General features: G+C 43.7%; 54 protein-coding genes and 1 tRNA gene (1 of these 55 only partly in view). 25 read left to right on the forward strand and 30 right to left on the reverse strand.

Features of this window, described 5'->3' with window-relative positions; all coding sequences use genetic code 11:
- Nucleotides 1-23: 23 nt before the first annotated feature.
- From mscL to D2V05_RS10290, 3 genes are all read right to left on the reverse strand, one after another.
- Nucleotides 24-431: a large-conductance mechanosensitive channel protein MscL gene (gene mscL / locus D2V05_RS10280; RefSeq protein WP_119647502.1), complete on the reverse strand. Its 408-nt coding sequence runs from the start codon at nt 429-431 to the stop codon at nt 24-26.
- Nucleotides 432-505: 74 nt separating this feature from the next.
- Nucleotides 506-1,615 (reverse strand): alanine racemase, encoded by a 1,110-nt coding sequence (gene alr, locus D2V05_RS10285; protein ID WP_119647503.1) that lies wholly within the window; start codon nt 1,613-1,615, stop codon nt 506-508.
- Nucleotides 1,608-2,252 carry a thymidine kinase gene (locus tag D2V05_RS10290; RefSeq protein WP_119647504.1) on the reverse strand — a complete coding sequence of 215 codons (645 nt, stop codon included), beginning with the start codon at nt 2,250-2,252 and terminating at the stop codon, nt 1,608-1,610. Before D2V05_RS10290 ends, alr begins: the two co-directional genes overlap by 8 nt.
- 156 nt (nt 2,253-2,408) lie before the next feature.
- Here D2V05_RS10290 and D2V05_RS10295 point away from each other — a divergent pair, with 156 nt between their 5' ends.
- The 4 genes from D2V05_RS10295 to D2V05_RS10310 all read left to right on the forward strand — a co-directional run bounded on the left by D2V05_RS10295 (nt 2,409) and on the right by D2V05_RS10310 (nt 5,511).
- Complete coding sequence (locus D2V05_RS10295; protein ID WP_119647505.1) at nt 2,409-3,086, forward strand: hypothetical protein; 678 nt, start codon at nt 2,409-2,411, stop codon at nt 3,084-3,086.
- 49 nt (nt 3,087-3,135) lie between these two features.
- Nucleotides 3,136-3,807, forward strand: coding sequence for a 16S rRNA (cytidine(1402)-2'-O)-methyltransferase (gene rsmI / locus D2V05_RS10300; RefSeq protein WP_119647506.1), 672 nt, complete (start codon nt 3,136-3,138; stop codon nt 3,805-3,807).
- A gap of 30 nt (nt 3,808-3,837) precedes the next feature.
- The gene (locus D2V05_RS10305; RefSeq protein WP_119647507.1) at nt 3,838-4,869 is read left to right on the forward strand and encodes a succinylglutamate desuccinylase/aspartoacylase family protein; all 1,032 of its coding nucleotides are present in this window, start codon (nt 3,838-3,840) and stop codon (nt 4,867-4,869) included.
- A 66-nt stretch (nt 4,870-4,935) separates the two neighbouring features.
- On the forward strand, nt 4,936-5,511 hold the full coding sequence (locus D2V05_RS10310; RefSeq protein ID WP_119647508.1) for a uracil-DNA glycosylase family protein: 576 nt from the start codon (nt 4,936-4,938) through the stop codon (nt 5,509-5,511).
- A gap of 10 nt (nt 5,512-5,521) precedes the next feature.
- On the opposite strand, the gene D2V05_RS10315 is transcribed toward D2V05_RS10310, so the two are convergent.
- Nucleotides 5,522-6,124 (reverse strand): carboxymuconolactone decarboxylase family protein, encoded by a 603-nt coding sequence (locus D2V05_RS10315; protein WP_119647509.1) that lies wholly within the window; start codon nt 6,122-6,124, stop codon nt 5,522-5,524.
- 55 nt (nt 6,125-6,179) lie between these two features.
- Between D2V05_RS10315 and D2V05_RS10320 the strand changes: the two genes are divergently transcribed.
- From D2V05_RS10320 to D2V05_RS10335, 4 genes are all read left to right on the forward strand, one after another.
- Complete coding sequence (locus D2V05_RS10320; protein ID WP_119647973.1) at nt 6,180-6,602, forward strand: OsmC family protein; 423 nt, start codon at nt 6,180-6,182, stop codon at nt 6,600-6,602.
- Nucleotides 6,603-6,669: 67 nt separating this feature from the next.
- Nucleotides 6,670-7,353, forward strand: coding sequence for a lysoplasmalogenase (locus D2V05_RS10325; RefSeq protein ID WP_119647510.1), 684 nt, complete (start codon nt 6,670-6,672; stop codon nt 7,351-7,353).
- A gap of 11 nt (nt 7,354-7,364) precedes the next feature.
- Nucleotides 7,365-9,053, forward strand: coding sequence for a single-stranded-DNA-specific exonuclease RecJ (recJ, locus tag D2V05_RS10330; protein WP_119647511.1), 1,689 nt, complete (start codon nt 7,365-7,367; stop codon nt 9,051-9,053).
- A gap of 6 nt (nt 9,054-9,059) precedes the next feature.
- Entirely contained in the window at nt 9,060-10,316 is a 1,257-nt protein-coding gene (locus tag D2V05_RS10335) for an MFS transporter (RefSeq protein WP_119640962.1), read from the forward strand.
- Here D2V05_RS10335 and D2V05_RS10340 read toward each other — a convergent pair.
- The 4 genes from D2V05_RS10340 to D2V05_RS10355 all read right to left on the reverse strand — a co-directional run bounded on the left by D2V05_RS10340 (nt 10,313) and on the right by D2V05_RS10355 (nt 13,877).
- Nucleotides 10,313-11,080 carry a UDP-2,3-diacylglucosamine diphosphatase gene (locus D2V05_RS10340; RefSeq protein WP_119647512.1) on the reverse strand — a complete coding sequence of 256 codons (768 nt, stop codon included), beginning with the start codon at nt 11,078-11,080 and terminating at the stop codon, nt 10,313-10,315. The two genes, D2V05_RS10335 and D2V05_RS10340, sit on opposite strands and share 4 nt — an antisense overlap.
- 100 nt (nt 11,081-11,180) lie before the next feature.
- The gene (locus tag D2V05_RS10345; RefSeq protein ID WP_119647513.1) at nt 11,181-11,948 is read right to left on the reverse strand and encodes an enoyl-CoA hydratase/isomerase family protein; all 768 of its coding nucleotides are present in this window, start codon (nt 11,946-11,948) and stop codon (nt 11,181-11,183) included.
- Nucleotides 11,949-12,029: 81 nt separating this feature from the next.
- Complete coding sequence (locus D2V05_RS10350; protein WP_119647514.1) at nt 12,030-13,364, reverse strand: MATE family efflux transporter; 1,335 nt, start codon at nt 13,362-13,364, stop codon at nt 12,030-12,032.
- A gap of 12 nt (nt 13,365-13,376) precedes the next feature.
- Nucleotides 13,377-13,877: a GNAT family N-acetyltransferase gene (locus D2V05_RS10355; protein ID WP_119647515.1), complete on the reverse strand. Its 501-nt coding sequence runs from the start codon at nt 13,875-13,877 to the stop codon at nt 13,377-13,379.
- A 53-nt stretch (nt 13,878-13,930) separates the two neighbouring features.
- Here D2V05_RS10355 and D2V05_RS10360 point away from each other — a divergent pair, with 53 nt between their 5' ends.
- The 3 genes from D2V05_RS10360 (at nt 13,931) to D2V05_RS10370 (ending at nt 15,260) form a co-directional block, all read left to right on the forward strand.
- Nucleotides 13,931-14,728: a universal stress protein gene (locus tag D2V05_RS10360; RefSeq protein ID WP_119647516.1), complete on the forward strand. Its 798-nt coding sequence runs from the start codon at nt 13,931-13,933 to the stop codon at nt 14,726-14,728.
- 56 nt (nt 14,729-14,784) lie between these two features.
- Nucleotides 14,785-14,858 (forward strand) — tRNA-Ala (locus D2V05_RS10365).
- A 129-nt stretch (nt 14,859-14,987) separates the two neighbouring features.
- The gene (locus tag D2V05_RS10370; RefSeq protein WP_235855432.1) at nt 14,988-15,260 is read left to right on the forward strand and encodes a GIY-YIG nuclease family protein; all 273 of its coding nucleotides are present in this window, start codon (nt 14,988-14,990) and stop codon (nt 15,258-15,260) included.
- Between the two features lie 101 nt (nt 15,261-15,361).
- On the opposite strand, the gene D2V05_RS10375 is transcribed toward D2V05_RS10370, so the two are convergent.
- Nucleotides 15,362-16,216, reverse strand: a complete 855-nt coding sequence (locus D2V05_RS10375; protein WP_119647975.1) for a CPBP family intramembrane glutamic endopeptidase — start codon at nt 16,214-16,216, stop codon at nt 15,362-15,364.
- 262 nt (nt 16,217-16,478) lie between these two features.
- Here D2V05_RS10375 and D2V05_RS10380 point away from each other — a divergent pair, with 262 nt between their 5' ends.
- Nucleotides 16,479-17,186 (forward strand): SDR family oxidoreductase, encoded by a 708-nt coding sequence (locus tag D2V05_RS10380; protein WP_119647976.1) that lies wholly within the window; start codon nt 16,479-16,481, stop codon nt 17,184-17,186.
- On the opposite strand, the gene D2V05_RS10385 is transcribed toward D2V05_RS10380, so the two are convergent.
- The 4 genes from D2V05_RS10385 to D2V05_RS10400 form a co-directional block, all read right to left on the reverse strand.
- Nucleotides 17,187-19,916, reverse strand: a complete 2,730-nt coding sequence (locus tag D2V05_RS10385) for a PD-(D/E)XK nuclease family protein (RefSeq protein ID WP_119647517.1) — start codon at nt 19,914-19,916, stop codon at nt 17,187-17,189.
- Between the two features lie 68 nt (nt 19,917-19,984).
- Nucleotides 19,985-21,343, reverse strand: a complete 1,359-nt coding sequence (locus tag D2V05_RS10390) for an OmpA family protein (RefSeq protein ID WP_119647518.1) — start codon at nt 21,341-21,343, stop codon at nt 19,985-19,987.
- A 123-nt stretch (nt 21,344-21,466) separates the two neighbouring features.
- The gene (kbl, locus tag D2V05_RS10395) at nt 21,467-22,660 is read right to left on the reverse strand and encodes a glycine C-acetyltransferase (protein ID WP_119647519.1); all 1,194 of its coding nucleotides are present in this window, start codon (nt 22,658-22,660) and stop codon (nt 21,467-21,469) included.
- An 11-nt stretch (nt 22,661-22,671) separates the two neighbouring features.
- Nucleotides 22,672-25,800 (reverse strand): UvrD-helicase domain-containing protein, encoded by a 3,129-nt coding sequence (locus D2V05_RS10400; RefSeq protein ID WP_119647520.1) that lies wholly within the window; start codon nt 25,798-25,800, stop codon nt 22,672-22,674.
- A gap of 114 nt (nt 25,801-25,914) precedes the next feature.
- Between D2V05_RS10400 and D2V05_RS10405 the strand changes: the two genes are divergently transcribed.
- Nucleotides 25,915-26,523: a superoxide dismutase gene (locus D2V05_RS10405; protein WP_119647977.1), complete on the forward strand. Its 609-nt coding sequence runs from the start codon at nt 25,915-25,917 to the stop codon at nt 26,521-26,523.
- A gap of 801 nt (nt 26,524-27,324) precedes the next feature.
- Here D2V05_RS10405 and D2V05_RS10410 read toward each other — a convergent pair.
- The 6 genes from D2V05_RS10410 to purN form a co-directional block, all read right to left on the reverse strand.
- Nucleotides 27,325-27,900 carry a hypothetical protein gene (locus D2V05_RS10410; protein WP_119647521.1) on the reverse strand — a complete coding sequence of 192 codons (576 nt, stop codon included), beginning with the start codon at nt 27,898-27,900 and terminating at the stop codon, nt 27,325-27,327.
- Entirely contained in the window at nt 27,860-29,677 is a 1,818-nt protein-coding gene (locus D2V05_RS10415; protein WP_147378268.1) for a hypothetical protein, read from the reverse strand. Before D2V05_RS10415 ends, D2V05_RS10410 begins: the two co-directional genes overlap by 41 nt.
- Before the next feature lie 476 nt (nt 29,678-30,153).
- Nucleotides 30,154-32,052 (reverse strand): amidophosphoribosyltransferase, encoded by a 1,899-nt coding sequence (locus D2V05_RS10420; protein ID WP_119647523.1) that lies wholly within the window; start codon nt 32,050-32,052, stop codon nt 30,154-30,156.
- Nucleotides 32,053-32,094: 42 nt separating this feature from the next.
- Complete coding sequence (locus tag D2V05_RS10425; protein ID WP_119647524.1) at nt 32,095-33,021, reverse strand: PfkB family carbohydrate kinase; 927 nt, start codon at nt 33,019-33,021, stop codon at nt 32,095-32,097.
- Between the two features lie 97 nt (nt 33,022-33,118).
- Nucleotides 33,119-33,754, reverse strand: coding sequence for a ribonuclease H1 domain-containing protein (locus tag D2V05_RS10430; protein WP_119647525.1), 636 nt, complete (start codon nt 33,752-33,754; stop codon nt 33,119-33,121).
- On the reverse strand, nt 33,754-34,317 hold the full coding sequence (purN, locus tag D2V05_RS10435; protein ID WP_119647526.1) for a phosphoribosylglycinamide formyltransferase: 564 nt from the start codon (nt 34,315-34,317) through the stop codon (nt 33,754-33,756). The genes D2V05_RS10430 and purN overlap by 1 nt, the downstream gene beginning before the upstream one ends.
- Nucleotides 34,318-34,478: 161 nt before the next feature.
- Between purN and D2V05_RS10440 the strand changes: the two genes are divergently transcribed.
- From D2V05_RS10440 to D2V05_RS10470, 8 genes are all read left to right on the forward strand, one after another.
- A complete protein-coding gene (locus D2V05_RS10440) occupies nt 34,479-34,712 on the forward strand; it encodes an acyl carrier protein (protein WP_009778413.1) in 234 nt (77 codons plus the stop codon).
- A 100-nt stretch (nt 34,713-34,812) separates the two neighbouring features.
- The gene (fabF, locus tag D2V05_RS10445) at nt 34,813-36,063 is read left to right on the forward strand and encodes a beta-ketoacyl-ACP synthase II (protein ID WP_119640627.1); all 1,251 of its coding nucleotides are present in this window, start codon (nt 34,813-34,815) and stop codon (nt 36,061-36,063) included.
- A 9-nt stretch (nt 36,064-36,072) separates the two neighbouring features.
- Nucleotides 36,073-36,810: a ribonuclease III gene (gene rnc, locus D2V05_RS10450; RefSeq protein ID WP_119647527.1), complete on the forward strand. Its 738-nt coding sequence runs from the start codon at nt 36,073-36,075 to the stop codon at nt 36,808-36,810.
- A gap of 110 nt (nt 36,811-36,920) precedes the next feature.
- A complete protein-coding gene (locus D2V05_RS10455; protein ID WP_119640625.1) occupies nt 36,921-37,385 on the forward strand; it encodes an IPExxxVDY family protein in 465 nt (154 codons plus the stop codon).
- A 2-nt stretch (nt 37,386-37,387) separates the two neighbouring features.
- Nucleotides 37,388-38,830, forward strand: coding sequence for a pyruvate kinase (pyk, locus tag D2V05_RS10460; protein WP_119647528.1), 1,443 nt, complete (start codon nt 37,388-37,390; stop codon nt 38,828-38,830).
- A 148-nt stretch (nt 38,831-38,978) separates the two neighbouring features.
- Nucleotides 38,979-39,827 (forward strand): helix-turn-helix domain-containing protein, encoded by an 849-nt coding sequence (locus D2V05_RS10465; RefSeq protein WP_119647978.1) that lies wholly within the window; start codon nt 38,979-38,981, stop codon nt 39,825-39,827.
- Between the two features lie 92 nt (nt 39,828-39,919).
- Entirely contained in the window at nt 39,920-40,075 is a 156-nt protein-coding gene (locus D2V05_RS19690) for a hypothetical protein (RefSeq protein WP_182859170.1), read from the forward strand.
- A gap of 28 nt (nt 40,076-40,103) precedes the next feature.
- Nucleotides 40,104-40,652: a carboxymuconolactone decarboxylase family protein gene (locus tag D2V05_RS10470; protein WP_119647529.1), complete on the forward strand. Its 549-nt coding sequence runs from the start codon at nt 40,104-40,106 to the stop codon at nt 40,650-40,652.
- Between the two features lie 55 nt (nt 40,653-40,707).
- Here the strand turns inward: D2V05_RS10470 and D2V05_RS10475 are convergent, their stop codons facing one another.
- Entirely contained in the window at nt 40,708-41,286 is a 579-nt protein-coding gene (locus D2V05_RS10475) for a TetR/AcrR family transcriptional regulator (RefSeq protein ID WP_119647530.1), read from the reverse strand.
- A 197-nt stretch (nt 41,287-41,483) separates the two neighbouring features.
- On the opposite strand from D2V05_RS10475, the gene D2V05_RS10480 reads away from it, so the two are divergent.
- The gene (locus tag D2V05_RS10480; protein ID WP_119647531.1) at nt 41,484-44,264 is read left to right on the forward strand and encodes a M16 family metallopeptidase; all 2,781 of its coding nucleotides are present in this window, start codon (nt 41,484-41,486) and stop codon (nt 44,262-44,264) included.
- Nucleotides 44,265-44,305: 41 nt separating this feature from the next.
- Here D2V05_RS10480 and dinB read toward each other — a convergent pair whose 3' ends face one another.
- On the reverse strand, nt 44,306-45,406 hold the full coding sequence (dinB, locus tag D2V05_RS10485) for a DNA polymerase IV (protein ID WP_119647979.1): 1,101 nt from the start codon (nt 45,404-45,406) through the stop codon (nt 44,306-44,308).
- Between the two features lie 27 nt (nt 45,407-45,433).
- On the opposite strand from dinB, the gene D2V05_RS10490 reads away from it, so the two are divergent.
- The 3 genes from D2V05_RS10490 to D2V05_RS10500 all read left to right on the forward strand — a co-directional run bounded on the left by D2V05_RS10490 (nt 45,434) and on the right by D2V05_RS10500 (nt 47,080).
- Nucleotides 45,434-45,907: a CYTH domain-containing protein gene (locus D2V05_RS10490; RefSeq protein WP_119647532.1), complete on the forward strand. Its 474-nt coding sequence runs from the start codon at nt 45,434-45,436 to the stop codon at nt 45,905-45,907.
- Nucleotides 45,901-46,590 carry a lysoplasmalogenase gene (locus tag D2V05_RS10495; RefSeq protein WP_119647533.1) on the forward strand — a complete coding sequence of 230 codons (690 nt, stop codon included), beginning with the start codon at nt 45,901-45,903 and terminating at the stop codon, nt 46,588-46,590. The genes D2V05_RS10490 and D2V05_RS10495 overlap by 7 nt, the downstream gene beginning before the upstream one ends.
- A 64-nt stretch (nt 46,591-46,654) precedes the next feature.
- Nucleotides 46,655-47,080, forward strand: coding sequence for a hypothetical protein (locus tag D2V05_RS10500; protein WP_147378269.1), 426 nt, complete (start codon nt 46,655-46,657; stop codon nt 47,078-47,080).
- A gap of 36 nt (nt 47,081-47,116) precedes the next feature.
- Here the strand turns inward: D2V05_RS10500 and D2V05_RS10505 are convergent, their stop codons facing one another.
- From D2V05_RS10505 to D2V05_RS10545, 9 genes are all read right to left on the reverse strand, one after another.
- Nucleotides 47,117-47,830: a hypothetical protein gene (locus D2V05_RS10505; protein WP_220473548.1), complete on the reverse strand. Its 714-nt coding sequence runs from the start codon at nt 47,828-47,830 to the stop codon at nt 47,117-47,119.
- Between the two features lie 18 nt (nt 47,831-47,848).
- Entirely contained in the window at nt 47,849-48,295 is a 447-nt protein-coding gene (locus tag D2V05_RS10510) for a PepSY-like domain-containing protein (protein ID WP_119647536.1), read from the reverse strand.
- 31 nt (nt 48,296-48,326) lie between these two features.
- The gene (locus tag D2V05_RS10515; RefSeq protein WP_119647537.1) at nt 48,327-49,622 is read right to left on the reverse strand and encodes a Zn-dependent hydrolase; all 1,296 of its coding nucleotides are present in this window, start codon (nt 49,620-49,622) and stop codon (nt 48,327-48,329) included.
- 50 nt (nt 49,623-49,672) lie between these two features.
- Nucleotides 49,673-50,749 carry an AEC family transporter gene (locus D2V05_RS10520; protein WP_147378270.1) on the reverse strand — a complete coding sequence of 359 codons (1,077 nt, stop codon included), beginning with the start codon at nt 50,747-50,749 and terminating at the stop codon, nt 49,673-49,675.
- 56 nt (nt 50,750-50,805) lie between these two features.
- Nucleotides 50,806-51,999, reverse strand: a complete 1,194-nt coding sequence (locus tag D2V05_RS10525) for a pyridoxal phosphate-dependent aminotransferase (RefSeq protein ID WP_119647539.1) — start codon at nt 51,997-51,999, stop codon at nt 50,806-50,808.
- Between the two features lie 153 nt (nt 52,000-52,152).
- Nucleotides 52,153-52,761 carry a TetR/AcrR family transcriptional regulator gene (locus D2V05_RS10530; RefSeq protein WP_119647540.1) on the reverse strand — a complete coding sequence of 203 codons (609 nt, stop codon included), beginning with the start codon at nt 52,759-52,761 and terminating at the stop codon, nt 52,153-52,155.
- An 8-nt stretch (nt 52,762-52,769) separates the two neighbouring features.
- A complete protein-coding gene (locus D2V05_RS10535; protein WP_119647541.1) occupies nt 52,770-54,170 on the reverse strand; it encodes an efflux transporter outer membrane subunit in 1,401 nt (466 codons plus the stop codon).
- 18 nt (nt 54,171-54,188) lie between these two features.
- Nucleotides 54,189-57,332, reverse strand: a complete 3,144-nt coding sequence (locus D2V05_RS10540) for an efflux RND transporter permease subunit (protein WP_119647542.1) — start codon at nt 57,330-57,332, stop codon at nt 54,189-54,191.
- Between the two features lie 33 nt (nt 57,333-57,365).
- Nucleotides 57,366-57,671 carry the 3' end of an efflux RND transporter periplasmic adaptor subunit gene (locus D2V05_RS10545; RefSeq protein WP_119647543.1) on the reverse strand. Its footprint extends 765 nt past the window's final position, so the window shows 306 of its 1,071 coding nt (coding positions 766-1,071); its start codon lies beyond the right edge, outside the window; its stop codon occupies nt 57,366-57,368.

Genomic DNA, 57,671 nt, shown 5'->3' on the forward strand with positions numbered 1-57,671 from the left:
GATTTTATAGATACGTACGATTCTTATTTCTTCAACAAATCGCGAATCTCTGCCAACAACTCCTCTTGGGTAGGCCCTTTTGGAGCTTCTGGTGCAGGCTCTTCCTTCTTTTTCATTTTGTTCACGCCCTTAACGATCATGAACATTACAAAGGCAACGATCAAGAAGTCGATTACATTGGTCAGGAATTCACCATATTTGACGGCGATTTCCCCGACTGTTTCCCCGGCATCGTTAACGGTACCTTCTGTAATCACGTATTTTAAATCGTTAAAGTCTGATTTGAAAACTAGTCCGATCAATGGTGAAACAATTCCACCGGTGAAGGATGAAACCACCTTATTGAAAGCGGCACCCATAACGAAACCTACTGCGATATCCACTAGGTTTCCTTTCATTGCAAAGTCCTTAAACTCTTTTAAAAATCCCATATAGTTGTTGAGTATTGGTTAATGATAAACAAATTAAACAAAAAAGGGGTTTGTTCGACGAAAAAGTTAAAAAATCATTCATTCAAAAGCTCTCGTTTTACCCTTTGTGATATAGCTGTTAGGATTTCATAGGAAATGGTTTGGGCCGAAGAAGCAAATTGTTCCGCTGAACTTTCGGGACCAAAAACGATGACTTCGTCCCCTTCGGCACAGTCAATATCCGTAACATCTACCATGATCATGTCCATGCACACATTCCCAATTATGGGGGCTTTTTTCCCATGGATTAGTATGGAAGCTTTACCTTTTCCGTACTGTCTGCCAATGCCATCCGCATGCCCAATGGGCAGAGTGGCCGTTTTTCGGGCGCGTTCAGATTTGAAGGCCCTGTTGTACCCAACCGATTCGTTGGCCGGAATTTCATGGATCTGGGATATAATGGTCTTCAGGGTGGCAATGGGTTTCAGTTTGGCATCCACGGCCGCTTCATTGCCATAACCATACAGGCCGATACCGCTTCGGACCATTTCAAATTGGGCCTCGGGATAATTGATGATACCCGAAGTATTGAGCATATGCCGCATGGGAGAATCGCCCAACTTTTGGGCAAGTTCATCGCTCAACGCCAAAAAGGAATTGATCTGATTGTTACTGAAAGCCTTTTCATCAGGATCTTCAGATGCAGCCAAATGTGAAAAGAACGAAACCACCTTTATCTCTTGACAGTCCTTTATTTGAGCAGCCATTTGATCTAGGTCTGCTTTCTGGAATCCTAAACGGTTAAGTCCCGTGTTGAATTTGATGTGTACAGGATAATCCTTCTGTTTTTTTGTCTTGGCTGTTGAAACAAATTGTTCCAAAATTTTTAGGGAGTAAATGTTGGGCTCTAGGCAACGGTCTATCATCTCGTCAAAATTGGCCGCCAAAGGGTGGAGTACCAATATCGGAGTTTTGATGCCAGCATTGCGCAGCAAAGATCCTTCCACAACATAGGCCACGGCAAAATAATCCACACCCAAACTTTCCAATTTTTTTGCAATGGCCACCATGTCACTGCCATAGGCAAACGCCTTTACCACAGCCATAAATTTGGTGGTCGGGGCTATTCTGGAGCGTAAATAACGGTAATTGTGTTCCAAGGCCGAAAGGTCCAGCACCAAGGTGGTTTCACCGACCTTACCCATTGGAGGTATCTTTTTTGGGATCTATTTCTTCCGATTCCACATCCATTTGACTTACTTTTTCTCTCAGCATGGCCTTAAAAAATGCGGCCCGGCTCAAGGGTTCGTATTCCTCGGTTTCGCCCAAAAGCACCAACTTGTCATTCCGGGATTTTCTAAAACTGTAATTGGCCAGGTTTCCGGTGCGGGTGCAAACGGCATGTACCTTGGTCACATATTCGGCGGTTGCCATGAGTGCGGGCATGGGCCCAAAAGGATTGCCCTTAAAGTCCATGTCCAATCCGGCCACCACAACCCGGACACCCTTGTTGGCCAAATCGTTGCAGACGGTAACAATCTCATCATCAAAAAATTGGGCCTCGTCAATGCCCACCACGTCACAGTCATCCGCCAAAAGACGGATATTTGCCGCAGCCGGTACAGGGGTAGATCGGATTTCATTGGCATCGTGGGACACCACCATTTCTTCATGGTAACGGGTATCCACAATAGGTTTGAAAATTTCCACTTTCTGTTTGGCAAACTGTGCCCTTTTCAGTCGTCGGATGAGTTCTTCGGTCTTTCCAGAAAACATGGAACCGCATATTACTTCAATCCATCCAAACTGTTCTTTATGGTTTACCGTGTTTTCGAGAAACATACCGTATTTTTGAAAGAAATTGTGTGTTTTCCCGTTATATTGGGACAGCCACAAAGCTAGTAAAAAAATGTACCCCTCTCTTTCAATTGAATTTTAACCTTTTGTTCATAGGGGGATTGGCAAAATGATTTTATTTTTATAGGAAAGAAATTAGCTATGATACGGAAATTGCGGGAAGAATTGATAAAACTATCTACAGAGATCATCACGGCAAGGGAAGATTCCGACCTTACCCAACTATATGAAAAGTCCAAGGAGATTTACGAAAAGTTGGCCGTTCTCAAATTCATTGACGAAAAGTTGGCCGATGTTCAAGTCGATGTTTCCAAAAATGTGATTGCTTCACGGTTTGAAAAAATGGCCAATGCTGTGTTGAGCGGTAATATTGCCGTGCCCGAAAGCAATCCACATGACGAGGACATCATGACACCAGGAATGGACACCATCAAGCACATGGTTTCGGAAATGCCTTCTGAAGCGGCACTGGAACAAGTTTTTGCCGAGTTTGTGGCCAAACCGGAGTTCATCAAAAATGATAAGGATATAGTTACTCCAACGAGTACGTCTTCATCCAATCCTTCAAAATCCTTGAACGATAAATTGGGCAAGGACCTCCAGGTAGGGCTGAACGATAAGCTTGCCTTTGTGAAGCACTTGTTCAATAACAGCATGGAGGATTATACTAGGGTGTTGTCGCAGTTGAATACCATCGATACCGAGGAGCGTTCCATATCCTTCATCAACAACATGGTAAAACCGGAGTACAATAACTGGGAGGGCAAGGAAGAGTATGAAACCCGGTTCTTTTCTTTGATTGAAAGAAGGTTCGCCTAATTTTCACTTTTCAGATTCCATTTTAACAAGAAGCTAGTACCTTTGGTGTATGGGAAAACTGTATCTGGTTCCAACACCAATAGGAAATCTTGAAGATATGACCCTCAGGGCCATCAAGGTATTGAAGGAGGTGGATGTGGTGTTGGCGGAAGATACCCGCACCAGTGGCAAGTTGCTCAAGCATTTCGATATCGGCACACCGCTTCAAAGTCATCACATGCACAACGAGCACAAGCAAGTGGAAGCCTTGGTCCAAAAACTTAAAGGAGGTGTCACATATGCCTTGATTTCCGACGCGGGAACCCCTGCCATTTCGGACCCTGGATTTTTATTGACCCGCGCCTGTGTGGAAAATCATATTGAGGTAGAGTGTTTGCCCGGTGCCACAGCCTTTGTACCCGCCTTGGTGAACAGTGGGCTCCCGAACGACCGATTCGTTTTTGAAGGATTTTTGCCCATAAAAAAAGGACGTCAGACCCGTTTGCAACAGCTGGCAGAGGAATCCCGTACCATGGTATTTTACGAATCGCCCCATAAACTCTTGAAGACCCTTGCCCAATTTGTGGAATATTTTGGGGAGGATAGGCCTGTTTCAGTTTCAAGGGAACTCACCAAACTGTACGAAGAAACCGTTAGGGGCACATTGGCGGAAGTCCTTCAACATTTTACTGACAAACCTCCCAAAGGAGAATTTGTGGTTGTGGTCGGCGGCAAGAAATAAAGAGTATATTTATTTCTAAATACCAACCCTATGAAAACCAAGCTCTTTACCTGTTTCTTTTTGATTTGTGTAGCGCTTTTTGGTCAAAACAACCATTCCGTTGTGGACGAAATCAACCTAACCGATTACAAGGCTGGTACCATTAACAGAATTTGGCTTCAATTGGGTGATGATGGGTTTTCTAATCCGATTATGATACCCGTGATCATTGCCAAAGGATCAGGAGAGGGTGAAGTTTTGGGATTGACAGCATCCATACATGGAAATGAACTGAACGGGATTCCCATCATTCAAAACGTGATAGCCTCTTTAGATGCTACCAAAATGAAAGGAATCGTTGTGGCCATTCCGGGACTGAACCCCTTGGCCATTGCCAACAACCAACGCGAATTCATCGATCTACAAGATTTGAACCGTTTGTTCCCCGGAAAAAAGAATGGCAATCGCTCCCAACAAATGGCCTATCAGATTGCCCAAAAGGTGATTCCCCTTTTCAACTATCATGTGGACTTGCACACGGCAAGTTTCGGGCGGGTGAACAGTCTGTATGGTCGTGGCGATATGCAGGATGATACTTTATCGACCATGCTGCGTATTTTGGAGCCGGACATCATTGTTTCCAACAAAGGGGTTGCCAGTTTTGGCGAAGCCAGCGGATTGACCATGCGGGCGTATGCCATATCCAAAGGTGTAAAGAGCATTACCTTGGAATACGGAAATCCCCAGGTATACCAACAAGATATGATCGAACGGGGCACCAAAGGGGTAACGGATCTTTTAAAATGGCTTGGATTTACCCAGGGAACCGTGACCGTTCCACCTGCCAGAAACGTATGTTCCAAATCGTACTGGATCTTTACCCAAAAAGGAGGATATTTGGATGTATTGGTCGATTTGGGCCAAAAAGTAAAAAAGGGTGACCCTATCGGTATTCTAAAAGATCCTTTTGGCGAAGTGGTTGAAGAAGTCAATGCCCCTGAAGATGGCATTGTAATAGGTAAAAGCAGCAACCCGGTCAATATTTCAGGGGGTAGAGTCATCCATTTGGGTATTTTGGAATAGATATCAGCAATCAACATTCAAGAAAGGATTTGTCCGTTCCACCGACTTTTTTCAAAACAGCCTATTGTGGAAGCGTTATTGCAAAAGATCAGAGATTGTAAGGCATGTTCGGAGCATTTGCCGCTCGGCCCAAGACCTATTGTTGCCGCAAACCCAAAGGCAAGGATTCTCATTATCGGACATGCTCCCGGAACCAAAGTCCACCAAACGGGCATTCCATGGGATGATCAAAGTGGGAAACAACTGCGCAAATGGATGGGTGTAACGGACGAGGAGTTTTATGATGAGACCCAAATTGCACAAATACCCATGGGATTTTGTTATCCTGGTAAGGGAAAATCTGGCGACCTGCCTCCACGGACGGAATGTGCGCCTCTGTGGCACCAATCCCTTTTGGAGAAAATGCCCAATTTGAAACTGACACTTCTGATAGGGCAGCATTCACAGCGCTATTACTTGGGAAATGAAAGACAGAAGAATTTAACCGAGACCGTTAAAAACTACAAAGCATATTTGCCCCAATATTTTGTCTTGCCCCATCCATCACCCAGAAATCGGTTTTGGTTGGGCAAAAACCCTTGGTTTGGGGAAGAAGTGTTGTCAGAGTTACAGCACATAATCGCGTACCATCTAACAGACTGAGGCCTAAAACTTAGTATCTAGACCCATCATGTTTCCCCTTTTCCCAGCCATGTTTGCCTAGATAGAGTTCGGCACTTTCCACGGCCCCATCCTCAATGGAAGTCCCCATGGAATCATTCCAACGGTTGAGGTAACCAAACAAGGAGATAACCCCCAACATTTCCACGATTTCCCCTTCGTTCCAAAATTGGTAAAGCCTATCCTTGATGTTCTTGGTAACGGCATTTGGGACTTGCGAAGCGGCCAACGAAAAATCGAGTGCGGCACGTTCCGCTTCGGAAAAGGCAGGATGGGTACGGTATTCCCAAATATTATCCAATTGCTCCTGCTCGGCCCCATACCGTTCCGCGGCCCTAATGGCATGGGCCTGACAATAGCGACATCCTGTGGCGTTGCTACTCACCCAGGCAATCATTCGTTTTAGGGCAGAGGTCACGCGACCTTCATTGGCCATCACCGCCTTGTTGAGGTTGATGAAGGCTTTTGAAATGGCTGGCCGATGTTGCATCGTTAATACCGAATTGGGGCAAAACCCCAAGGTTTCATTAAAGAATTCAGCCAGTTTTTTGGTTTCCGGATCATGATTCGGGTCAAGGGGATTTACTAAAGCCATGGATGATATTTTTAATCGTATTTTTGGACTATACAAGAAACAAAAATTTGACTTCATGACAAATCATATCACAACCACTTGGTTAGGTGGAATGGCGTTTGAAAGCAACAACCCCTCTGGGCATACCTTAAAGATTGATGCGGGACCCGAAAGTGGTGGCGATGGCTCGGGTTTTAGGCCCAAGGCATTGATGTTGTCCTCTTTGGCCGGATGTTCTGGTCTGGATGTCGCTTCCCTTATCCAAAAGATGAAATTGGAAGTGGATGAATTTAAAATAGATACCATAGCAAACCTCACCGAGGAACACCCTAAATATTACGATTCCGTGGTAATCGAATACCATTTCACCGGATCCAACCTTAAGGAGGATAAACTGAAAAAGGCGGTCGATCTTTCCGTGGAAAGATATTGTGGGGTGATGGAAATGTTCCGAAAATTTGCCAAATTGGACATCAAAATCTTGTACCACCATAAATAGGTGCAACGTTTAGGACAATAACCCCTGGCTCCTATTTTAATTTATCAACATTTAAAAGTCTATCAAAATGTGGCTAAGAAAAAATTGGGTTTATGGGTTGTTGTTGGTTTCATGCATATTGGCCATATTAGGGGTTACTACCTCCAACTTTCTTTATAAATCCGGCACGGCAGGAATGGGCATCATCATTTTAATGATGCTTCAGTTCCAAAAAGACAAAATATTCAAGGATATTTGGATGATCATTGCGGCGTTCCTGTTCTCCATCATTGGGGATTGGTTTCTCTCCAATATGAACGGAGACAGCATGATGTTCGTAAAGGGGATAGCCTTGTTCTTTCTGGCCCATGTAGGCTATCTGGCCTATGCTCTTATGAACGGAAGGGTCCAATGGGCATTCACTGGAGTGGTACTGGCAGCGTATCTCATATTCTTTTTTGTGATGCTGTACCCCACCTTTACCGATATAATTTTGATGATAGCTTCCTTGATCTACTTGCTCATTTCCTGTTTTTCACTGGGAGCATCTGTTGGGATGAAAGTAAACGGAGTGGTCAAGTGGAGCTATGTGTTTGGGATTATCATGATTTTATTTTCCGATACCATCATTTCTTTCAAGGAATTTATGGATTACCACACCTTCGATTTTTTGATTACGCCAACCTACTACCTCGCCCATATTTGCATCACTTTTTCGCTGATGAAAAGGTTTGAAATGCAGGAAGAATCACCCAAATCCGTCATGAACTAAAACACAGCACCATGCGTTGGACCCTAAAACCCAAACCTACCCAGGAAGAGATTGACAACCTTTCCCAAGAACTCAAAGTTGAAAAGCTTATAGCGCAACTTTTGCTACAAAGGGGCATTACCAATTATGAAGAGGCCAAGGCCTTTTTCCGGCCCGAGCTTTCTGATTTGCACGATCCTTTTTTGATGAAGGACATGGACAAAGCGGTTGTGCGCATTGAGCAGGCCATTGAAAATGAGGAGAACATTTTGGTCTATGGCGATTACGATGTGGATGGCACCACTTCCGTAGCGTTGATGTCTTCCTTTTTGATGGAATACTATCACAATGTGGCCACCTACATTCCCGATCGTTATTCCGAAGGTTATGGAATCTCCTTTCAGGGAATCGATTTTGCCGAGGATAACGACATTTCCCTGATCATTGCCTTGGACTGTGGCGTAAAGGCGGTGGAAAAAGTACAATATGCCAAGGAAAAAGGTATCGATGTCATCATTTGTGACCACCATAGACCAGGTGACATTTTGCCCGATGCCGTTGCCATTTTGGACCCCAAGCAGGAGGCATGCCCTTATCCCTACAAGGAGCTTTGTGGTTGTGGGGTGGGGTTTAAATTGATACAGGCCTTGGGAGCATCCAAGGGAATCACCATAGAACAACTGGTCCCGTGTTTGGATTTGGTGGCCACGGCCATTGCTGCGGATATTGTTCCCATAACGGGTGAAAACCGGGTTTTGGCCTACTTTGGATTGCAGGTCATCAATGCATCACCAAGAATTGGTTTTAAGGCTATCTTGGATCAAGTGAATAAAAAAGAATTGACCATTACCGATGTGGTGTTTATTCTGGCACCAAGGATCAATGCCGCTGGAAGGATGAAACACGGTCAACATGCAGTAGCACTTTTGAAAGAAACCGATTTGGCCACGGCCCAAAAATACGCCAAGGAAATTGAGTCCTTCAATGCGGAGCGCAAAAGTTTGGACAAGGAAATTACCGAAGAAGCCCTATTGCAGATTCAGAATAACCAGGAAGAAGAGCGCTTTACTTCGGTGGTCTATAACGAAAACTGGCATAAAGGAGTCATCGGTATCGTGGCTTCCCGACTCACCGAAACCTATTACCGACCTACTTTGGTCTTTACCAAAAGTGGTGATAAATTGGCAGCCTCAGCGCGATCCGTAAAAGGATTTGATATTTACAACGCCCTAGAAGAGTGCTCCGATTGTTTGGAGCAGTTCGGGGGACATATGTATGCTGCCGGGCTTACCTTGGTGGAAGAACGGTACGAAACATTTAAGCAACAATTCGAAAAGGTAGTCGCAGAGACTATCGACCCGAAATTGTTGCAACCCGAGATCAGTATCGATGCCAAGATTGAGATGGACCAAATTTCTCCCAAACTGATGCGCATCCTAAAGCAGTTCGCACCATTCGGTCCTGGGAACATGACCCCGATTTTTATGGCCGAGGGACTCAAGGACACCGGCTATGCCCGGGGTGTTGGGGAAGACGAAAAACATTTAAAATGTGCCCTCTATCAGAATGGGTCAACACCGATTGGTGCCATTGGGTTCAATCTTGGAAATAAAATGGGTCTAGTGAAGAGTGTAAAACCTTTCGATGCCGTATTTTCGCTTGATGAAAATGAATGGAACGGAACGGTGAGCCTTCAACTGAAACTAAGAGACATTCGCTAGACATTTATGGATCCATACGCCGCGCTCCGATATAGGGAGTTCAACATTTTTTTATTGGTTCGTTTTGCCATGGTATTTGCCTGGTCCATGCAGTTTATCGTAATCGAGTGGCAAGTATATTCCTTGACCAAAGATCCCCTTTCCTTGGGTATCATCGGACTGATGGAGGTGATTCCTGCTGTGGGCATGGCCTTGTTTGCTGGTCACATCGTGGATCAACGGGAAAAGCGCAACCTTTTGGTGACTTGTATCGCAGGATTTTCCGTGATAAGTCTGGGATTGTTTGTGTTGAGTTGGCCAGGATTACAGGAATCTTGGGCGCCGAAAAAAATCCTGTATTCCATTTATGCCTTGGTATTTTTGGGCGGGTTGGTCCGTTCGTTTTTAGGTCCCACGATTTTCTCATTGATTGCTTTGATCGTTCCCAAAAAAATATATCCCAACGCCGCTACGTGGAGTAGCTCCACTTGGCAATTGGCCTCGGTATTGGGTCCTGCATTGGCCGGTTTCTCCATCAGTTGGATTGGGGTGCATTGGAGTATGTGTGTCATTTTCGGTTTCTCTTTGATGGCCCTCCTTTTCTTATTTCAGATTCCCAAAAAACCCATTTTGAACCCTAAGATCGGGGAACCTGTTTTCCAAAGCTTGAAGGATGGTCTCAAATTCGTGTTTGGCAGCAAGGCCATTTTCGGGGCACTGACCTTGGATATGATTGCAGTACTTTTTGGTGGAGCCGTGGCGCTATTGCCTGTTTATGCCCAAGATATTTTACACGTAGGTTCTGAAGGGTTTGGCATTTTAAGGGCCGCTCCGGCCATTGGAGCATCTCTCACCATGTTGGGTTCCACGCGTTTTCCACTACATAAAAATGCTGGGAAAAAATTGTTGCTCGCTGTATTTGCCTTTGGCATCTGCATTATCGTTTTCGGGGTTTCCGAATTGTTCTGGCTTTCCGTTGTAGCCTTGTTCCTCAGTGGAGCGGTGGATGGGGTTTCCATGATTATCCGTCAGACCATCTTGCAATTGAAAACACCAGATAATATGAGAGGAAGGGTCGCTTCGGTAAACTCCATGTTCGTGGGTTCTTCCAATGAGTTGGGGGCTTTTGAAAGTGGTTTAGCCGCAAAATTATTGGGTACCGTTACCGCAGTGGTGTTTGGAGGATGCATGACCATTTTAACAGTGGGTACCACCGCCATAATTTCGCCTACATTTAGAAGGTTGGATCTTCAAAAGGATATTGACGAGCACGAAAAGGATTAAGCATCCAATTTCTGCAAGGTCAATTTTTCTCCATCAAAAACGGCATAGGTAAAATAGGAAATCCAATCGCCTAAGTTGGTGTAAGTGGATTTTTCATTGAGTTGGATCTCCAACGGAAGATGCCTGTGTCCGAAGATGAAATGATCGTAATGTTGCTGTTCCAGTTTTCGTTTGGCATACAGGATGAGCCATTCTTTGTCCTCGCCCAAAAAAGTGGCATCGGCCTCCCCGGAAATGATCTTGTTGTTCACGGATAGATGTTGCCCCAAACGAACACCCCAATCAGGATGCAACCACCTGAAAAACCATTTGGCCACTGGATTGGTGAATACCTTTTTCATCCGTTTGAACCCTTTGTCATGTGGGCCTAGTCCATCTCCATGTCCAATGAAGAAGGAAGTATTGTTGATCAAAAATTGTTGGGGTTTGTGGTATACAGGAATGTTGAACTCCTCTTCAAAATAGCCGTTCATCCATAGATCGTGGTTGCCCACAAAGTAGGTAATCTGGATGCCCATATCCGAAAGCTCCGCCAATTTGCCCAAAGTGCGGGTAAATCCTTTGGGGACAACGGTCCTGTATTCGAACCAAAAGTCGAACAGGTCGCCCATCAAGAAAATGGCATATGCATCATGCTTGATGGAATCCAGCCATGCCACGAACTTTTTTTCCCGTGGCAGACTATCCTTTCGGGTGGGAGCCCCAAGGTGGTTATCACTTGCAAAATAGACCTTTTTGCCTTCCGGCAAGGTAATATCCTTCATCTATCTTTTGAACTTTCTGTCGTTGCGTATTTTATTGACTACATAGACCACAACTAGGACTACGACCAATAGGGGGAAGATACTTCTCATTTTTCTATATTTATTTTTTAAACTTTTCCAATGCTTTTTTAGTGTTTGGTGACAGCGCCAATTTTCCTGAAGCCTCAGCGCGCTCCAAAAGGAGCTTGTCCCAATGTTCGGTTCCTTCCCAGAGCACTTTTTTCATTTGTGATAGGGCCTCAGGATTGTAGGTGGCCAATTTTTGAAGATGGACGTCCAATTCCTTGTCCATTTCCGAAATAGAGTCATAAACTTTGGCATATAGTCCTTTTTCCTTGGCCCAATACGCATTTTTCCACTCCGTGGGATACAAAGTGAGTTCGGCCAACGCAGCCTTGCCCATTTTTCGTTCCACGGCAGGGGCAATTACGAAAGGACCGATGCCAATGGAAATCTCCGATAATTTGATGGCGGCTTCCACAGTGGCATGTACATAATCGCAGGCCGCTGCCAAACCGACCCCGCCGCCAACGGTCTTGCCCTGTACCCGCCCGATGATAGGCTTAGGACAGTTACGCATAGCATTGATGACATTGGCAAATCCACTAAAAAATTGTTTGCCTTCCTCAAGATTGGAAATGGCTACGAGTTCATCAAAGGATGCCCCAGCACAAAAGGCACGATCACCTTCGGATTTTAGGACAATAATAGACACTTCCCTGTTAACCGCAAGCTTGCCAAACTCTTTGGTCAATCGGTCCAACAATTCAGAAACAAAGGAATTACTGGCAGGATGGCCAAACTCTACGATGGCGATTCCGTTTTCTATTTTGGTGTATAAACTTCCGTTGACTCTATCTGTTGACATGTTTCAATGAACAATTTACCATGAGCATTAAACAATTATCAGTTCTCTTAAATCTGATGTCTGACCTTTGACGCTGCTAAATTACGGGTTTTGAACCAAGGGCCTGAATTTTCTATCAAATTTCCAGAGCAAGGCAAATCCACGGATTAACATCCAAATGACAAAGGCCACCCAAATAGCATAAAAACCCCATCCCAAAAATTTGCCTAGGTAGAGGGAAGGCACAAATCCCAAAAAGGTTGCAGTGAGCAACACATTCCGTAAATATTTCATTTCTCCCAATCCCTTGAACAAGCCATCAAAAACAAAAGCCAGAGTGTTCATGGGCAATCCGAAAATCACAATATAGAATATGCCGTAAAAGGTATCCAGTACCAAGGTATCATTTGAAAAAAGATGTCCGATTGGGTGATAGAAGAGGAATCCGCCCATCATCAAAATGAAACTGACCACCATGCCATACAACACAATTTTTTTGGCCAATTTCCAAAGACCGTCATAATCGCCAGCCCCCAAAAGTTTTCCGCCCATACTGTTGCCAGCGGCCGCAAATCCATCAATAAAAAACGCCGCGAACAACCATAGGTTGATGGCAATGGTATGTGCCCCGATGAAACGATCACCCAGGGCAGTGGCTTCGCGAACAGCCAGGATTAAAGCTACGTTAAGGGCAATGGCGCGGACAAAAAGATTGAGGCTCATAAAAACGACCCGTTTCAGTTCTTTATTGAGCGGGAAGACCAACTTCATGCTGATTTCGGTTTTTTTCATCAGTAGAACGAAGGCCAAAAGGGCCATTATAGCCTGGGAGATCAAGCTGGCCCACGCAGCACCTTCCAGATACATGGCAGGAACCCATCCTTCCACACCGTAGACCAAAAGAAAATCGAGGCCAATGTTCAACACCGCTCCGATAATGGCGATGACCATGGGATAAAAGGTATTTTGCAAACCTCGAAAAATGCCAAAAATGGCAAATGTGAAAAGCGTCAACGGAAATCCCCAAACCCGAATGGAATAATAAGAAACACAATAGTGCAAAATTTTTCCGGTAGCATTGAACAGTGTAAAAATATCCTCGATGACAAAAACGGTTGATACTAATACGACCACGCTCAACAAAATGTTGAAGAAAATGGCCTGGGCGGGAAGATGTTTTACTTCTTCCAACCTTCCTGCCCCCAAATATTGGGAAATTATGGACGAAATGGAACTACGCGTCTGTCCCAAGACCCAAATCAACATCGATAAAAAGGAACCAACAATGCCCGCTGCCGCTAGCGACTCCAAACTATCCGTGGGAATATTGCCCACAATGGCCGTATCCGTAATGGAAAGAATCGGCTCCGCAATGCCCGAAATGGTGGCCGGAATTGCCAATTGGTTGATGGTCCTAAAATTTACCTGTGTGTTCAAACCGTTGGTAAGTTACAGCACCAATTCGTAACAATGAAAGGGATGTTCGCTTTGTTTGGGAAAGAAAATATCTCCTAATTTTTGATAGCCCCTTTGCTCATAGAATCGTTGGTTTCGATGGTTCTGTGAAAAGGTGTCCAAGCGTACGGAGACAAAATGATTCTTTTTGGAATAATCTTCAGCAAAATCCATCAGTTGTTGTGCCAAGCCTTTGCCTTGATGCTCGGGATGTACCGAAAGACGATGGATGTAGGTGCTGTTGCCATTTGGCATGAGCCATTGGATGGGTCGGTATTCCTCGTCCATAAAAGTGGAAACCACAATGGTGCCCAACACGGAACCATTTTCCTCGATGACATACAGTTCTTCCCGTTCCACATCTTTAAGAAAAGCCGCTTTGGAAGGATAATGCTCGTTCCATTGATAAATGCCGTTTTGCTCCATTTTTAGGGCACATAATCGGGTAATGGATAAGATATCGGGGATTTCAGATATCTTTGCGCGTCGTATCATTGATTCGTTTCAATTTAATTGTAAATTTAAGGTTTAATCATAATCGCCAAACCATGAACAACATTCTTGTACCGATCGGGACATCCCCGGATTCTTCAAAAACATTGCAATATGCCGTTGATTTTGCTACAAATTTCGGCGCCAAAATTTATGTGATGGATGTGTTTTCGGTTACGACAGCAGTTGGGAGCTTGGCGAATGTGGAAGAAAAGGTGGCCAAGAGCGGTAAAGAGCATTTGAAAGAGGTGATCGATCAAGTGGACACAAAACATGTGGAGATCAAAATTGCGACTTATAACGGTGATATTGTGGATGGGTTGAACGATATCGACAAGGAATTGGGAATCGATCTGATCATCATTGCCCCACGAAGCAATGATATCCAAGAAGAATTGTATTTGGGCAACACTTCAGGACGGATTATCAAACAGACTGACATCCCAACCTTGATCGTGCCCAAGGGGACTACTTTTAAGCCGATCAAAAAGATAATGACCGCCTTTGGATCCGGTATTTTGAAAAGGAGCAGCATTCTGACTCCGTTGGCGACCATCAAGAACAAGTTTAAATCGGAGGTAAGTCTATTGTTGGTGAAAAGACCGGGGTATTCCGAGGATGACCTAAAGGTCAACACCGCCCTTTTGGATTTGAGCAAGAAACTGACCATTACCGAAAATGCCACCACTTATTTGGGAGTGACCGAGTTTTACCATGAAGAGCATCCGGATATGCTGTGTGTTTTTAGAAGAAAACGTGGGTTCTTCAAGAAGCTTTGGGAGAAGAACACCATTCTGAAGTCGGAATTTTATGTACCGGTGCCCGTATTGGTGTTGAGCGTTAAAAAAGATTAAGGAAGGGCCGTAAATTTTGATACTTTCAGAAAAAGTATTTCCTTTGCGCTCTCTTTGGGGGATTAGCTCAGTTGGCTAGAGCGCTTGCATGGCATGCAAGAGGCCACCGGTTCGAATCCGGTATTCTCCACAAAAAACAGAAGCACCTCAAGAAACGGGGTGCTTTTTTCATTTAGGCATATTTGGGAGCCTTATGGCTGGAGCCTTCCGAGGGTTTTGGAAAGGCCACAGGTGCTATTTCCAATACTGGAGCCTCAAAATGAAAATATTTTTTATGGAGTTTGTTATTTACATTTTATACAGTGAATCGGTTGATCGTTATTATGTGGGGCATTGTCAAGATTTGAACGACCGGATGGCCAGACACAAAGGTGGCAGGTCTAAATACACAAAAATGGTAACTGATTGGGAAGTAAAGGATACTGAGAGTTTTTCAACAAGGGGTAAAGCTATGATAAGGGAGAGAGAAATTAAGGAAAAGAAGAGTAGAAAATATATTGAGTTACTTATTGCTGAAGGGCATACTGGCTAGAGCGTTCCGAAGGCTTTCGGAAAGGCCACCGGTTCTCCCGATGGCTATCGGGACGGTATTCTCCACAAAATTGAAAGCACCTGAACAAGGTGTTTTTTATGCTACAACTTTTCCTTCCCAGCCTTTATTAAAAAGTAAATCGCAAAAACAGTCGTAACAATGGGAATCATGAATCCATATTCATCTATCCAAAATGCCGTGTTGTCATTTGATGTGGTCAAAGGGGAGCATATTTTCTGTATGTAAATATTGTGAACGGAATGGTAAATGGCAGCTGGCCACAAGCTTTTGGATTTAAAAGTAAAATAGGCCAAAATCACCGATATGCCAATAATCATTATAGTGAAAGCACCCATATGTATTAGAAGGTCGCCCCCTTTTCCGTAAATAAGATAGATTATGGGGTAGTGCCAAACAGCCCAAACAATACCACTGAAAATGGCAAGCGCCTTAAAAGACATGATTTTTCGCAATTCGAATATGAGAAAACCTCGCCAACCGATTTCTTCACCCAAGGTGGAACCCAAGTTTTTAATTACTCCAACTGTTAACAATAAAAAAACCATTGCAACTATGACAAGCATTTGATTGGATTCCCCAATACCCAATTCGTTACTCCATTCGGTAATGGTTTCAGTATTCGCCAAATTTCCAAGACCAAAGACCCATAGTAAAGCGTAAGCTATGGAGACATAAAGTATTGGAGTGAAGAACGAGAGTTTTAAGTATTTCAGATCCTTCAAATTCCAAGGTAAACTTGAAACGGGCCTTTTCTTGATTTTTAAAGTTAGAAAAGCGGCCAAAGCAGGGGAAATCATCAATAAACCTACATAAATGCTTGTAGGATTTAATTTTAAAATTGCGTAGTATGCAATTGAACTAAAAGAGATGAGTAGAATGAAAAAGACACCTAAAGTATTCCATGTTTCTTTCTTTTGTGCTGCTGGTTTTGACATGTTGTTTTTTGATTGATTGTAATAATTCGACGAGTAGGGTAGGGTTTTGTTACGATTGAATTCTTTCTCGGATTCTTTTCTGACTAATGTTGCTATTCCACAAGTAAGAGTAATGATATCAAAAAAATCATCGGATTGACCCATCTTAGATTAAGATGAATCCCGCGTTTTGTTGCCACTAAACATTAATTAACCATCCTTTAGGATGGTTTTTTTGTTTTTGCCCTCCTCTTTTTTGAACTTTACTACAAAATACATTATCATGAGTTTACTTGGAAAAGTGGCCTACATTACCGGGGGCACAAAAGGAATAGGATATGGAATCGCGGAAAGCCTTTTGGAGAAAGGCATGAAAGTGGCCATTAGTGGGAGAAGTCCCAAAAGTGTAGAAGAAGCTTTAAAAAACTTCAACAATGATAATGTTTTGGGATTGGTCTCCGATGTATCCAAGTTGGAAGATGAAGTGAAGGCGGTAAAAGCCGTATTGGAGAAATGGGGCCGATTGGATGTGGTGATGGCCAATGCGGGCGTTGGGCATTTTGCCCCAATTGATGAAATGTCCGATAAGGACTGGCACCAAATGATCGACACCAACTTAAATGGGGTGTTCCATACACTAAAGGCTTCTGTGGAGGCGCTAAAAGAGTCCGAAGGATATTATATGACCTTGGCCAGTTTGGCGGGCACCAACTTTTTTGCCACTGCGGCAGGGTACAATGCTACCAAGTTTGGGGTAGTGGGCTTTACCCAAGCCGCCATGTTGGATCTGAGAAAGTATAATATCAAGGTTACCACCATCATGCCAGGTTCTGTGGCGACACATTTCAACGATCACGTTCCTTCTGAGCAAGATGCATGGAAAATTCAACCAGAAGATATCGGGCAATTGGTAGTGGACTTGTTGTTGATGCACCCACGGACCTTGCCTAGCAAAATTGAGGTGCGTCCTACTCGCCCCGATTTGAAATGATCAATCCTTTTTTTCGGTGAGGGGAATTTCGACAGAACAGATTTCGAGGATAAGACGATTCAGGTACCTTTCGAAAGTGGAAAGAGTCTGCTGATCAATAATTGGATTTTTGTCCTCGGTAAAGGAGAACAATCCTTGACTTAAACTTTTAAAGGAATAAATGCCTGCCTTCATCTGCTGAACGGGATGTTTTTTCGCATATAGGTAGGCATAACAGAGCAATTGGAAGGCCTTGCTTTTATCATAATTGGTGATGAGTTCTTCCCAATCCGTGATTTTCACGTTTTTGGGCTCTACCTTGCCGGTTTTGTAGTCGATGATGCGTAGGGTTCCATCCACTTCATCCACGCGGTCCAAAGTGCCCTTCAAGATGATGGGAAAATCCAAGGAAGGAATGTGAAGCTCTTCCACGTATTTCTGCTCCAAGGCCAACAACTTTATTTGGTGCTTTTTCACCTCTTCCAGTTCCAAGTCTATAAAGTTGGTGAGATATTTCACGATGACATTGTACACCAATAGGTACTTGCCTTTTTTAATGTCAACCCCTGCCAAGGTTCCTAGAAATTGCTGTTTAACAATGGCTGAAACTTTGGGCTTTAAGGCAGAAATATTGTCCTTGGTCAATAGCGTTCCGACCAAACGCGTGTACAATTGCTCCAAACTGTCGTGGACTATGGTGCCAAAGGTATTGGCTGCAATGTTCTCCTCCACTTCTTCCAAGTCATTGATTTTCAAAATATTTCTAGTGTAGAAATCAATGGGGGTTTTAATGTAATTGGTCAAAGAAGTAGGGGAAAACCCATTTAGGGCAAACGCCTTGATGTCTTCAAGCAATGCACCTTGTTTAAATAGTTCCACAGGTGGTCTGGGGTCTATTTTCACCTGCGGGGATGCAATGGTATGGGTGATATACGGCTTTAGATTTTCATCGGTCAACAATTGTGTGATAAGTCTGCTTTTTTCTCCTCCCTCAAGTACATCGGGTTCGGTATTGTAGATAATATAAACGTTTTTGGCCCGCTGTATGAGCCTGTAAAAGTGATAGGTATAGATAGCATCCTTTTCTTTGTACGTTGGGAGTCCATAATCCCGCTTTACATCAAACGGAATAAAGGAATTGTTGGACTTGCCAGACGGTAGGATTCCCTCATTTACCGAGGTAATGATAACGGTTTCAAAGTCTAGGTTTCGGCTTTCCAACATCCCCATGATCTGAAGGCCTGTCAAGGGTTCCCCAATAAAATCCAAGGTTTCCATGGATGCCAATTGTTTGAACAGGTTTTTGACCGATTTCAGTTCTGACACAAAATCCACACCATCCAAGTATTGGTCCAATTGATTGAACAGGGAATAGAACCGGTACAGGTATTCCAGCTCTAGGGAGTTTTGTTGGGCCTGATAGATATCCTTCAATTTCTGGATCAGTTGTAAACTATTGTGGATCCATTGTTTTGGGTTGATGCTTTCTTTTGGGAAAAGAATGGAGAGCGTTTCCTCTACACCTTCATATTTGGTGAGCGTTCTCTCCGTAACATACAACCAATTCCCTTCTTTGATATCCTTGGCCATCAATCTGGCAAAATCGATTTTTTGGGCGGAAGAGATGGTCAACAAATAAGGATTGGCCAACAACTCCAACACATTTTTATAGAACCACCCTCTATCCGAAACACCAATGTTGACTTCTAAAAAGGTTAAAAAGAAGGAGTATAGCACAGTTTTATTCAAAGGGAGACCCATAGTGATGTTCACATGGTCAATGTCTTTGGGAACGGCTTTCAACATGGGGTCCAACAAAGTTTCATCTGCAAGGACCACTGCAGTGTTTTGCAGGTCTACGCCTTTTTCAGAATCCATTCGTTGCAAGAGTTGACCTACGTATTTCGTTTGTGAGATGCTTTTCGGGACCCCGGTTATCTCCATATGCTTTTCAGTAAGAAAACTGTTTTGGGGCTCAATTTTGGATTGATGGATATAATAGGGCCATTCCCGTTGGTAATTTCTGATGAACAGCCCTGCATCGTGTACCGGGTCGTTCAGGAAATAGGAGTCGATGTCCCAATAGACATAAGTGTTGCCATGCTCTAGGTAATGCTGAATGATAGTTACTTCAGCATTGTTTAGGGCATTGAATCCCACAAAAATTACAGGATGTTCGGGATGGGCCACATGGCTTTTGTCCAATTTTTCCACGGCCACGCGCTGAACCAAACCCTGGTAGGCCCTTTTCTGTTCCAGCAAAGTTGATGTGAACTCCTGGTATATTCGCTCCAAACTACCCCAGAGTTGAAGGTAGTTTTCAATGATTTCGGTTTTTTCCTTTTTAAGGGACCAATGGTTGAGTTCCTTGATAGCAGAGAGATAGTTGAGGATGTCCTTTGCTGGGATCAAATACCCGTCAATATCATTAAAATCCAATAGCAAGGTCTGCCCCCATTTGATGAAAGAGGAAAAATCATCATGTTGTTTAATGCCTGAATTTTTGTAGACATCAAAAAGTAATAAGAGCAAATCTATATTGGTTGCTTGGGTTAAACCAGAAATATCCCCAATAAAATCTTGGATGGATAGAATCTTTGGACAAAAGATATTTTGTTTAAGCCTTTTGGAAATATGCTTTTTTAGAAAAGTTCCGGAACGTTTACTGGGTAACACAAAGGTGCATGAAGCAACGGGCAATTGCTTTTTTTCCAGATCGTCCAGAACATATTCTAGAAAGGTTTTGTGCATATATTAAAAATAAAAAAGGCCCCCGAATTATCGGGAGCCTTTTCAAAGAAAACTTTTGTTTTCCTTTATTATTTCACCAAGTTGATCTCAACTCGTCTGTTTTGTGCTCTACCAGCTCTTGTGTTGTTGGTAGCAATTGGCTTGGATTCACCGTAACCAATGGCAGTCAATCTGCTAGCAGAAATTCCTTTGTCGATCAAGAAATCCCTAACGGCGTTAGCTCTCTTTTCAGATAGCGCTTGGTTAGTAGCATCACTACCTTGGCTATCAGTGTGTCCTTCTACAGTGAACTTGGCGTTAGGATACTCGTTCAAGATTTGGATGATGTCTACCATTACAGAAGTAGATTCTGCTTTGATGGAAGATTTACCAGTATCGAACAAAATAGTTCTAGCGTAATCGTTCAATTGTTTTTGAACTTCCTCAGTTACTTCTGGACAACCGTTGTTAGCAACAGTACCGGCTACGTCTGGACATTGATCGTCTTTGTCAAGAACACCGTCACCGTCAGAATCAGGCCATGGGCATCCTTTGTTGGCAGCAGGACCTGCTTCGTTTGGACAAGCATCGTCTTTATCGGCAACACCGTCACCGTCAGCATCAGGACATCCAGCTAGAGAAGCAAGACCTGGAGTGCTTGGACAAGCATCGTCTTTATCGGCAACACCATCACCGTCAGAATCAGGACAACCGTTCAATTCTTTTGGACCAGCAGCGTTAGGGCAGCTATCTTTAGAATCTTCGATACCGTCACCGTCAGAATCAGGACAACCGTTGAAAGCAGCCAAACCGGCAACTTCTGGACAAGCATCATCTTTGTCGTAGATACCATCACCATCAGTATCGGTACCACCGAACTTGATGCTGATACCAGCCATATGTTGGAAGTGACTCATCAAATAATCTTCAAAAGCATGCTTGTATTGTGTTTGAAGAGTCAGGCCAACATTTTCGGAAAACCAAAAGTTAACACCGACACCTCCATTTACGGTTCCAGCACCGATCTCGTCAATCCAAGTGTAACCACCACCTACTTCAACAAAAGGATCTACAGTAGTGTTTTTTAGGATGTTGTATTTAATGGTACCATCAATAGCATAGTGTGAAAGATCGTCAACAGACATATCTCCAACTTTTTCGATTCTGTTCAAAGAACCTCTTGCACCTACAGAGAAACCATCACCGATATACTTGGAAACGGCAACATAAGAGACAGAAGGCAAGATGTTCCAGTGGTCTGACACATTAAAGTACTCATCAAACAACGTACTGCTTGAGTATGGATTGTTGCTATCGTTAGTAGGATAAGCGTCTATCGCATTAACTCCAATGCTTACTTGCCATGGGTTATTCTCGTCTTGCGCTTGTATGCTGTTAACCCCTACAAAAACAAGGGCAACAACCAATAATTTGCTAAGATGTTTCATGCTCAAAATTTTAAGTTTAAGTGTTTATCAGCAGCAAATGTAAGTTGTTAAGACTTATTAACAAAATCTAAATTTCTTTTTTTTTGACTCATTTGCCAGTGGTTTTGCTGCATTTCAACGATTTTAGACGATTTTTAACGATTTTCCTACCTTGATGAATGCATTTATAGCATGGTCCAAATGTTCCTTTTCATGAGCTGCGGACAACTGTACCCGTATCCTTGCTTTGTCCTTTGGCACCACGGGATAGAAAAATCCGATCACATAAATACCTTCATCCAATAGCATATCGGCCATTTTTTGGGAAAGTTTGGCATCATATAACATGACAGGAACAATGGCGGAATCCCCATCGATGATATCAAAACCGGCTTCTTTCATTCCTTTTTTGAAGTATTCCGTATTGCTCTGCAGTTTGTCCCGAAGGGTAGTGTCCTTGTCCAACATTTCAAAAACCTTGATGGATGCACCCACAATGGCCGGTGCCAGTGAATTGGAGAACAAATAGGGGCGCGAGCGTTGGCGCAGTATTTCTATGATCTCCTTTTTCCCGGTGGTGTAACCTCCCATGGCTCCACCCAAGGCCTTACCCAATGTTCCGGTAATGATATCGATGCGACCCATAACACCTTTTTCCTCTAAAGTACCGCGTCCGGTTTCACCAATAAAACCTGCAGCGTGGCACTCGTCGATCATGACCATGGCATCGTACTTATCAGCTAGGTCGCAGATTTTATCCAATGGCGCTACCAATCCATCCATGGAGAAGACCCCGTCCGTAACAATGATTTTGAAACGGGCACCGTCTTTTTCACTTTGTTTGAGTTGCGCCTCCAAATCGGCCATGTCACTATTGGCATAGCGATACCGTTTGGCCTTGCAGAGCCTAACCCCGTCAATGATCGAGGCATGGTTCAAGGAATCCGAGATGATGGCATCCTCTTCGGTCAATAAGGGTTCGAAGACCCCTCCATTGGCATCGAAGGCGGCAGCATATAATATGGTATCCTCAGTGCCATAGAAATCAGCGATTTTTTGTTCCAGTTCTTTATGGATGTCCTGGGTGCCACATATGAACCGGACCGACGACATGCCAAAGCCATGGGTGTCCATAATATCTTTGGCTGCTTGGATCACTTCGGGATGGGAGGAAAGTCCTAAATAATTATTGGCGCAAAAATTGATAACTTCCTGCCCCGTGGAGATTTTGATGACCGCCCCTTGGGGAGAAGTGATGATGCGTTCTTTTTTAAAAAGGCCGGCTTCTTTTATGGCTTCCAGCTCATTGGCCAAATGTTCTTTAATTTTTCCGTACATGGTTGTATGAATTAAACGAAAACAGGTTCTATTTTTTGGTCAATATAAACAATAATGGCATGTTTGATTTCATAATCCATTTCTTTTAGCACATCGGCGTACTGCATGATCTGTTCTTTGTGTGAGGGTGATGGCTTTCCAGTCTTGTAATCCAAGATGATGGCTTCTTTTCCCGAGATAACGATCCTGTCCGGGCGCAGAGAAATACCGGATGTCGTAAGGATTTCCTGCTCGTTCAGTATCTGTAGGCCTTCCTTGAAAAAGTCCTTCAATTGCGGATGGGTGACCACCTCTAAAAGTTTATCCTCCATATCTTTTGCAGCATCCTTGGAGAAATACCCATTTAACTGCAGATTTTCAATTACTTGGGGAACCTCTTCCGCATACTTGATCTGGCTCAGTGCAAAATGGATAACATTTCCCATTTCAATGGCTTCGATGCGTTCATCGTCCCACAATCTTCCCGATTTGGTTGAAATCGTGAAGCCAGTGTCCCCTTTGGGTCGGGTGATATAGGTGATATGGTTTTCATCCGCTTCGGTTTGAGGCTGATTTTCCATGTTTTTGGGAAACGACCCAAAACGGCAGGTAAGTTGGGTTTCTTGATAGAGCCCCTTACTTTTAAGGTATTCCTGAAAAAGATCGGAATAGGAAAGGGATTCTTGAACGGAACCCACATCTTTCCCCGTTTCGGTGAAAATGAAAAGGCCTTTTATGGGCCTTGTAAGGGCCACATAAAGCACGTTCATGGCATCCAGCACGGATTTTTGGGCTTCGTCCATATAGATATCGGATGTAACCTCATTGAAAGCTTCCATATCCTTGTTCATATTGATAAGGAATTCCTTCAAACCCAAATCAGATTCCGTTGGCGTCGCTGGCACCCAAGCCTTCTTTTTCTTTCTTTTGTCATCCAAAAGAGCATTGGCAAAAGGAAAGATGACAAAAGGAAACTCGAGTCCCTTGGCCTTATGTACGGTCATGATCCGAACGGCATTCACATCTTCCGGGGCCGCTATGGAAAGTGATGATTTTTTTACTTCCCAATATTTAAGAAATGCATATATACTTGGGCCTTCCCGTTTTTCCACATCCAACACCTCATCCATCAAAAAGGTGATATGTGCAATGGAACTCTCGCCAAGGTTGAACTGGGCAATGGCTTTTTCCAGCAAGGTAAACACGGATTGTCCCCTTAATTTTGAGATAAGGAACCCATATTCTTGCCCAAGAAAGCGTTCCATTTGGTCCATGTTTGTTGAAATGAACCCATGAATGTCCTTTTCGCCTTGGGACAGATACATCAATATTTGATAAGCGGCTTCACGGTCGTTGGCATTTTCACATATCCTGAGGAGGGCGATCAAAAATCCTACCTTGTCATTGTGGGCCAACAACAGGGCATCCGAAGAAATAATGGGAATTTCGTTCCTTGCCAAAAAATCAGCCAAGAGCATGCCATTTTTATTGTCGCGTACCAAGATACAGATATCTGAATGGGAATACCCTTCAGAGAGTATTTGATGGATGGTTTCCAATACAGCGTTGCAATACACCTCATCTTTTTCTTCAGTATCCTTGTCCAAAAAGGTCAACTGCACATAACCGCCAGGATTGTTATTGGTCTTTTGATGGGAATCCTTTAAAAACAGGTTTTGGTAGTCCTCATTTTTCAGTACTGGGGCTACGGTGGTAAAAAAGGTATTGTTGAAGCCCACAATTTCATCATGACTACGCCAGTTTGTACCTAATGAATGGATGCTGGGCTCTACTACAAAGGGATGTGATTTCCCGTTCATAAGATCCAAAAACTGCTCGGCCTTGCCACCCCGCCAACGGTAAATGGCCTGTTTCACATCACCCACCAAAAACAGGGAGCCATGCTCATGTCTCTCATTTTCACTTTCCAAGGCATTGCCGATCAGGGGAATCAAATTGTCCCATTGCATTTTTGAGGTATCCTGAAACTCATCGATAAAGTAATGGCGGTATTTTTCGCCCATTCGTTCATAAATAAACGGAACAGGCTGGTCCTTGATTTCATTGGAGAGGATGGCGTTCAGGGATGAAATGGGGATAATGTCCTTGTCGAGTTCAATGTTCTTGATTTCTTTGGCGATTTCGTTCAGTACCGTCATGGGCACGATATTGCCATAGATGTTTTTCAGGTAGCTATGCCGATAAATGGCTTCCTTGATTGTCAAATAGGCCTGCAGCAAAGTGCTGGCCAGCGATGATGCATCCCGTTTATCATTGGCTTTCAAAATGTTGCCCTCAATCAAACTAGGTTCCAGCGTTTTGCTAGTGTACAATACTCTGGGGCTCAATTCACCCTCGACCATTTTCTTAAAATGGTTTGGGAGGGTTTGCCTTGGAAAGTCGACAAAATCGAAACCTTGTTTTTCCATCTCTAGAAGGGCGGCTTCGGCCTTGTCTTCTATGATCGACCCTATTTTTCCCATCTGGATGGAAATGTTCTTTTGGATATCCTGAAAATCGCCGATGGATTTCGATTTTAAAGGCTCTACGTGTTCGGCATGGTTTTCCTGAAAAAGTAGTTTTCCCATTTCGATGAGATCCCGGGTAATGTCCCAACTTTTGTCATCATCAATTTTTTCAAGGGAAAAAGCGATCAGCACTTCCGTCAATTCTTCATCACTTCCTGCGCGTTCCAAAAGTCTGCCTACCGCTTCTTCCAAAAGGAGGTCAAGGTTCAGTTCCACCTCAAAATTTTGGGAAAGATGCAAGTCTCGCGCAAACGTCTTGATGATTTTATGGTTGAACTTATCTATGGTCGATATTTCAAAAAACGAATAGTTGTGAAGTATCCTTTTAAGGATAAGTTTGGATCGGGTTCTTAATTGTTCCGCGCTCAAGGCCAGTTCTTGGCAAAGTCCCTTAAAAAGCGATTCCTGTTTTTTGGGCACTTTTTCCAATCCAAACCCCTGAAGATTGTCCAGGATCCTTGTTTTCATTTCATTCACGGCCTTGTTGGTGAAAGTAATGGCCAAAATCTGTCTGAACTTCAAGGGATAATCGTGGGCCAACAACAGTTTAAGATACTCTTTGGTCAGGGCATAGGTCTTGCCCGAACCCGCAGAAGCACTGTATATTTTAAAGTTGGAACCTTCCAAAGCCATTTTTCCCGCAAAATAAGGATTAGCGACCTCAAGTTAACATGGTTTTAGCGGAATATGTTTGTTAAAACCCGTATTTTTACCATAATTAGTAATAACACAAAAAACAGAATTATTATGGCTTTTGAATTACCTAAATTACCGTATGCATACGATGCATTGGAACCGAATATAGATGCTAGGACCATGGAAATCCACCACACCAAGCACCACAACGGCTACACCACCAATTTGAACAATGCCATTAAGGGCACCGATTTGGATGGAAAGTCCATCGAGGATATTCTTACGAATTTGGATATGACCAATATGGCCGTTAGGAACAATGGAGGAGGATTTTACAACCACTCGCTTTTCTGGGAAATCATGTCCCCCAACGGGGGAGGTGCACCTACGGGAGAATTGGCCAGCGCCATTGATGCGGCCTTTGGTTCCTTTGATGCATTCAAAGAAAAATTTTCAGCCGCGGCCGCTACCCGATTTGGTTCGGGATGGGCTTGGTTGTGTGTTCAAAAGGGAGGTAAACTGGACATCTGCTCCACTCCCAACCAGGATAACCCCATTATGCCCGGTGTAGGCTGTGGCGGACAACCCATTTTGGGCTTGGATGTTTGGGAACATGCCTACTATTTGAACTATCAGAACAGAAGACCTGACTATATTTCCTCTTTTTACAATGTAATCAATTGGGATAAAGTGGCCGAGAATTATAAGGCTGCCAAATAAGGGATACTTCTTAAAAATGAAGAGCCGTGTACCTAGTGCACGGCTTTTTTTATTGCCCAAAGTTTATAAAATAGAAAAGGGCGAGGAAGCCCCCGCCCTTTTCGTCCCAAATCTTACCATAAACTTAACCTACTTATGCTATGGCGAGACTAAAATACTGGTATTGTGTAAAATAACAAAGGTTTTGGGATAAATTTTTGAATTTCCGGGGAAAAATAAAACGTGCAGTTCGTCGATAAAATGGATAAATCGTTGGTAGTCAAACATAAAGAAGGCGGAGTGTTCTCCGCCTTCTTTCCCCAAATCTTACCATGAACTTAACCTACTTATGCTATGGTCTTCCAAATGTACGGCAAGAGGCATTTTGCCCAACAAGCTTTTAGATGAAACTCCCTTTATTTGGTTGAAGTGTTCATATGTGTTGAATAATTGATAAAAATCAAGAAAGTTGCACGTTTTTTATGGATTATATCCGACAAACCCTAACGGCTATGGCTAATGAAAAATTAAATCTTACATGCTATGAAACCATATACTCGATTTCACCACAGAGCTGCCACTTACCATCGACTTTTTTTGCTAAAATCAAAAATCCGTTACCCCCAATAATTCTGAATATGACTGCTTTGGTTTTATCCTTGTTTAAATAGGGTTTAGACAAATGAACCCTAAGCGGTCTTGGCGGATTTATTAATGCTACTAAATCGGGACGGTCCGAGGCATAGATTAAATTTGGGTTTTTAATTTTATTCTTAAAACATTCGCCATTTAATATTTAGATCTTCTAAGGTGTTTTTCTTTTTAATAATGAATGGTGTAATACCGGCAAATGATATTCCAGTCCCCTTTTTCCTTTTGTAAAAAATGAAGTATTTGACCTTCTCTACTAATATCGACAAGTATGACTGCATTAATGATTCTTTTATCATAAATTGGATTAGAGAAACTAAAAATTTGTTTGCCCATAAGTTCATAGGCCTCTTTCATAGATATGTTTTTACCCAGCTTTTCACGACTAATATAACTTACTTCATTATAAGTGATTTTTGATTTATCCCACGTTTTTAATCTAAAGGTGGTTTTGTTTAATTTCACTTTGCCTTCAATATAGCTCATTGCACATGGGTCAGAATTGTAGCCCTCATCATTCAATACTTTTTGGCCGTTCATGTGACTGTTGAAGTCTTCCATTGCCAGTCCTACTGTTTCTTCTATTATAACATAAGGTTTGTTGGGATTTTTATAATCATTAAGAATTGTGTTAATGATCCCATATGTTTCTTTTACCAAAGTTTCTTCTTTGGGCAATGCCTTGCAAGCAATAAATAAGGATAGACTAATCACAAGGAGTACCAAATGGATTTGCCGAGTTTTCATAAGGTAAAGATTCTGAATTTATTAATTGTATTATATTTTGTCTTTCCAGAGTTCCTTCTGGATACAGTAGCTCAAAAGTACCTGTGTCAGTTAAACCATTCCAAGCAAGTTTGCCTAAATATTCTCTAAGTCCATCATAATTATTGGAATCGTTGGTGTCATATTCGGTAAAATTATTTGGCACATAATTATTATTGATAGACCAACTATATAGCGAATCTGCAATATCCCCAACAAAATTTTGCATATACTCATGGTGGTCGCCTCCAAAAGAAGCTTGGTGAATTGTAAAATCTTCAACCAGTTGAGCATAAGATTCATTATTGGATTGAAACGAACCTGCTTGATAAAAATAAAACAGTAAAGCATGAACACTCTCATGTATGGCTGTACTTGCAATATCAATATCTGTTGAAACATCAAGCCGTTGGGTATTCATCGTAATAAAATAATGTAGTGGATTTCCGTTTTGGGCATGTGTATTTCCTCCTTCTAGAATATTGTTGAGATTATAAGCTTGGATAGTGATCGTTGGCTTGACATTACTATTAAAAATATCCCTTACCAAGTCTGTAACAGGGGAGTTAGCCGCAAGGGCTTCCTGTATGATATTCTTTTGACACGGATAGCCTTCGAGAAGATAAATGATCTCTTCCTCAAAATCCACTTCTCCGTTATCCATCCAGGCGCTTATGCTCTCCTTCCCAAATGCTCTTGCCTTTGCGGAGTTGGACTGATCTTGCAGGTACTGCTTTAGGTCCTCGACCTCACCGGAGTCCCTGTGCTGGAAATACCATACGAACTGTTGGGGCGTTAGCGAGAGGTCGTATCCCAGGGAAAGATGGTTCTTGGCCTTGAACATGGCCAGGTTGGAGACCCCGTTGTCGATGAGGTATCCGTCCACGATGTTCTTGATGTTGGAGTCGGAATTGTAATATCCCCTTTCTGCTTGGGACAGCTTTCCACTGGCAAATTCCTTGAGCTGAGATTCGTAGAGGGCGACATTTGTGGGCGCGGTGATGATATAGGGGTCCTCGAACCCGGCCCCGCCACCGTTGCCGCCCTCCCCATTTCCCAGATCAGGTTCCCCGGGAATGCCGCTACCGGAGCCCCCGATCAAACAGACCATGGATTCCTTGTAGAAGAGCCGGTCGTCGCCCGTGAGCTGTGCCTCCAAAATGCACATCTCCCCTGCGGGGTGATCGGTTCCCCCAAAGTGGCACCATAGTTCCACCACGTCATAGCAGGTGTCGTTCTTTTCAACAAGGCCAACATCCAGTCTTTCCAGATCCAAAGAGAACAGTTCCCTTCTCCCCTCAAAGGAAAAGGAGCCGTGTTCGGCAAGGGCACGGATACCATCCTTTAGGTGGTACCTGACCAGAAAAGCCTGCAGGTTGCCCGATGGATTCCGCTGTAGCACCAGGTTCTCGAAGAAACTGCCATCGTTGCGGCCCCTTTTTATCGGAAAAGTATAGGATGTCACATCATCGTGCGTAATGACCTTTACCATGGAAGTGTCCACGGTAAAACCATAAAGATCGGAACCCATATTTTTGGTAGTCGTTGTCCCGCCCATTGATGACAAGCGGGAGATTGCCGTGCGAACGGGTTCGTCGTTCAGGTCCTGCAGTGCCATCTGTTCCAACGAGATGCCCAATGGGGTGGAGCCCCGCTCTTTTGGGTCGTCCTCTTGGGACGGTGCCTCCCCGGGGCTACATGCGTTCAACAGAAGAAGGAACACCAGTGGCCATATGAGGCACAAGCATAGTCTTTTCATGCCTTGTCAGGTTAAGTTATCAAACAGTAAGGTAGTTGTGGGGTACAACATACTAGCCTGGCCCGAGATTGATCGGAGCACAGGGACATTAAAAAATGGTGTATGGGGTATATTGCTACGGAAAGCGAGGACAATATAGCTTTTTTTGAATAAAAATCGAACAAACCTAAAAATAGACCTTAAGTAAATCGTACGGAAAGTTTGGATATAAATAGGAAGAAGTTGCTCTGACGGTATCAAAATAAGGCAATTTGTCGGGACAAAACCATCAGTTATGTTGATAGTTTGAACAACCATAAAATAAAAAAGGTGGAATAGCTTCCACCTTTTTTGCCCCAAATCTTACCATGAACTTAACCTACTTATGCTATGGCAATACTAAAGTAGGTTTGTGGGTTTGCCAGCGTATAAAAACCCGCCAATCTGCTAGTTTCATCGATGAAATGCACGTAAAGGCATCCCTGATATATGATTTGTTAATATGCCCTTTCGTTCTTCCCTTCAAAGAAGTTGATGAACGCCCTGTTCACTACACGGTTACCTCCTGGTGTGGGATAATCTCCTGTAAAATACCAGTCCCCAAGGTTCTTGGGACAGGCCTCATGTAGGCTTTCCACGGTTTGGTAAATAATGTCCACTTCCGCGTTGATGCCTTCCGGGCTCAGGATCTCTGCGATTTTCTTGGAGATCTGGTCAGGGGTAAAGGGGGCATAAAATTCCTTTACGTAATTGACCACGTCTTTGTCCTTGGATGTGGTTTGCGCCAGACACTTTTTATAGATTTCTTCAATCTTGTGCGTGGTGCCGTGTTCTTCATGTAGGGCCTGTGCCGCTTTAAAGGCCACAAAGTCTTCCAGTTTGGCCATATCAATGCCGTAACAATCGGGATAACGGATTTGTGGGGCAGAGGACACCACGATGATTTTCTTTGGTGATAACCTGTCGAGGATTTTCAGAATACTTCGTTTCAGTGTGGTACCGCGAACAATACTATCATCAATAATGACCAGGTTATCGTTTTCCTTCACAGAGCCATAGGAAATGTCATACACGTGGGCTACCAAATCGTCCCGGCTACTATCCTGTGTAATGAAGGTTCTTAGTTTGGCATCTTTGATCGCCACTTTCTCGATCCGTGGTCGTACCGAAAGTATTTTATGCAGGTTTTCCCGGGAGATATCGGAACCAAGCGCCAAGATCTGTTCCTCTTTTTTCAGGTTGAGGTAGTTCTGGGCTTCCTTCACCATCCCAAAAAATGAGGTTTCGGCGGTGTTGGGGATATAGGAAAACACGGTGTTCTTTAAATCGTGGTTAATGGATTCCAAAATTTGGGGGAATACCAATTTGCCCAATTTTTTTCGTTCCTGATAAATCTCTTTATCGCTACCTCTGGAAAAATAGATACGCTCAAACGAACACGCTTTACGCTCGGTGGGTTCCAAGATTTCTTTCAAGGAAACGCTTCCATTTTTCTTCACAATGACCGCATGTCCTGGGTCCAATTCCTTTACCTCTTCAAACTTTACATTGAAAACGGTTTGGATCACGGGTCGTTCCGAAGCCACCACGACTACTTCATCATCCTTGTAATAATAAGCAGGTCTGATTCCAGCAGGATCACGCATCACAAAGGCGTCCCCATGGCCCAGCAAACCGCCCATGGTATAGCCACCGTCCCAGTTCTTGGAAGCTTTTTTCAAGATCTTGGCCACGTTCAACCGTTCCGCGATCAAAGGGGAAGCTTCCCTTTTATTGAATCCTTCTTTTTTGATCTGTTTGTAGAGCTTGGCCACGGCATCGTCCAAAAAGTGACCTATTTTTTCCATAACGGTAACCGTATCGGCCATTTCCTTGGGGTGCTGCCCCAATTCCACCAAATTACCAAAAAGCTCGTCCACATTGGTCATGTTGAAGTTTCCGGCAACGATCAGGTTACGATGCATCCAGTTGTTTTGGCGAAGAAAAGGGTGTACGCTTTCAATGCTGTTCTTTCCAAACGTGCCATAGCGCACATGTCCCATCAACAATTCACCTATATAGGGAATGTTCTTTTTTTGCCAGGCCACATCCTCATCATGTCCCGGATTTTCGGCAAGGGTAGTATTGATGCGCTGATTGATCTGGGCAAAAATATCCTGAATGGGTTGCTGTTGGGCGGATCGCACCCTGCTCATGTAACGCTCTCCGGGCTTCATGTCCAACTTTATGCTGGCAAAACCGGCACCGTCCTGACCGCGGTTGTGCTGCTTCTCCATCATTAGGTACATTTTGTTCACCCCATAAAAGGCCGTACCGTATTTTTCCTGGTAATATTCCAGAGGTTTAAGCAAACGGATCAATGATATTCCGCATTCGTGCTTAATGGCATCACTCATAATAAACCAAATAAAAATGCCCCGAATTTTCAGGGCAGGTATTTATGTTAATTCTATATTGAACTGTGTCAAATCCCTAAACTGCACCAACCGACTGTCCACTTCATGTTTTTGCAGGTTAATCATCCGTTCGGTACCAAACCGTTCCACACAAAAAGAGGCTAGGTTTGATCCATGGATGATGGCATTCTTCATGCTCTCGAACGAAATGTTCCCTGATTCGGTCAAATATCCCGCAAATCCCCCCGCGAAGGTATCGCCAGCTCCGGTGGGATCAAAAACCTCTTCCAAAGGAAGTGCCGGGGCAAAGAAAATGTTCTCTTTATGGAACAACAGGGCGCCGTGCTCTCCTTTTTTAATGACCACATACTTAGGGCCCATTTCTTGAATTTTCGCTGCAGCTTTTACCAAGGAATATTCACTCGTCATCTGTCTTGCCTCTTCATCATTAATGGTGATCACATCAATTTTTTTGATCACTGCCATCAATTCGTCCCAAGTACTGTTCATCCAAAAGTTCATGGTATCCAGTATGATCAACTTTGGTCGTTCTTCCATCTGATTAATTACACTCATTTGGATATTCGGGTGAAGGTTGCCCAACATGACCACATCCGCAGAAGTAAAATCAGCGGGAACGATCGGGTTGAAATCGGCCAAGGTGTTGAGCTCGGTAACCAAGGTGTCTCGGGAATTCAGGTCGTTATGATATTTTCCTTCCCAGAAAAACGTTTTTCCGCCTTTCACCACTTCCACTCCGGTCAGGTCGATGTTCTTGTTTTTTAGGATATCCATGTAGGACTGGGGAAAGTCGTCGCCCACAACGGAGACGATGGCGGCATCCAGTTTAAATTGTGAGGCGGCAAGACCAATAAAGGTTCCGGCACCACCCAATATTCTGCCAGTCTTTCCAAATGGGGTCTCAATGGCATCAAAGGCCATAGATCCCACGATCAGCAATTTGCCCATTCCCTGAATTTTGGTGCAAATATAAGGTATAGAAGTTCCATATGGTACTATGGGTGGAGCATTTGCAAAAAATTGACAAAATAGGGTGATTGGCCGACTATTTTCTGCCGAAGTCGGCAGGAATTTCTCCCCATGCCTTGGTCTCCCATTTTACGATGGGGGTAGTGTAGCGGTTTTTCTTCAACCAGTCCTCGGCACGTTCGATGAGTTCAAAAAGTTTGGCATTTTTTGGGGTCTTCTCCAACTTGGTGCCACATTTGCCCTTACGTACCCAACCGATGGCGATCCTGGAATCGGAATATAGGATGCGGTCACTTTTTTTCTGCTTTAAAAAAGCAAGTCCGTGTACCAAAGCCAAGAATTCGCCCACGTTACTGGTGCCTTGCTCAAAAGGCCCTTGGTGGAAGAGAACTTTTTTGGTTTTGGTATCCACACCGCGGTATTCCATCTTGCCGGGATTGCCACTGGAGGCCGCATCCACGGCTATGGAATTATAATTGGGGTCCCCAATTTTTAGGAGTTCTTGCTGCGAAAGTTCCGATTTGCCCTTTGTGGTTCCTTTATAATCGGCATAGTTGCCATTATAGGCTTTTTTGGCTTCGGCAAAAGTGGAAAAAGACTTGTATTCGGCACCCTTGTATCCTTCAATTTGGGCCTTGCAATCCGCCCAGGATTCGAAAATTCCGGGGTGTTTACCCTTCCAGACCACATAAAACTTTGCTTTTTTCGCCATCAGCTCAAAAGTTTTTTAATGACCTTGGGAAAATGTTCATATTCCAATTGGTGTACCTTTTCGGCTATGCTATCGGCATCATCAGAAGGATTGACTTGGGTTTTGGCTTGAAAGATGATGGCGCCCTCGTCGTAATGTTCATTTACATAATGAATGGTGATGCCCGTTTCGGTTTCGCTGTTTTCCTTTACTGCTTGATGGACCTTTTCACCATACATCCCCTTGCCACCATATTTGGGAAGCAACGCAGGGTGTATGTTGATGATCTTGTTCGGAAAGGCAGCAATCATATTTTCTGGGATTTTCCAAAGAAAACCGGCCAATATCACCAAATCAGTGGAAAGCCCCTTTAATAATTGCACCACGGCATCAGACTTTGTGAAGGAAGTCCGGTTGAAATAAAAAGCGGGAACCCCAAGTCTATCACATCGTTCCAAAACCTTTGCCTCCCTTTTATTGGTAAGTACCGCTGCGACCTCAATTTCAGGGTTTTCCCGAAAATATGTAATGATGTTTTCTGCGTTGGAGCCACTGCCAGAGGCCAAGATGACAATTTGCTTCATCTGTTAGGATTTGATATGATTTTGGACTAACTTCAGGCGGCTAAAGTAAGGTACTGAGCCTTAAGAAGTTTAATTTGGAGCACATTTTATCGACAAATGATGTATTTAATCCAAAGTTTTATATTTTTGCCAACGATAAAATTTTTAAAACCACAATAATTATGTCAGACATTGCATCAAGAGTAAAGGCTATCATCGTTGATAAACTCGGTGTTGATGAGAATGAGGTAGTTGCTGAAGCCAGCTTTACCAACGATTTAGGGGCGGATTCCTTGGACACTGTTGAACTTATCATGGAGTTTGAGAAAGAATTTGATATCCAAATACCAGACGACCAAGCAGAAAACATCGCTACTGTTGGTCAAGCCATTAGCTACATAGAAGAAGCGAAGTAATTATATGATATATTACTAAAGATTATAAATTATCCATGTGGTGGTGATCGCATGGATAATTTTTTTATAATTTAGGTCTAAAGGGTAAAAAAATAGTTCAATGCAGTTAAAGCGAGTTGTGGTTACCGGAATGGGGGCATTGACCCCAATTGGCAACAATCTGGAAGCTTATTGGGAAGGACTACGGACCGGCAAGAGCGGTTCTGCGCCCATTACGTATTTTGACACCGAAAAGTTCAAGACAAAATTTGCCTGCGAGTTAAAAGGATATGATCCCAACGACTTCTTTGATAGAAAAGAAGCCCGTAAGCTTGACAGGTTCGCACAATATGCACTGGTATCTTCCGATGAAGCCATTGCGGATTCCGGGATCGACCTGAACAATGTGGACAAATTTAGGGTCGGCGTTGTATGGGGTGCCGGAATCGGGGGATTGGAGACTTTCCAGAACGAGGTGATTGGCTACGCCCAAGGCGATGGCACACCACGTTTTAATCCGTTCTTCATCCCTAAAATGATTGCCGATATAGCTCCAGGGAATATATCCATAAAACATGGGTTCATGGGACCTAACTATACTACGGTTTCAGCATGTGCATCTTCGGCCAATGCCATGATAGATGCACTCAACTATATCCGTTTGGGCCATTGCGATGTTATCGTTACCGGAGGTAGCGAGGCAGCAGTGACCATTGCAGGTATGGGCGGATTCAATGCAATGCATGCCTTGTCCACAAGAAATGAAAGTCCCGAAACGGCGTCAAGACCTTTTGATGCAACAAGGGATGGTTTTGTATTGGGGGAGGGTGCCGGGGCACTTATTCTGGAAGAATACGAACATGCCAAAGCAAGAGGCGCTAAGATTTATGCCGAAGTACTTGGTGGTGGACTTTCCAGTGATGCCTACCACATGACCGCACCACATCCGGAAGGAATTGGAGTGGTAAAAGTGATGGAAAACTGCTTGGAAAATGCAGGGTTGAAACCGGAGGACGTGGATGCCATCAACACGCACGGTACATCAACACCTTTGGGGGATGTGGCAGAGTTGAAAGCGATTTCCAAAGTTTTTGGAGACCACGCGCCCAACATCAACATCAACTCTACCAAATCCATGACCGGGCATTTATTGGGAGCAGCAGGGGCCATTGAGGCCATTGCCTCCATATTGGCCATGGAACACAGCTTGGTGCCACCTACTATTAATCATAGTGTAGTGGATGAAGAAATCGACCCATCGTTGAACCTGACCTTGAACAAGGCACAAAACAGGGAAGTAAAGGTTGCCATGAGTAATACTTTTGGTTTCGGAGGGCATAATGCTTGCGTGTTATTTAAAAAAATAGGGTAGTTTTGTAACATGAAACTCACCTCCAAAATATTCAATTCCCATCCAAACTCGGATGGGGATTTTTTTTTGGGAATGAAAAGGATACTTGGTTTTAAACCCAAGGACATCAACATCTACAAAAAGGCCTTTTTGCATCGCTCCATGAACCAAAAGGATTCCAGCGGGAACCCGATGAACTATGAGCGATTGGAGTTTTTAGGGGACTCCATGTTGGGGACCATTATTTCCAGACACCTATACAACGAAGTTCCCGAGGGAGATGAGGGCTATCTTACCAAAATGCGCTCCAAAGTGGTCAGCCGAAAGCATTTGAACGAACTGGGAAAAGACCTGGGCCTGTTGCGATATGTGGAAAGTAGGATACCCAAGTCACATTTTGGGGAAAACATTCACGGAAATGTATTCGAAGCCCTGGTTGGGGCCATCTATCTTGACCGAGGTTACAAATACTGCGAAAAATTTATCCATGAAAGGGTCATAGAACCTTATGTGGACATTGAACAGTTGGAAGGCAAAGTGATCAGCTATAAAAGCTTGGTGATCGAATGGTGCCAAAAGCAGAAAAAGCCTTTTAACTACCATGTTTATGAGGATACCGGCAACGATGAACTCAAACATTTTGCCGTAAAATTGACCATTGGCGACCGTATCCTGGCCAAGGCAAGAGCCACTTCCAAAAAGAAAGCGGAGGAAAAGGCATCCAAGCGCGCGTATTTTGCCTTGCAGAACAAAATGGAAAATCCATAATTTTAAATAATAGTAAATTCAATCGTTTTCGTTTGATTTATAAGTGTATTGTCTTGTAATAACTAGGCATTGAATCGGATTAAGACTATATTTACAGCTCGTGTTAAGGCATGTTGACAACGCACAAGATATCGGCCGACTTTTTCGATGATAGCTTTCAGCTCATCGCCATACACAGTAATTTGGAGGATTATGCCATCACTTATGCCATAAATTCCAATTGCGGGTTGCACTTGAAAAGAATGAAGAACGACCTTCATCTGGATCAGAACCAAACCTACGCTGTGTTCGATTGGGACGACGAGCTCAACCATATGTATTGGACCTTGATTTCGAACAAATGTGAGGTAGAGGAAATCATTCCCTCGGAGGGGTTGTTCGCGAACAACGTTTCAACAAGGACCGATCATTTGATCAAGGAGCGGAAAGAGGTGGACTATTTTTTAAAAGTGGACGCCGCGGAAGATGACATCTTGGTCCAGAAAATAAAAGCCATCAACAAGATATCGAAGGTCATTACAGCATATCCCTTGGACACGGAGACCTTAAAATCAAAAAGAAATTTAATCTTTTAACAATGCCAACTAGAAAGAAGACCAAAATTGTAGCAACATTGGGGCCTGCCACCAGTAAGAAAGAAACCTTAAAGGCAATGATTGAGGCAGGAGTCGATGTGTTTAGGATAAACTTTTCCCATGCCGCTTACGAGGATGTTGCCGAACGCATCAAAATGATCAGGGAACTAAATGAAGAGTTGGAGGTAAACACAGCAATCCTAGCAGACTTACAAGGGCCGAAACTCCGTGTGGGGGTCATGGGAGGTGAAGCCATAGTGGAACCCGGGGATGAAGTGACCTTTGTGACCGGCGAACCTTTTGAAGGCAATGCCCAGCGTGTTTATATGAATTATCAGAACTTTCCCAAAGATGTAAAGCCAGGGGAACGTATCCTTTTGGATGATGGTAAACTGATTTTTGAAGTAAAATCTACCAATGGGGAAGACGAGGTAAAGACCACGGTAATCCAAGGAGGTCCACTAAAATCGAAAAAAGGGGTCAATCTTCCCAATACCGACATATCCTTGCCAGCTCTGACCAAAAAAGACATCAAGGACGCTATTTTTGCCATTGGCCAAAAAGTGGATTGGATGGCACTTTCCTTTGTGCGCCATAGCCAAGATCTTATCGACCTTCAGGAATTGATCAAAGAGCATTCCGATCATAAAATTCCGATCGTGGCCAAGATTGAAAAGCCCGAGGCCGTTGAAAACATTGACAAGATCGTAACCTATTGTGACGGGTTGATGGTGGCCCGTGGAGATTTGGGAGTTGAAGTGCCTGCCCATGAGGTGCCGTTGATCCAAAAGAAATTGGTACTCCGTGCCAAAAAAGCGAGGATACCTGTAATCATTGCCACCCAAATGATGGAGACGATGATCACCAGTTTGACCCCGACCCGTGCCGAAGTGAACGACGTGGCCAACTCCGTGATGGATGGTGCGGATGCCGTGATGCTTTCCGGTGAGACTTCCGTGGGGAACTATCCTGTTCAGGTAATCGAAAAAATGGCGAGTATCTGTATGAACGTCGAAGGATCTAGTTTGATCAAGGTGCCCCAGACACCTCCAAGCATCAGAACCAAAAGGTACATCACCAAATCGGTGTGTTATCACGCTGCTTTGTTGGCTAACGATATTGAGGCCAAGGCCATTTCTACCCTTACCAATAGTGGATATACAGCTTTCCAAATTTCTGCTTGGAGACCAAGTGCCCACATTTTGGTGTTTACATCCAACAGGAGGATATTGACCCAATTAAACCTTTTGTGGGGGGTAAAGGCTTTCTATTATGATAAGTTTGTGTCTACAGACCAGACCATAGAGGATGTAAACCAAATCGCTTGCAAACAAGGATTTTTGAATGTTGGGGATATGTTGGTGAGTCTTGCTGCGATGCCTATCAAAGAAAAAGGTATGGTGAACACCCTTCGTGTGACCGAAATTGAAACCTGTAATTTTTAGGAATACCTTTTTATAGATATCGAGGCCCCTTGATGCAATCCGTAACAAGGGGTTTCTTTTTTGATAGGGCTTAAACTGTAAGTTTCCGTCTGGGAAATAGACTGATTTTGGGTTGGGTAATACCAACGAGGAAATCAACCTAGAAAACATGAAATACGAGTACAACGATTCCAGATTAGGCGCCATATTGGGTTTAACGAGTGATTTCAAAAAAGACGAGTATCGATTTTCAGATATCTCCAAAACCATCAAATTTTTATGGAATAGAAATTGCGACCCCGTTGCACTGTTAGTTGATGGCATGACGGTGGAACTCTTACCCAATCAGTTGATGACCGTAACCAATTTGCAGCATGTATCCCTTGAAGCATCAGAACTGCCGTTGGCCGCCATCCTTTTCAACAGGGAGTTTTATTGCATATTCGACCATGATAGCGAAGTGTCTTGTAATGGTATTTTGTTCTTTGGCACCCAAGACCTTCCCATCGTTACCATTTCCAAAGATCAATTGAACAAGTACAATTTGTTGTACGACATGTTCGTGGAAGAGTTTTCCACCCCGGACAACATCCAAGGGGATATGCTCCAAATGCTCTTAAAGCGAATGATCATCCTGAGCACCCGGTTGGCAAAGGAACAATTGATCGTAAAAACACTCGATAACGACCAAATCGACATCATCAGAAAGTTCAATTATTTGGTAGACCTACATTACAAGACCAGGAGAAGGGTAAGCGATTATGCCGAAATGCTGTTCAAATCCCCCAAAACACTTTCCAACCTATTCTCTATCTACAACCAAAGATCCCCCCAACAGATTATTTTGGACCGGATTGCCTTGGAATCCAAACGACTCATGAATTATACCGACAAACAGAATCAGGAAATCGCCTTTGACCTTGGGTTCAACGATGCTGCCCATTTCAGCAGATTTTTTAAAAAAATGACCCAAATGACGCCCTCGGAATATCGTGAAAGCCTTGTTTTGGTTGCCTAAGGGAAAGTTGAACAAGTCAACGGGAAATCCCTCCTAACCCTTGCCACTCTTATCGCCGCATCTTTGCTCTGTAATTTAAAAACAGGTAAAAGATGAAAGCAAACGATAAACCCATTTTCAACCTTATCGAAATTTTTAGGAGCTCGCCCAAGCAGCAACAACCGTTGGTCGCAGTGGAGCATTGTGAGCAAAAGTTCCATCACGATTTTTACTGTGATGCCGAGAAACCCTTCATTCAGAATTATTAATCCATTATAACATTAAATAAATTAAATCATGAGCACATTCAATGTACCTAAAAGAGAAGAAGTAAGTGCCGCCAATCAGGCTATTTTTGACAACTTGGAAAAAGCCTTGGGCTTTGTTCCCAACCTGTATGCCACCTTTGCCTATTCCGAAAATGCTTTGGGCAACTATTTGACCTTTGCCAATGCTAAAACCTCTTTGAAAGCCAAAGAAAAAGAAGTAGTGAACTTGGCCGTGAGCCAAGTGAACAATTGTGACTATTGTTTGGCCGCACATACCGCCATTGGTAAGATGAACGGGTATACCGATAGTCAGATTTTGGAGTTGAGGGCCGGTAAAGCTTCTTTTGACACCAAATTGGATGCCTTGGCAAAATTGGCCAAAAACATTACCGAAAACCAAGGAAAAGCCGATGCCAGTGTTTTGGAAAACTTCTTTAATGCGGGGTGGACAAAGGAAAATTTGATTGATACCATTGTTTTGGTGGGCGATAAGACCATCTCCAACTATATCAACAACACTGTGGGCACACCTATTGATTTTCCTGAGGTTCAGCCTTTGGAAGCTGTTGAGGCCTAAGAATCCAACAATTTTAAAATTGACAAAACCCTTTCATAGCCATGGAAGGGTTTTTTTATTCCAATTCCAGTTCGGCAAAAAAGGTAGGGGCAATACTTTTGGCCATGTAGATGGGCCAATCGTTTTTGAACAAATGGCTTTCGGTTATTGCACTTTCGTAGAGAAGGTAAAGCCCTCCGGACATTTTTTCCGTTTGTGCCTTGGACAGGTTGGAAATGTTTCGACCTACAACTTCACCCATGTAAAGGAGCAGTTCTTTTTTCTGTTTTTGAATGACCCCTAAAATCTTCTTTTGGTTGGGCGAAAGTTCACCCAAGGTTTTAAGCGCCCAACATCCTTGAAAATTTTCTTCGCGGTACATGTCCTGTAAAAGGTCAAAAATGGCCAACAACTGATTTTTTCCAACCTTGCTTCGCTCTACATACTTTTTCAGGGAGTCCATAAAAGCTTGGTGCCGTTGTTCCAAATAGGCGACGCAAATGTCCTCCTTGGATTTAAAATGCCCATATAAAGTGGCCTTGGCAATGCCACTTTTGTCTATAATTTCATTGATCCCCGTAGAGTTGTACCCTTGGGAGTAGAAAAGATTACCAGCCGTGGTGATGATATGTTGGTGCAATTCAGGGCGTTGCATATGTACAAATTAAATAAGAAAATGCGGGTCGGACAACTAAAGCTAAGCCTAAACACAAAATGCGGTTTGTATGCCAAATAAAACTAAACAACATCAATCTTTATTTCCTGCCATAAGTGGTTAATATAGTGATAATTGTAAACAATTTCTTATATTGTGAGGAGCAATTTATCAATCAAATAATTAAAAATAGTCAAATGAAAAAACTACTCTCGGCCTTTATTTTAGGCCTTCTTTGCCTTTCCATGAACTATGGACAAGGGTTTCAATTTTCCGCGGATGATATAGACATCGCATATAAAAAATACACACTAAAAAACGGGCTTACTTTGTTGGTGTATGAAGATCACAAGGCACCTATTGCCGCGGTGAATGTATGGTACCATGTGGGTTCCAAAAATGAAAAGCCCGGCAAAAGTGGTTTTGCCCATTTGTTCGAACATTTGATGTTCAACGGAAGTGAAAACTACAATACGGATTATTTCCAAGCTTTGGAAAGTATAGGGGGAACCGATTTGAACGGAACCACCAATAGCGATCGTACCAACTATTTTCAAAATGTTCCGGTCTCTGCCTTGGACCAAGTATTGTTCTTGGAATCGGACCGTATGGGACATTTGTTGGGTGCCATTGACCAAGCCAGATTGGATGAGCAGCGGGGTGTGGTCCAAAACGAGAAAAGACAAGGGGAAAATCAGCCGTATGGCAAGCAATGGGATTACCTGACCAAAGCCATGTATCCAAAGGGGCATCCGTATTCCTGGACCGTTATCGGGGAAATGGAAGATTTGAATGCGGCTTCTTTGGAAGATGTACAGAATTGGTTCAAAACCTATTATGGACCTGCCAATGCCGTGGTGGCCGTAGCGGGAGATGTGAATGCAGATGAAATCCTTCAGAAAGTGACCGCTTATTTTGGAGACATTCCTTCTGGTCCCACCTTGGAAAGACAAGAGGTGAACATTCCAAATAAAGTGTACGATTCGCGCCAGGTATATGAGGACAGGGTTCCCGAGACAAGAATCCTCTTTGCTTGGAACACCCCCCAATTTGGTTCCAAGGAAGATCTTTATTTCGATTTGATCTCTGCCATTTTGACCAGTGGCAAGAATTCAAGGTTGTACCAAAAGTTCATTTATAAAGATCAATCGGCCAGTGCCGCGGTCTCCTTTCAGTCTTCCAGTGAAATTGCCAGTGAGTTCATCACGTGGTTGAATGTAAAGCCAGGGCAGGATGCCGAAAAATTGGAACAAGAACTATGGGATGAGATTGATAAGTTTATCAAGGAAGGCCCGACCGAAGAGGAATTGAAAAGGGTGAAAGCCAATTACTTTGCCAACTTTATCAAAGGATTGGAACGGATAGGTGGTTTCGGTGGTGTTTCCGATATCCTGGCATCCAATGAAACGTATCACGGGGATGCATCATATTACAAAACCCAATTGAAATATATTGAGAATGCCACTGCCGAAGACCTTAAGAAAACGGCAGCCAAGTGGTTGACCAAAGGCAAGCATGTGCTGATTTGTAATCCATTTCCAGAATACGATGTGGTTCCATCAACGGTGGACCGGAGCAAGTTGCCAGCACTTGCCGAACAGAAAGGCTCCAAATTCCCTGATCTGCAGCGTACCCAATTGTCCAACGGACTTAATGTGGTCTTGGCCCAACGCAAAGGGGTTCCCACAGTGGTCATCAATTTGGTGACCGATGCAGGTTACAAAACTGATTATTTGTCCACCCCCGGCACGGCAAAATTGGCCATGAACCTTATGGACGAAGGCACAAAGGACAAAAGTTCATTGGAGATCAATGCGCAGCTCCAATTGTTGGGTGCTTCCTTGAGTACGTTCTCCAGTCAAGATGAATCCAATGTTTACATGACTACCTTAAAACCGAGTCTGGATGCTAGTTTGGATTTGTTCTTGGATGTGGTGCTGAACCCTGTTTTCCCAGAAAAAGAATTTGAACGTTTGCAAAGCGAACAGATCAATGACATAAAAAAGGAAAAGTCGCAACCCATCACCATGGCCTTGCGTGCCATGAACAAATACCTATATGGGGATGATCACCCCTATAGCAGCCCTTATACCGGAACAGGTTATGAAGATGGGGTGGCCAAACTGACCCGTAAAGATGTAGTGGATTTCTACGATACTTGGTTCAAGCCCAACAACTCAACTATCATCATTACTGGAGATGTGGAAATGAGTGAATTGAAATCTAAATTAGAAAAGACTTTGGGCAAATGGAAGAAAGGCGATGTGCCCAAAATTGTCTTCAACCAGCCACAAACCAGCACCAAGAATACGCTATATCTGATGAATAGACCTGAATCCCAACAATCCGTCATCTTGGCCGGACATTTGACCGAAAAATATGGTGATGTTTCCGAGGTGGCCTTGGAACAAATGGTCAATATCCTTGGGGGCGATTTCACATCCCGTATCAACATGAATTTGAGGGAAGATAAACACTGGTCCTACGGCGCAGGCGGTTTTGTGATGGGTTCCAAAGAAGTGCGCCCATTCATTGTGTACGCTCCAGTTCAGACCGATAAAACCGCTGAATCCGTTACCGAGATACGCAAGGAAATTTCCGAGTTCACCTCAACCCGACCAGCCACCAAAGAGGAGTTGGAAAAAGTGAAGACCAACCAAGTGTTGAAACTTCCAGGGCAATGGGAAACCAACAGTTCCGTGAACAGTTCGGTGAGGAATTTGATTCGATATAACTTACCTGATGATTACTATCAAAAATACGACCAGAACGTTAGGACGCTTTCTGTGGATGACATCCGAAAAGTGAGCAACCAAGTGGTGAAACCGGAAAAAATGAACTGGTTTATGGTGGGCGATAGGGCCGAGATCATTTCAAAATTGGATGAACTTGGTTTTGACAGCATCATAGAAATCGATGCCGATGGCAATATGCTAAAGCCTACGGTAGAGCCGATAAAATCGGACATCAAAAACTAATGGATCAACCTCCCTCTGGGAGGTTTTTCTTTTTTAGGGGATTAGAAATCGAACTTCAATTGAACCAATACGGATTCCTTTTTGGGCGGTTCGTCTTCCTTTTCAGTATTGAGGTTCGCCAATGAAATGCCCAACAACCGCACCGATTCTTCCAAGGGGGATTGGTACAGCAGTTCCTTGGCGGTTTCCAAGATGAGGTCCTTGCTCGAAATATAGTACGGCAGCGTTTTGCTTCGCGTCTGCAAGGTAAAATCGCTGTACTTGATTTTTAGGGTGATGGTCTTGCCCGCAATTTTGGATTTCTTCAAGCGCCGTTCCAGTTCTTCGGCAATGTGATCCAATTTTTCCAGCATAAAGATTTCACTGCTCAGGTTTTCAAAAAAAGTCCGTTCGGCCCCAACCGATTTTGGAATGCGGTGCGGTTTCACAGCACTCAAATGGATACCTCGAACCACATTGTAATAGTACTTACCGCTCTTGCCAAAATGTTCATCCAGGAATTCCAGGGATTTCTGTTTTAGATCTTTGCCAGTGAAGATTCCCAACCGGTACATTTTGTCCGCGGTTACTTTTCCCACCCCATAAAATTTCCGGATGTCCAGATCCTCCAAAAATTGGATGACTTCTTCGGGGTTTACCGTTTTTTGTCCGTTGGGTTTGTTGTAATCACTTGCCACTTTGGCAATGAACTTGTTGATGGAAATACCTGCAGAAGCCGTCAATCCCGTCTTGTCCAAAATTTTCTGACGGATTTCCTTGGCAATCAAGGTAGCGGATGGGTTTCCCTTTTTGTTCTCTGTTACATCCAGATAGGCTTCATCCAACGAAAGGGGTTCCACCAAATCCGTGTATTCATAAAATATGCTTCGGATTTGGAGGGAGATTTCCTTGTACCGATCAAAACGGGGTTTCACAAAGATGAGTTGCGGACAATTCCGCTGGGCCTGCATGCCAGACATGGCACTGCGCACCCCAAATTTCCGGGCCTCGTAACTGGCAGCGGAAACTACTCCGCGTTTGGATCCCCCACCCACGGCGATCGGCTTCCCTTTAAGCTCGGGATTGTCGTGCTGCTCCACGGAGGCGTAAAAGGCATCCATGTCCACGTGAATGATTTTTCTTAAGGGAAAATCGAAATCCATACTCAAATTTAGGGTATATTTAGTTTGATGGAACATTTGGAAATAGAGCGAAAATTCTTGGTCACCTCCGATGCTTATCGGCACGAGGCCACTTCTCAAACCCGGATTGCACAAGGATACTTGAGCACCGATCCCGACCGGACCGTTCGGGTACGAATTATGGGTGACAAAGGTTTTTTGACCATAAAAGGAGGCCCTAACGATTCCGGGACCACTCGGTTTGAATGGGAAATTGAGATAGGAACGGCCGAGGCCACCAATTTGATCGACCTCTGTAACACGGGGATTTTGGAAAAGCATCGGTATGAGGTTCTCTATGGCAACCACTTTTTCGAAGTGGATGAATTTCTGGGTGAAAACAAAGGATTGGTTATAGCGGAAGTGGAATTGAACCACGAAGACGAAAAATTTGAAAAGCCCGAATGGTTGGGTGAGGAGGTCACCGGGCAGAAGAAATACTACAACTCCCAATTGAGCAGAAATCCCTATACGACATGGTAGCCCAAACTGATACAAAAAGGAGAGTCATCAATATTTTAATAGGGGTGTTCGCATGCTTGGCCATTTACTTTGGGCTGTATGAGGACAAGACGCTTTTTATGTTCCTCAAGCCGTTGGCGACGATCTTGGTGATTGCATTGCTGTTATTCGCCCCAAGAAAGCGTAATGTTCGATTGGGCAATACGGTCACCATTGCCTTGGTGTTCTGTTTGCTGGGAGATATTCTGTTGCTTTTTGAAACCTACTTTTTATTTGGTCTCGTGGCATTCCTGATTGCCCATATTTTGTTCGCTGTGGCCTTTATCCAATACAAGGGGTTTTACAAAAGCTGGATTTCCTTTTTGATTTTGTTTGGCATTGCCGGAGTATTGTTCTTTTGGTTAAAACCCGGTTTGGGCGATTTGCTTTTGCCTGTTGCCATTTATGTGTTGATCATCACGTTTATGGCGTGGCAAGGGGTGGGTTTGTACCTACGGGAAAGGAGCAATGCCCATGCTTTAATGGCCATGGCCGTATTGTGCTTTATGTTGTCTGACACATTGTTGGCGATTGCCAAATTCAAGACCCCATTTTACCTCTCTGGTCCTTTGATTTTGGCCACTTATTGGATGAGTATCGCGATGATTGCGAATGCAACGTATAGCATCATGAAAGTGGATGGAGAGGAAGTTTGGCAAGAATGATTCAATACACCGATTTTAGCCCAATATGGGAATTTATTGATTATATGACCTAGTTGCCTGCAAAATGAAAAATAAATCTTTATTCTTGATTTTGATTTTTGTATTATTCTCATGTATGAGAGATAGACCCTTGACTGATTTTGATTTATCAAAAATCAACAAAATTATCATTTCGAATAGAGGCTATAATGGAATCCCAGATATGGGTGACAATGCTGAAATAACAGACTTGACTGAGATTAATAATTTGATTGATCTTTTCAAGAATTCTGAGCAATTGGCAGACGGCATTATAGCTTCAAATAAAGGTTATATTAAACTTAAATTACAAAAGACCGATGGAAAAAATATTACTATTTCAAATTTTTACAGTAATAACGGACAAATAATTCTTTTAGAAGATGACAATGGTATCAGTCGTTTCAGAAATGATAAGTTTTTTGAGGAAGTTCAAAATATCTTAATAAAAAAAGGAGTGGAACATTTTTAGAGCGTTTCCTCATGATGCAGTCTTGTGGTAGCATGATTAGTTTTTTCTCCAAGCGTCCATTCCATAGTTTATATCTCCTCGTACATCTGCTTCATCCATTTGTTCTCCAAGACCTAAAAAATCATTGAACAATGCCATGTTTATAGAGCAATTTTCTTTGTCCAAATGCAATATTTCGAGACCGTTTATAACCAATTGTCCTATGGCAAATGGTACCATTCGATAATCTTTGAATTCTTCAGTTATTTTAAGTTCAACGCTTTCAAAATATGCTTTGTATTCATCGATAGGAGAAACTACTATTTCTTTCAAGTTTTGAATTTGGTACGGAACGGATAGGTCGTCATAACTCAATACCGTTTTGTTTAGACCATAAATTTGGTAGTACTTGCCCAAAAGGCTGACGGCAAAATGGAGTTCTTTGTAAACACCTCTATTGCTGCTTATTTTTTGGAAATCCAATATTAAAAACGCGCTATAACTTGGTACTAGGCCAAAAGTTGTACCAGTAACTTCTTTCCCTAATTCAGAACCAATTCTTTTAATATATGAAGTCCAATTGCGTTGATACGTCTTTTTATCAGCGATACTTTCCAATAGAATTTTTTCCAATTCCAGAATACCGGGGTATTGACGGTAAATGTCTAAATCCTGGTTTTTCTTAATTCCTATGGGGTAATATTTTTTGATGGAATTATATAGAGACCAAAAATCATATTCTTTGGAATTGAATGAAAAACTTTTACCCATGGCCTTCATCTGAAAAAATCACTCCTCCCTCAAAGAGACCAACTCCCCTTCGCTGCTGATAAAGATTCTCAACTCTTCATCTTTTTCAAGTTCAATGTTATAGCCAGTACTGCTATCAGCATTTTCCACATATTCAATTTCATCAATGCGGTAGTCCTTGAATTTTTCATTCAATAGGTTCCAAACTTTTTCCGGTAGGTCTTTTTCCTCGATTTCATGTTCCGTTCTTACCCAGGTACCATCCTCCGTAAAAATAGCGGCATATTCTTCCCCGTTCATGTCAAATTCGGCCTCCCATTCGTTGGTGGATTCTTTCATCCAACCAGCACTGGCTATATCAGGGAATTTTTGGGCAAATCCGTTTCTGGCTCCTTCAGGTGCATTGGTATAGATGTAATACATATAGATGGCCACTCCAATAATGATGATAGCAGCGGTTCCGATGAAATACTTTTTCGTGTTCATTTCTGATGATTTTTATTTCTTGGTCTAATTTTTAATCCAGTTTTTTATCGAGGGCCAAAACGGTGTTCAAAAGTACATTGGCGCCGTTGGCCATATCCTCAGCCGAAGTGAATTCTTTCGGGGAATGACTGATGCCCCCCTTACTGGGCACAAAGATCATCCCAACAGGTGCGAATCTGGAAACATCCTGCGAATCATGCCCCGCCCCACTAGGCATATATTGATAGGTCAACCCAAGAGCCTTGGCAGAGTTTTCTATTTCTTTTTGGATGGAAGGGTCGGTCAATGCAGGTTCCGATGTGGTATCCAAAGGCAAAAACTCCACAGATACATGAGAGGCCTCGGCAATTTCTTCAGTTTTTTTCTTGATGGCCTGATAGACTTTTTCAATCACTTCTGCGGAAAGATCCCGAATTTCCAAACTGGCCACCACTTTCCCGGGAATCACGTTGGGCGCTCCCGGTTCTGCCCTTATTCGGCCTACCGTACCTACTTGGGTACCCTCAAAACTATTGGTGATCTCGTTCACCGCCACAATGAATTTGGCGGCTGCCAACAGGGCATCTTGTCTGGCGTTCATGGGCGTGGTACCGGCATGGTTGGCAAAGCCCGTAAAGACCACGTCCCACCATTTGAGACCCACAATGCCTTCCACAACGCCGATGTCCAGATTCGCTTTTTCAAGTTTTCCGCCCTGCTCAATATGGAGTTCCAAAAAGGCGGCCAAGCTGCCAGGTTCACAGATAGCGTCTTTAATTTTTGTGGTATCCCCACCAATTCTCATGATGCCCTCACCCATGGAATACCCAGTGGCATTGACCACAGGAAAAGCGGCTTTGGTCAAATTTCCGGCCATGGCGCGACTGCCCATAACCCCACCTTCTTCATTGGGGAAAATGATGACTTCCAAAGGATGCTTGGTCTTGATGTTGTTTTCTATCAAGGTCTGGATGACTTCCAAAGCGGCCATGGAACCCACACAGCCATCATAATTGCCCCCATGGGGTACCCGATCAATGTGTGATCCAAAAGCTATGGGTTTTTTAGAGGGGTCCTTTCCCGGTTTTTTTCCAATGATGTTGCCCGCGGCATCTATGGTTACGGTCATCCCAAAACCCTTAAGGGTTTTCACTACCCAGTTCCGGGCTTCAATATCCGCATCGCTAAAAGCCACGCGTTCCGTTTCGCCGTTTTCTTGAAGTCCGAATTTGGCCAAATCGGAGATGCGTTTTTCCAAACGGGCTTGATCGACCTTTGGGTTGTTTTTTTGTGCAGATAAGACTCCAATGGTAAAAAAGCAGATGAGGAAGATGGAACGTGAAAACATGATAGCCTTGATTTCTTGAAAGGTAACAATTTACAAGAAACTTACCGTAATTAAGCGTTCTCGGTGGCCGGGGATTTTATTTTAAACCCCAAGCTTTTCAAACCGGACCATTTTTTGTTCAATCCACCGAACAAAGGAATGGCAAATCCCACGACCAAAAACAAAATGGAAATCAAGAAGATGTTATAGGTGTGCACAAAAAAGGAGCCGCTGTTCAATATACCCAAAATGAGCATGGTGGACAACGGGAATGAAAGCGCCAAAATAGCCACCCCATAATCACCGCTAAACGTTTTTTTCTTGTCCTTCAAATCCATTTCCATACCATCCACTGCGGCAATATGGGCATAGGGCCAGAAGCTACAGGCACTCAACCCGAAGGCCAAGATCAATAGGATTTCATTTTGAGCCTCAATTCCGGCCACGGAAACAAAAATTCCTGAGATTAACAACACCAATCCTGCCCGGGTACATAGGAGTGAAAATATCTGAAAGAACTGCTTTCTCTTAATCTTCACCGCCAATCCAATAAAGAGCAGCACCAACGGGGTCATGATCATGCTCAACTTTTCGAGTGTTTCACTTAAAAAGAAGGGCAGGGAATGCATGGTAAAACCGAAACCTAAAAGCACTAGGGCAGCGGCGATAAAAATATTCACGGGTTCCGAGACCATGGCCTTCATAAGGGGTTTAAGTTTGGTTCCGCCATTTTTGGGCTGGTCGAACTGTAGACCATAATGCCAGTTCATGGCAACGAGGTACAGAAAAAACAGCACAAAAACCTTGTTCCCCAAGTCGGACATGGCCGCTTTGGCCAAATAATCCTCACCTAAAAATTCAAGAATAAAGGGAAAGGATGATAATCCGGGTGCCAGCGAGGGAATCAACAATTTGGCGGTACGGAACTCAGGTGTTCCTTTGCCGACGCCCACAAGGGGCAAAATAAGGGGCACGGCCAAGAACAAAAGCAGGTTAAGCCCAAGGGCCAATACGGGCAATATTAAAAGATGTAATTCCACCTTGATACCCAACAACGCAATGAAAATGGTTGCGGGCAGGGCAAGGTTTAGAATTATTTTTTTGATTCCCGTTATCTCTTCCTTGTTTTTGAACTTTGCCTTGAGCAAGATTCCAATGAAGATGAAAAAAAGGAATACAATAGTTTTTTGAAATCCAGTATCCACTATACCAATACTTTATCGATGGCAGCGGTAAACATTTTCATTTCGTCCATGGTTCCCATACTTACCCTACACCAGTTTTTGTCCATAAACTGAAAGGCACGAACACCCACCTTTAATTCGGTCATTTTGTTCAAGAATTCCTTTCCTTCCATCTCAATGGGGAAAATGAGGAAACTGGTATGGGAAGGCACATAATCGAACCCTTTTGCGGCCAAGCTTTTATATACATATTCCCTACACTCGGCGTTCAAGGTCCTTGATTTTTCAATGAAGGCAGCATCGTCCATGGCTGCCATGGCAGCATATACAGAGGGAAGGGAAATGCCCATGCCCCCTCGGGTAATATTTTGCAAACGGTTCAAAGTAGCTTCCTGAGCCACAATGTAACCTACCCTAAGGCCGGCCATACCGTGAATTTTGGAGAAGGTCCTGGCAATGATGACATCCTTGCCTTCATTCACCAAGGAGACCATACTCTTTTTAGCTCCTTCGTCCAGGAACCACAAATAGGCCTCATCCACAAACACAGGAACCTTTTCGGATACCCTTGAGCAGAAATCCACCAATTCCTGATGGTCGGTCATGGTTCCGGTCGGGTTGTTGGGATTACAGATGTATACCAATTTGGTCTCGTCATCAATGGCTTCTTCCATGGCCTTAAGGTCGTGCGACCAATCATCCTTTAATGGAACTGGTTTCCATGTGGCACCAACAGATTTGGCGACTTGAATTAAAGACATATAAGCGGGGTCGGCAGAAACCACATTGCCTCCGTTCATGAAAAAGACCATTGCGGTTTTTTCCAAAAGGTCGGATGATCCAGGACCCATCATGATGTTTTTACTTTCCACACCTTCAAAATCGGCGATTTTGTCCACCAGTTGGAACAACTCTTTCCAGGCGTACCGGTTTCCTCCGGCAGCAGAATTCTTGAAGGCTTCCAACGCCATGGGCGATGGTCCATAAGGGTTCTCGTTAGCGTTCAACTTAGCGGTAAGTGGAGCCAGCGGTACAGGGGTGTCCGGCAAAAATTCCTTGAAAAATGGACTATATACTGCATTTCCTCTGACATCCAGTTGTAGGGGAGTCCTAGGGGTTTCAGCTATTCCAAAATATGGAAGGGCCATTGCTCCACCTGCGGTGAGCATACTTTTTCTGATCCAGTCTCTTCGGTTGATGTTGGTTGTTCCCATTGATTTTTGAGTTTTTAGCAAGAATTTAAAATTAGGCGATCATTTCGCTAAATACAATGCTAAAAACATAAAAATCAACGCGTTAAAATAACATAATGGTAAAACAAGACCTTTCTTATTTCCATATTCCCATTGTTTTGACCAAAATTGTTGTCATTTTTCCAATGGAGAGGTGGCAAGGTATTCCACGGTAAGAACACCTCGTAGGTTATTGATGATGATATGTTCCAACAATTCTTGGATGCTGTATTCCTCAAAAAGGGTGGGACTGGAATAGACCATCTCTTCCATTCTTGATAAAAAAAGCATACATACCAACTCCACTTTGACATTTTTTCTGACCTGTTCCAATTTTTGGGCTTTTTTCAAGAGCGGGCACACTAAATCCCAAACAATATCTTTTTTGAAGCTTGAATATTTCTTATAGGCATTGGGGTAATATTTGGCAAGTCCATATAAAAAAGAAGGGTTGATTTTCTGCAAAGTCATCAACCCTAGTTTGTAAATGTATATAATGGTGGACAGTGGCTCGTTCTCATTTGGATTTTGGTCCATGTAGTCATTAAGATTGGCCCTTAATTTGTTTAAAAGGAAGCCAAGACTCTCTGAAACTAATTCTTCCTTGCTACCGAAATACCTATACAGTGTTTTTTTGGAAATACCCAGATCATGGGCCAATTCGTCCATGGAGAACCGTTTACTGCCGAACTTCGTAAAGTTCTGAATGGCATAGGCCAATATATCCCTTTTGTTCTCTAGCATGGATCAGTTTATTTCCAGCCGCCACCAAGTGCCCGGTAGAGTTCCACAATGGCATTCAATTGCCCATATTGGGAATCCACATAGCTGAGTTCCGAGTTCAGCGCATTTTGTCTTGCGGTGAGCACTTCCAAATAATTGGCAAGACCATTGTTCAACAGTTCTTCGGAATAGTCCTCGGCGGTAGAGTAAGCTTCGAGTTCCTTGGAGCGGGCCGTCAATTTATCAGACTCCGCATTGTAGGTATAGAGTGCGTCGGAAACTTCCCTTCCGGCCGTTAACAACGTTTTCTCGTAGGACAAAAGGGCCTTTTCCTGTTGGGCCTTGGCCACTTCCATTTGAGTGCGTAACCTTCTTCCATTGAAGATAGGCTCGGTCAAGGAACCGATCAATTGGGAAAACAAGGAACTGGCATCCAACCAATTTTCAAACTCCAAACTTTGAAAACCACCATTGGCGGTCAGTTTTAAGGAAGGATACATACTGCTCTTGGCTACATTGGTCAGCTCAAAGGCATTGATGAGCCCATATTCGGCCTGCATTACATCGGGACGATTGGCCAACAAGAGATAGGGAACCCCAGTCTTTAGATCGGTATCAATGGATTGGTCATCCAATTTTCCCCTGATTACCTCATGGGCGGGTTCACCCAACAAAATACAGAAGGCATTTTCCAAGAGCTTGATGTTGTTCTTCAAATTGATCAAGATGATTTCTGTAGTGTGCACTTGGGCCTCGGTCTGTTTGACCGCCACTTCGGTTACCTGTCCAGCATCTTTTAGCGCCTGTGTGGTCTCAAGACTGCTCTTTCTGGCCTCGAGAGTCTGTTCGGCGATTTCCCTTTGCTTGTCCAGTGCCATTAATTGGTAATAGGTACTGGCAATACCGGAAACCAAGTTGGTCTTTACCGCTTGATGGGCCGCTACACTTTGCAGGTAAGAGGCACCATATGCCCTTTTGTTGCTTCGTATCTTTCCCCAAACATCAGCTTCCCATGACAGGGATCCAGAAAGCTCATATTGTTCCAAAGGCCTCGTAAAGAAACTACCAAACTGGCTGTTCCCTGAGTTTTTGGTACGGGTAAAACTGGCTGTTCCCGATAATGTGGGGTAATACCCTGCTTTTCCTTGTTTGAGATAAGCTTCCGCAGCCACCACATTTTGAAGGGCTATGCGGATATCGAGATTGTTCTCCAAGCCCTGGGCAATATAGGACTTCAGCTGTTCATCGTTGAAAAGGTCTTTCCAAGACACATCGGCCATGGAAATGCTGTCCTGAGGCAATTGGTCCGTTCTGTACAGGCTCTCCGTTTCCAATTCTGGCCGCGAATAATTCTTGGCCACAAAGCAGGATTGCAGTAACAGGGGAGCCGTTAGCAACAAGATGAATTTATATGTGGATTGTATTTTCATGATTCTTTGGCGTTGTTGTTAAGAAATGGTTTCTTCAGTGGGTTCAGGTTTTCCGGAGATGCGCTCCTGCAATGCTTGGAACACTACAAAAAGGACCGGTACCACAAATACCCCCAATATGGTTCCCACAAGCATTCCTCCCACGGCGCTGAGTCCTATGGATTGGTTTCCGATGGCCCCAATTCCTGATGAAAGCGCCAGTGGCAACAGGCCGAATATGAAGGCAAAGGAAGTCATCAAAATAGGGCGTAACCTTGCCCTTGCCCCATCAGCGGCGGCATCGAATAACGATAGTCCCGCTCGTCGTCGCTGAAGGGCAAATTCCACAATCAAGATAGCGTTCTTTGCCAACAGACCGATGAGCATGATAATCGCAATCTGGAAATAGATGTTGTTCTGCAAGCCACCCAAGTTGATGAAAAGGATGGCACCCGCAATTCCTACGGGAAGGGATAGCAAAATGGATAAGGGCAAAATATAACTTTCATACTGTGCACTCAACAAGAAATAAACGAATACCAAACTCAAAATAAAGATGAGGATGGTCTGTGAGCCTGCGTTACTCTCTTCACGGGTAAGCCCGGAATAGTCATAGGTATAAGAGGTAGGCAGTACTTGTGCGGCGACTTCCTCAATGGCATTGATGGCATCACCGGTACTGTATCCAGCATTCGGAACCCCAGTGATTTTTACAGAACTCAACAAGTTGAATCGTTCCACCACCTCTGGCCCATAAATCTTTTCGAGGGTCACGAACTGGCTTACCGCAACCGACTCATCATTTTGGTTTCTAACAAAAATATGGTTGAGGGAATTTTCATTGGCGCGATCTTCCGGCTTCGCTTGGATCATAACACGATACTGTTTTCCAAACCGGTTGAAATCGGTGGCGTAGATACCTCCATAATAGCCTTGGAGGGCATTGAAGATATCGGTTGCAGAAAACCCGGCCATTTTCACCTTTTCCATATCGATGTCAAGGTTGTATTGGGGGAACCCTGGGTCAAACTGGGAAATGGCGTATTGGATTTCGGGCCGTGCATTTAAGGCCCCTAAAAATTGATTTTTGACGTCGTTGATGGCCAACCAATCCTCTCCCCCCTTGCTTTGCAATTGGACCTCGAAACCAGAGTTGGTTCCAAAACCTTGTATACTGGGTGGGGTAAAGTAAATGATCTGCGCATCATTAAAAGCGGCCGAAGTCGCGTACAGTTTCTGCATGGTAGCATTAACGGATAAGGAGTCTGCCTTTCGTTCGCTCCAATCCTTCAATTTCATGATGGAAAAGGCATAAGATCCAGCACTTACCCGGTTCAACAAACTAAATCCGGCCACACTCATCCGGGCATCGATTACATCCATGGACTCATAAATAGAATCCAGTTTCATGATGGTTTCCTCGGTCTTTTCAATGGTCGTGCCGGGAGGCATGCTCACATTGGCGAAGATGATGCCCCGGTCCTCATCGGGTACAAATCCGGATGGGGTAGTTTTGAAAAGGTAAATGGCAAGTCCCGTAAACGCCAATAATAGCACGGCAGTAATCCATTTTCGTTTTACCATGCGCCCAACGGCATTGGTATATTTATTGGTGATGGCCGTAAACCCGACATTGAAGGCCTTAAAAAAGCGGGTCGTAAAGTTGGATTTGTGGCCCTTTTCAGAATCGTGCGGTTTTAGGAACAGGGCCGCCAATGCCGGACTCAAGGTTAAGGCGTTGACAGCCGAAATCAAGATGGCGACCGCCAAGGTAATCCCGAACTGTTGGTAGAATACCCCGGATGATCCTTGGATAAAGGACACGGGAATAAATACCGCTGACATGACCAAGGTGATGGATATAATGGCCCCTGAAATTTCACCCATGGCCTTTTTGGTGGCGCTTTTGGCCGATTTGCCGCCTTCTTCCAACTTGGCATGGACGGCTTCTACCACCACAATGGCATCATCCACTACAATACCAATGGCCAAGATCATGGCAAAAAGAGTAAGCATATTGATGGAGTACCCAAAAATCTCTAGGAAGAAGAAGGTTCCCACAATAGCGACGGGTACCGCAATGGCCGGAATCAAAGTCGACCTGAAATCCTGCAAAAAGAGGAACACCACAATGAATACCAAAATAAAGGCCTCGATCAAGGTCTGTACCACGTGGTCAATGGAGGCATCCAAGAAATCCTTGGAGTTGAACGGAATCACATAATCGAATCCTTTCGGGAATTCGGCTTTGCTCTCCTGCAAAATGGACTCTACCACATCAATGATTTCCTTTGCGTTGGAGCCAGAAGTTTGATACACCCCAACAGCAACCCCAGGATAACCCATTCCCGAGTTTTTCCTTACATAGCTAAAGGCCCCCAGTTCTATATCGGCCACATCCTTCAAGCGGAGGAAACCGCCATCATCCGTAGTTTTTAGGATGATGTTCTCATATTCGCTCACTTCGGAAAGGCGGCCTTTGTACTTCATTACATATTCGAAGATCCCATCGGCATTTTCCCCTATTTTCCCAGTTGCGGCCTCTCGGTTTTGCTCCCTCAACGCAGCTTGGATATCGGCGGGCACCAAGTTATAGGCAGCCATTTTATCGGGAGAGATCCAAATTCGCATGGAGTAATCCTTGGACCCGAACACGTTTACGTTACCGACCCCCTTGATCCTTTGAAGTTTCGGAACCAGATTGATCTTGGCGTAGTTTTCCACAAAGGTGGCGTCATAGTTCTCATTCTTGGAAAAGATGGAGAAGAAGAGTAGAGCACTGTTCTGTGCCTTTTGCGTGGTTACCCCGGTATTGATCACTTCTTGGGGGAGCAAACTATTGGCACGGGCCACCCTATTCTGAACGTTTACCGCGGCAATGTCGGGATCTACACCCAGTTCAAAAAACACGCTGATGTTGGCCGCACCGTCGTTACTGGCAGAAGAGGTCATATACGTCATACCCTCCACACCATTGATCTGTTCTTCCAAAGGGATGACCACACTTTTTAGTACGGTCTCGGCATTGGCACCCGTATAATTGGCATTTACCTGAACGGTCGGGGGAGCAATTTCAGGATACTGTTCTACGGGTAATATACTGAGTCCCAAAATACCCAAGATCAAAATGATCACGGATATTACTGTGGACAGTACGGGACGATCTATAAACTTTTGGAACATATATTAGTTGTTCTTGTGAGATTGTTGGATTAGTTATTTAACAGGGTTGATGGTCTGTCCATCCCTTAGTTTGGAAACCCCTTCGGTAACAAGGGTGGTGCCTTCTTCAAAACCTTCGGATACGATAAACTGGGTGTCCGTTTGGGCCACAATGGAAAGTGGCTTTGTGGTCACGGTGTTGTCATCGTTCAATATAAAAACCATTTTGGTACCTTGTCGGTCCACAGTGGCAAATTGGGGAATTACCCAAACGCCTTCAAAATTGGAAGGAACCTTGATGGTGCCGGTGCTCCCGGAACTCAATAATAAGTCAGGATTGTCAAAATCGGCCCTTAGGGT

The organism is Flagellimonas pelagia (assembly GCF_003584135.1).
Lineage (GTDB): Bacteria > Bacteroidota > Bacteroidia > Flavobacteriales > Flavobacteriaceae > Flagellimonas > Flagellimonas pelagia.

Bases quoted from the DNA above. Each gene is read 5' to 3' on its own strand.
- rnc (WP_119647527.1), top strand. From the start codon at position 36,073: ATGAAACTCACCTCCAAAATATTCAATTCCCATCCAAACTCGGATGGG.
- D2V05_RS10320 (WP_119647973.1), top strand. From the start codon at position 6,180: ATGACAAATCATATCACAACCACTTGGTTAGGTGGAATGGCGTTTGAA.
- D2V05_RS10525 (WP_119647539.1), bottom strand. From the start codon at position 51,999: ATGGGAACAACCAACATCAACCGAAGAGACTGGATCAGAAAAAGTATG.
- D2V05_RS10480 (WP_119647531.1), top strand. From the start codon at position 41,484: ATGAAAAAACTACTCTCGGCCTTTATTTTAGGCCTTCTTTGCCTTTCC.
- alr (WP_119647503.1), bottom strand. From the start codon at position 1,615: ATGGGTAAGGTCGGTGAAACCACCTTGGTGCTGGACCTTTCGGCCTTG.
- D2V05_RS10535 (WP_119647541.1), bottom strand. From the start codon at position 54,170: ATGAAAATACAATCCACATATAAATTCATCTTGTTGCTAACGGCTCCC.
- D2V05_RS10410 (WP_119647521.1), bottom strand. From the start codon at position 27,900: ATGAAAACTCGGCAAATCCATTTGGTACTCCTTGTGATTAGTCTATCC.
- fabF (WP_119640627.1), top strand. From the start codon at position 34,813: ATGCAGTTAAAGCGAGTTGTGGTTACCGGAATGGGGGCATTGACCCCA.
- D2V05_RS10390 (WP_119647518.1), bottom strand. From the start codon at position 21,343: ATGAAACATCTTAGCAAATTATTGGTTGTTGCCCTTGTTTTTGTAGGG.
- dinB (WP_119647979.1), bottom strand. From the start codon at position 45,406: ATGGATTTCGATTTTCCCTTAAGAAAAATCATTCACGTGGACATGGAT.
- D2V05_RS19690 (WP_182859170.1), top strand. From the start codon at position 39,920: ATGAAAGCAAACGATAAACCCATTTTCAACCTTATCGAAATTTTTAGG.
- D2V05_RS10500 (WP_147378269.1), top strand. From the start codon at position 46,655: ATGAAAAATAAATCTTTATTCTTGATTTTGATTTTTGTATTATTCTCA.
- mscL (WP_119647502.1), bottom strand. From the start codon at position 431: ATGGGATTTTTAAAAGAGTTTAAGGACTTTGCAATGAAAGGAAACCTA.
- D2V05_RS10295 (WP_119647505.1), top strand. From the start codon at position 2,409: ATGATACGGAAATTGCGGGAAGAATTGATAAAACTATCTACAGAGATC.
- D2V05_RS10290 (WP_119647504.1), bottom strand. From the start codon at position 2,252: ATGTTTCTCGAAAACACGGTAAACCATAAAGAACAGTTTGGATGGATT.
- D2V05_RS10305 (WP_119647507.1), top strand. From the start codon at position 3,838: ATGAAAACCAAGCTCTTTACCTGTTTCTTTTTGATTTGTGTAGCGCTT.
- D2V05_RS10325 (WP_119647510.1), top strand. From the start codon at position 6,670: ATGTGGCTAAGAAAAAATTGGGTTTATGGGTTGTTGTTGGTTTCATGC.
- D2V05_RS10345 (WP_119647513.1), bottom strand. From the start codon at position 11,948: ATGTCAACAGATAGAGTCAACGGAAGTTTATACACCAAAATAGAAAAC.
- D2V05_RS10495 (WP_119647533.1), top strand. From the start codon at position 45,901: ATGGTAGCCCAAACTGATACAAAAAGGAGAGTCATCAATATTTTAATA.
- purN (WP_119647526.1), bottom strand. From the start codon at position 34,317: ATGAAGCAAATTGTCATCTTGGCCTCTGGCAGTGGCTCCAACGCAGAA.
- D2V05_RS10380 (WP_119647976.1), top strand. From the start codon at position 16,479: ATGAGTTTACTTGGAAAAGTGGCCTACATTACCGGGGGCACAAAAGGA.
- D2V05_RS10315 (WP_119647509.1), bottom strand. From the start codon at position 6,124: ATGGCTTTAGTAAATCCCCTTGACCCGAATCATGATCCGGAAACCAAA.
- D2V05_RS10425 (WP_119647524.1), bottom strand. From the start codon at position 33,021: ATGGGCAAATTGCTGATCGTGGGATCTATGGCCTTTGATGCCATTGAG.
- D2V05_RS10360 (WP_119647516.1), top strand. From the start codon at position 13,931: ATGAACAACATTCTTGTACCGATCGGGACATCCCCGGATTCTTCAAAA.
- rsmI (WP_119647506.1), top strand. From the start codon at position 3,136: ATGGGAAAACTGTATCTGGTTCCAACACCAATAGGAAATCTTGAAGAT.
- kbl (WP_119647519.1), bottom strand. From the start codon at position 22,660: ATGTACGGAAAAATTAAAGAACATTTGGCCAATGAGCTGGAAGCCATA.
- D2V05_RS10530 (WP_119647540.1), bottom strand. From the start codon at position 52,761: ATGCTAGAGAACAAAAGGGATATATTGGCCTATGCCATTCAGAACTTT.
- D2V05_RS10440 (WP_009778413.1), top strand. From the start codon at position 34,479: ATGTCAGACATTGCATCAAGAGTAAAGGCTATCATCGTTGATAAACTC.
- D2V05_RS10375 (WP_119647975.1), bottom strand. From the start codon at position 16,216: ATGTCAAAACCAGCAGCACAAAAGAAAGAAACATGGAATACTTTAGGT.
- recJ (WP_119647511.1), top strand. From the start codon at position 7,365: ATGCGTTGGACCCTAAAACCCAAACCTACCCAGGAAGAGATTGACAAC.
- D2V05_RS10510 (WP_119647536.1), bottom strand. From the start codon at position 48,295: ATGAACACGAAAAAGTATTTCATCGGAACCGCTGCTATCATCATTATT.
- D2V05_RS10385 (WP_119647517.1), bottom strand. From the start codon at position 19,916: ATGCACAAAACCTTTCTAGAATATGTTCTGGACGATCTGGAAAAAAAG.
- D2V05_RS10490 (WP_119647532.1), top strand. From the start codon at position 45,434: ATGGAACATTTGGAAATAGAGCGAAAATTCTTGGTCACCTCCGATGCT.
- D2V05_RS10370 (WP_235855432.1), top strand. From the start codon at position 14,988: ATGAAAATATTTTTTATGGAGTTTGTTATTTACATTTTATACAGTGAA.
- D2V05_RS10340 (WP_119647512.1), bottom strand. From the start codon at position 11,080: ATGAAGGATATTACCTTGCCGGAAGGCAAAAAGGTCTATTTTGCAAGT.
- D2V05_RS10475 (WP_119647530.1), bottom strand. From the start codon at position 41,286: ATGCAACGCCCTGAATTGCACCAACATATCATCACCACGGCTGGTAAT.
- pyk (WP_119647528.1), top strand. From the start codon at position 37,388: ATGCCAACTAGAAAGAAGACCAAAATTGTAGCAACATTGGGGCCTGCC.
- D2V05_RS10505 (WP_220473548.1), bottom strand. From the start codon at position 47,830: ATGGGTAAAAGTTTTTCATTCAATTCCAAAGAATATGATTTTTGGTCT.
- D2V05_RS10420 (WP_119647523.1), bottom strand. From the start codon at position 32,052: ATGAGTGATGCCATTAAGCACGAATGCGGAATATCATTGATCCGTTTG.
- D2V05_RS10415 (WP_147378268.1), bottom strand. From the start codon at position 29,677: ATGAAAAGACTATGCTTGTGCCTCATATGGCCACTGGTGTTCCTTCTT.
- D2V05_RS10430 (WP_119647525.1), bottom strand. From the start codon at position 33,754: ATGGCGAAAAAAGCAAAGTTTTATGTGGTCTGGAAGGGTAAACACCCC.
- D2V05_RS10355 (WP_119647515.1), bottom strand. From the start codon at position 13,877: ATGATACGACGCGCAAAGATATCTGAAATCCCCGATATCTTATCCATT.
- D2V05_RS10465 (WP_119647978.1), top strand. From the start codon at position 38,979: ATGAAATACGAGTACAACGATTCCAGATTAGGCGCCATATTGGGTTTA.
- D2V05_RS10400 (WP_119647520.1), bottom strand. From the start codon at position 25,800: ATGGCTTTGGAAGGTTCCAACTTTAAAATATACAGTGCTTCTGCGGGT.
- D2V05_RS10405 (WP_119647977.1), top strand. From the start codon at position 25,915: ATGGCTTTTGAATTACCTAAATTACCGTATGCATACGATGCATTGGAA.
- D2V05_RS10515 (WP_119647537.1), bottom strand. From the start codon at position 49,622: ATGTTTTCACGTTCCATCTTCCTCATCTGCTTTTTTACCATTGGAGTC.
- D2V05_RS10470 (WP_119647529.1), top strand. From the start codon at position 40,104: ATGAGCACATTCAATGTACCTAAAAGAGAAGAAGTAAGTGCCGCCAAT.
- D2V05_RS10335 (WP_119640962.1), top strand. From the start codon at position 9,060: ATGGATCCATACGCCGCGCTCCGATATAGGGAGTTCAACATTTTTTTA.
- D2V05_RS10455 (WP_119640625.1), top strand. From the start codon at position 36,921: ATGTTGACAACGCACAAGATATCGGCCGACTTTTTCGATGATAGCTTT.
- D2V05_RS10540 (WP_119647542.1), bottom strand. From the start codon at position 57,332: ATGTTCCAAAAGTTTATAGATCGTCCCGTACTGTCCACAGTAATATCC.